Origin of the sequence: Pseudoalteromonas spongiae UST010723-006, from assembly GCF_000238255.3 — a bacterium.
Lineage (GTDB): Bacteria > Pseudomonadota > Gammaproteobacteria > Enterobacterales > Alteromonadaceae > Pseudoalteromonas > Pseudoalteromonas spongiae.
In genome coordinates this window covers 77,501-135,171 of the sequence record NZ_CP011039.1, presented here as the reverse complement: position 1 = coordinate 135,171, position 57,671 = coordinate 77,501, and the positions used below count along the sequence as shown (strand labels likewise).

At 41.5% G+C, this 57,671-nt stretch carries 58 protein-coding genes, 5 tRNA genes and 2 rRNA genes (2 of these 65 running past the window's edge); 12 read left to right on the top strand and 53 right to left on the bottom strand.

Features of this window, described 5'->3' with window-relative positions; translation table 11 throughout:
* The 17 genes from rpoB to murB all read right to left on the bottom strand — a co-directional run.
* Nucleotides 1-889, bottom strand: the beginning of a protein-coding gene (gene rpoB / locus PSPO_RS00670) for a DNA-directed RNA polymerase subunit beta (RefSeq protein WP_010562298.1). Its footprint begins 3,137 nt before the window's first position; the window shows 889 of its 4,026 coding nt (coding positions 1-889); its start codon is at nt 887-889; its stop codon lies beyond the left edge, outside the window.
* A 267-nt stretch (nt 890-1,156) separates the two neighbouring features.
* Nucleotides 1,157-1,519 (bottom strand): 50S ribosomal protein L7/L12, encoded by a 363-nt coding sequence (rplL, locus tag PSPO_RS00665; RefSeq protein WP_010562297.1) that lies wholly within the window; start codon nt 1,517-1,519, stop codon nt 1,157-1,159.
* A gap of 80 nt (nt 1,520-1,599) precedes the next feature.
* Nucleotides 1,600-2,094, bottom strand: a complete 495-nt coding sequence (rplJ, locus tag PSPO_RS00660; RefSeq protein ID WP_010562296.1) for a 50S ribosomal protein L10 — start codon at nt 2,092-2,094, stop codon at nt 1,600-1,602.
* Between the two features lie 337 nt (nt 2,095-2,431).
* The gene (gene rplA, locus PSPO_RS00655) at nt 2,432-3,136 is read right to left on the bottom strand and encodes a 50S ribosomal protein L1 (RefSeq protein WP_010562295.1); all 705 of its coding nucleotides are present in this window, start codon (nt 3,134-3,136) and stop codon (nt 2,432-2,434) included.
* Nucleotides 3,137-3,142: 6 nt separating this feature from the next.
* Nucleotides 3,143-3,571, bottom strand: coding sequence for a 50S ribosomal protein L11 (gene rplK / locus PSPO_RS00650; protein WP_010387320.1), 429 nt, complete (start codon nt 3,569-3,571; stop codon nt 3,143-3,145).
* A gap of 163 nt (nt 3,572-3,734) precedes the next feature.
* Nucleotides 3,735-4,292 (bottom strand): transcription termination/antitermination protein NusG, encoded by a 558-nt coding sequence (gene nusG / locus PSPO_RS00645; protein ID WP_010562294.1) that lies wholly within the window; start codon nt 4,290-4,292, stop codon nt 3,735-3,737.
* Between the two features lie 4 nt (nt 4,293-4,296).
* Nucleotides 4,297-4,674, bottom strand: coding sequence for a preprotein translocase subunit SecE (secE, locus tag PSPO_RS00640; protein WP_010562293.1), 378 nt, complete (start codon nt 4,672-4,674; stop codon nt 4,297-4,299).
* Between the two features lie 128 nt (nt 4,675-4,802).
* Nucleotides 4,803-4,879: transfer RNA gene (locus PSPO_RS00635), tRNA-Trp, on the bottom strand.
* Between the two features lie 166 nt (nt 4,880-5,045).
* The gene (gene fusA / locus PSPO_RS00630; protein WP_010562292.1) at nt 5,046-7,127 is read right to left on the bottom strand and encodes an elongation factor G; all 2,082 of its coding nucleotides are present in this window, start codon (nt 7,125-7,127) and stop codon (nt 5,046-5,048) included.
* A gap of 261 nt (nt 7,128-7,388) precedes the next feature.
* Nucleotides 7,389-8,573: an elongation factor Tu gene (gene tuf, locus PSPO_RS00625; protein ID WP_010562291.1), complete on the bottom strand. Its 1,185-nt coding sequence runs from the start codon at nt 8,571-8,573 to the stop codon at nt 7,389-7,391.
* Nucleotides 8,574-8,711: 138 nt separating this feature from the next.
* Nucleotides 8,712-8,787: transfer RNA gene (locus tag PSPO_RS00620), tRNA-Thr, on the bottom strand.
* 11 nt (nt 8,788-8,798) lie between these two features.
* Nucleotides 8,799-8,873, bottom strand: a tRNA-Gly gene (locus PSPO_RS00615).
* Nucleotides 8,874-8,916: 43 nt separating this feature from the next.
* Nucleotides 8,917-9,001 (bottom strand) — tRNA-Tyr (locus PSPO_RS00610).
* Between the two features lie 43 nt (nt 9,002-9,044).
* A tRNA-Thr gene (locus PSPO_RS00605) sits at nt 9,045-9,120 on the bottom strand.
* Between the two features lie 139 nt (nt 9,121-9,259).
* Nucleotides 9,260-9,940: a type III pantothenate kinase gene (locus PSPO_RS00600; protein ID WP_010562290.1), complete on the bottom strand. Its 681-nt coding sequence runs from the start codon at nt 9,938-9,940 to the stop codon at nt 9,260-9,262.
* Between the two features lie 2 nt (nt 9,941-9,942).
* Nucleotides 9,943-10,932 (bottom strand): bifunctional biotin--[acetyl-CoA-carboxylase] ligase/biotin operon repressor BirA, encoded by a 990-nt coding sequence (gene birA, locus PSPO_RS00595; RefSeq protein WP_010562289.1) that lies wholly within the window; start codon nt 10,930-10,932, stop codon nt 9,943-9,945.
* On the bottom strand, nt 10,920-11,930 hold the full coding sequence (murB, locus tag PSPO_RS00590) for a UDP-N-acetylmuramate dehydrogenase (protein WP_010562288.1): 1,011 nt from the start codon (nt 11,928-11,930) through the stop codon (nt 10,920-10,922). The genes birA and murB overlap by 13 nt, the downstream gene beginning before the upstream one ends.
* Before the next feature lie 152 nt (nt 11,931-12,082).
* Here murB and PSPO_RS00585 point away from each other — a divergent pair, with 152 nt between their 5' ends.
* Complete coding sequence (locus PSPO_RS00585; protein WP_395387998.1) at nt 12,083-13,882, top strand: M1 family metallopeptidase; 1,800 nt, start codon at nt 12,083-12,085, stop codon at nt 13,880-13,882.
* Nucleotides 13,883-13,907: 25 nt separating this feature from the next.
* Here PSPO_RS00585 and PSPO_RS00580 read toward each other — a convergent pair whose 3' ends face one another.
* On the bottom strand, nt 13,908-14,543 hold the full coding sequence (locus tag PSPO_RS00580; RefSeq protein ID WP_010562286.1) for a DUF2057 family protein: 636 nt from the start codon (nt 14,541-14,543) through the stop codon (nt 13,908-13,910).
* 83 nt (nt 14,544-14,626) lie between these two features.
* On the opposite strand from PSPO_RS00580, the gene PSPO_RS00575 reads away from it, so the two are divergent.
* Together PSPO_RS00575 and PSPO_RS00570 are read left to right on the top strand one after the other, a co-directional pair.
* Nucleotides 14,627-14,992, top strand: a complete 366-nt coding sequence (locus PSPO_RS00575) for a histidine triad nucleotide-binding protein (RefSeq protein ID WP_010562285.1) — start codon at nt 14,627-14,629, stop codon at nt 14,990-14,992.
* A 102-nt stretch (nt 14,993-15,094) separates the two neighbouring features.
* Nucleotides 15,095-15,751: a helix-turn-helix transcriptional regulator gene (locus PSPO_RS00570; RefSeq protein ID WP_010562284.1), complete on the top strand. Its 657-nt coding sequence runs from the start codon at nt 15,095-15,097 to the stop codon at nt 15,749-15,751.
* Nucleotides 15,752-15,812: 61 nt separating this feature from the next.
* Here PSPO_RS00570 and PSPO_RS00565 read toward each other — a convergent pair whose 3' ends face one another.
* The 20 genes from PSPO_RS00565 to PSPO_RS00470 all read right to left on the bottom strand — a co-directional run bounded on the left by PSPO_RS00565 (nt 15,813) and on the right by PSPO_RS00470 (nt 28,932).
* Nucleotides 15,813-16,418, bottom strand: a complete 606-nt coding sequence (locus tag PSPO_RS00565; protein ID WP_010562283.1) for a hypothetical protein — start codon at nt 16,416-16,418, stop codon at nt 15,813-15,815.
* Between the two features lie 239 nt (nt 16,419-16,657).
* Nucleotides 16,658-17,056 carry a 50S ribosomal protein L17 gene (gene rplQ, locus PSPO_RS00560; RefSeq protein ID WP_010562282.1) on the bottom strand — a complete coding sequence of 133 codons (399 nt, stop codon included), beginning with the start codon at nt 17,054-17,056 and terminating at the stop codon, nt 16,658-16,660.
* Nucleotides 17,057-17,088: 32 nt separating this feature from the next.
* Entirely contained in the window at nt 17,089-18,075 is a 987-nt protein-coding gene (locus PSPO_RS00555; protein ID WP_010562281.1) for a DNA-directed RNA polymerase subunit alpha, read from the bottom strand.
* 25 nt (nt 18,076-18,100) lie between these two features.
* On the bottom strand, nt 18,101-18,721 hold the full coding sequence (gene rpsD / locus PSPO_RS00550; protein WP_010562280.1) for a 30S ribosomal protein S4: 621 nt from the start codon (nt 18,719-18,721) through the stop codon (nt 18,101-18,103).
* A 21-nt stretch (nt 18,722-18,742) separates the two neighbouring features.
* On the bottom strand, nt 18,743-19,129 hold the full coding sequence (rpsK, locus tag PSPO_RS00545) for a 30S ribosomal protein S11 (protein WP_010562279.1): 387 nt from the start codon (nt 19,127-19,129) through the stop codon (nt 18,743-18,745).
* Nucleotides 19,130-19,142: 13 nt separating this feature from the next.
* Nucleotides 19,143-19,499 carry a 30S ribosomal protein S13 gene (gene rpsM, locus PSPO_RS00540; protein WP_010562278.1) on the bottom strand — a complete coding sequence of 119 codons (357 nt, stop codon included), beginning with the start codon at nt 19,497-19,499 and terminating at the stop codon, nt 19,143-19,145.
* A 124-nt stretch (nt 19,500-19,623) separates the two neighbouring features.
* Complete coding sequence (rpmJ, locus tag PSPO_RS00535) at nt 19,624-19,737, bottom strand: 50S ribosomal protein L36 (RefSeq protein WP_010562277.1); 114 nt, start codon at nt 19,735-19,737, stop codon at nt 19,624-19,626.
* A gap of 23 nt (nt 19,738-19,760) precedes the next feature.
* The gene (gene secY / locus PSPO_RS00530; RefSeq protein ID WP_010562276.1) at nt 19,761-21,089 is read right to left on the bottom strand and encodes a preprotein translocase subunit SecY; all 1,329 of its coding nucleotides are present in this window, start codon (nt 21,087-21,089) and stop codon (nt 19,761-19,763) included.
* Nucleotides 21,090-21,101: 12 nt separating this feature from the next.
* Nucleotides 21,102-21,536: a 50S ribosomal protein L15 gene (gene rplO / locus PSPO_RS00525; protein ID WP_010562275.1), complete on the bottom strand. Its 435-nt coding sequence runs from the start codon at nt 21,534-21,536 to the stop codon at nt 21,102-21,104.
* A 4-nt stretch (nt 21,537-21,540) separates the two neighbouring features.
* A complete protein-coding gene (rpmD, locus tag PSPO_RS00520; RefSeq protein ID WP_010562274.1) occupies nt 21,541-21,720 on the bottom strand; it encodes a 50S ribosomal protein L30 in 180 nt (59 codons plus the stop codon).
* Nucleotides 21,721-21,726: 6 nt separating this feature from the next.
* Complete coding sequence (gene rpsE, locus PSPO_RS00515) at nt 21,727-22,227, bottom strand: 30S ribosomal protein S5 (protein WP_010562273.1); 501 nt, start codon at nt 22,225-22,227, stop codon at nt 21,727-21,729.
* Between the two features lie 9 nt (nt 22,228-22,236).
* Complete coding sequence (gene rplR, locus PSPO_RS00510) at nt 22,237-22,587, bottom strand: 50S ribosomal protein L18 (protein ID WP_010562272.1); 351 nt, start codon at nt 22,585-22,587, stop codon at nt 22,237-22,239.
* A 9-nt stretch (nt 22,588-22,596) separates the two neighbouring features.
* Nucleotides 22,597-23,130 (bottom strand): 50S ribosomal protein L6, encoded by a 534-nt coding sequence (gene rplF, locus PSPO_RS00505; RefSeq protein WP_010562271.1) that lies wholly within the window; start codon nt 23,128-23,130, stop codon nt 22,597-22,599.
* Nucleotides 23,131-23,143: 13 nt separating this feature from the next.
* Complete coding sequence (rpsH, locus tag PSPO_RS00500; RefSeq protein WP_010562270.1) at nt 23,144-23,536, bottom strand: 30S ribosomal protein S8; 393 nt, start codon at nt 23,534-23,536, stop codon at nt 23,144-23,146.
* Between the two features lie 21 nt (nt 23,537-23,557).
* Nucleotides 23,558-23,863: a 30S ribosomal protein S14 gene (rpsN, locus tag PSPO_RS00495; RefSeq protein WP_010562269.1), complete on the bottom strand. Its 306-nt coding sequence runs from the start codon at nt 23,861-23,863 to the stop codon at nt 23,558-23,560.
* 10 nt (nt 23,864-23,873) lie between these two features.
* Nucleotides 23,874-24,413, bottom strand: coding sequence for a 50S ribosomal protein L5 (gene rplE, locus PSPO_RS00490; protein WP_010562268.1), 540 nt, complete (start codon nt 24,411-24,413; stop codon nt 23,874-23,876).
* Between the two features lie 15 nt (nt 24,414-24,428).
* Nucleotides 24,429-24,743 (bottom strand): 50S ribosomal protein L24, encoded by a 315-nt coding sequence (gene rplX / locus PSPO_RS00485; protein WP_010562267.1) that lies wholly within the window; start codon nt 24,741-24,743, stop codon nt 24,429-24,431.
* A 10-nt stretch (nt 24,744-24,753) separates the two neighbouring features.
* On the bottom strand, nt 24,754-25,122 hold the full coding sequence (gene rplN / locus PSPO_RS00480) for a 50S ribosomal protein L14 (protein WP_010562266.1): 369 nt from the start codon (nt 25,120-25,122) through the stop codon (nt 24,754-24,756).
* Between the two features lie 385 nt (nt 25,123-25,507).
* Entirely contained in the window at nt 25,508-27,451 is a 1,944-nt protein-coding gene (locus tag PSPO_RS00475) for an AsmA family protein (protein ID WP_010562265.1), read from the bottom strand.
* Nucleotides 27,452-27,510: 59 nt separating this feature from the next.
* Nucleotides 27,511-28,932: an aminotransferase-like domain-containing protein gene (locus tag PSPO_RS00470; protein ID WP_010562264.1), complete on the bottom strand. Its 1,422-nt coding sequence runs from the start codon at nt 28,930-28,932 to the stop codon at nt 27,511-27,513.
* A gap of 87 nt (nt 28,933-29,019) precedes the next feature.
* Between PSPO_RS00470 and PSPO_RS00465 the strand changes: the two genes are divergently transcribed.
* The 3 genes from PSPO_RS00465 to PSPO_RS00455 all read left to right on the top strand — a co-directional run bounded on the left by PSPO_RS00465 (nt 29,020) and on the right by PSPO_RS00455 (nt 32,195).
* A complete protein-coding gene (locus PSPO_RS00465; RefSeq protein WP_010562263.1) occupies nt 29,020-30,057 on the top strand; it encodes a GNAT family N-acetyltransferase in 1,038 nt (345 codons plus the stop codon).
* A gap of 105 nt (nt 30,058-30,162) precedes the next feature.
* Nucleotides 30,163-31,329 (top strand): hypothetical protein, encoded by a 1,167-nt coding sequence (locus PSPO_RS00460; protein WP_010562262.1) that lies wholly within the window; start codon nt 30,163-30,165, stop codon nt 31,327-31,329.
* Between the two features lie 191 nt (nt 31,330-31,520).
* Nucleotides 31,521-32,195: a TorF family putative porin gene (locus PSPO_RS00455; RefSeq protein WP_010562261.1), complete on the top strand. Its 675-nt coding sequence runs from the start codon at nt 31,521-31,523 to the stop codon at nt 32,193-32,195.
* Nucleotides 32,196-32,291: 96 nt separating this feature from the next.
* On the opposite strand, the gene PSPO_RS00450 is transcribed toward PSPO_RS00455, so the two are convergent.
* From PSPO_RS00450 to PSPO_RS00440, 4 genes are all read right to left on the bottom strand, one after another.
* Nucleotides 32,292-33,170: an aldo/keto reductase gene (locus tag PSPO_RS00450; protein WP_010562260.1), complete on the bottom strand. Its 879-nt coding sequence runs from the start codon at nt 33,168-33,170 to the stop codon at nt 32,292-32,294.
* 114 nt (nt 33,171-33,284) lie between these two features.
* On the bottom strand, nt 33,285-33,938 hold the full coding sequence (locus tag PSPO_RS00445; RefSeq protein WP_010562259.1) for a fumarylacetoacetate hydrolase family protein: 654 nt from the start codon (nt 33,936-33,938) through the stop codon (nt 33,285-33,287).
* Between the two features lie 13 nt (nt 33,939-33,951).
* Nucleotides 33,952-34,074 (bottom strand): hypothetical protein, encoded by a 123-nt coding sequence (locus tag PSPO_RS21930; RefSeq protein WP_267890908.1) that lies wholly within the window; start codon nt 34,072-34,074, stop codon nt 33,952-33,954.
* A 9-nt stretch (nt 34,075-34,083) separates the two neighbouring features.
* Complete coding sequence (locus PSPO_RS00440) at nt 34,084-35,091, bottom strand: alpha/beta hydrolase-fold protein (protein WP_010562258.1); 1,008 nt, start codon at nt 35,089-35,091, stop codon at nt 34,084-34,086.
* 257 nt (nt 35,092-35,348) lie between these two features.
* On the opposite strand from PSPO_RS00440, the gene PSPO_RS00435 reads away from it, so the two are divergent.
* Together PSPO_RS00435 and PSPO_RS00430 are read left to right on the top strand one after the other, a co-directional pair.
* On the top strand, nt 35,349-37,262 hold the full coding sequence (locus PSPO_RS00435; protein WP_010562257.1) for a hypothetical protein: 1,914 nt from the start codon (nt 35,349-35,351) through the stop codon (nt 37,260-37,262).
* Nucleotides 37,262-39,418, top strand: coding sequence for an Ig-like domain-containing protein (locus tag PSPO_RS00430; protein ID WP_010562256.1), 2,157 nt, complete (start codon nt 37,262-37,264; stop codon nt 39,416-39,418). The genes PSPO_RS00435 and PSPO_RS00430 overlap by 1 nt, the downstream gene beginning before the upstream one ends.
* A gap of 53 nt (nt 39,419-39,471) precedes the next feature.
* Here PSPO_RS00430 and PSPO_RS00425 read toward each other — a convergent pair whose 3' ends face one another.
* The 5 genes from PSPO_RS00425 to PSPO_RS00405 form a co-directional block, all read right to left on the bottom strand.
* Nucleotides 39,472-43,056, bottom strand: a complete 3,585-nt coding sequence (locus PSPO_RS00425; RefSeq protein WP_010562255.1) for an ABC transporter permease/M1 family aminopeptidase — start codon at nt 43,054-43,056, stop codon at nt 39,472-39,474.
* 9 nt (nt 43,057-43,065) lie between these two features.
* Nucleotides 43,066-43,941, bottom strand: coding sequence for an ABC transporter ATP-binding protein (locus PSPO_RS00420; protein ID WP_010562254.1), 876 nt, complete (start codon nt 43,939-43,941; stop codon nt 43,066-43,068).
* A 300-nt stretch (nt 43,942-44,241) separates the two neighbouring features.
* On the bottom strand, nt 44,242-45,807 hold the full coding sequence (ahpF, locus tag PSPO_RS00415; protein WP_040641304.1) for an alkyl hydroperoxide reductase subunit F: 1,566 nt from the start codon (nt 45,805-45,807) through the stop codon (nt 44,242-44,244).
* 88 nt (nt 45,808-45,895) lie between these two features.
* On the bottom strand, nt 45,896-46,465 hold the full coding sequence (gene ahpC / locus PSPO_RS00410) for an alkyl hydroperoxide reductase subunit C (protein ID WP_010562252.1): 570 nt from the start codon (nt 46,463-46,465) through the stop codon (nt 45,896-45,898).
* A gap of 169 nt (nt 46,466-46,634) precedes the next feature.
* Nucleotides 46,635-46,943: a hypothetical protein gene (locus tag PSPO_RS00405; RefSeq protein ID WP_010562251.1), complete on the bottom strand. Its 309-nt coding sequence runs from the start codon at nt 46,941-46,943 to the stop codon at nt 46,635-46,637.
* Nucleotides 46,944-47,121: 178 nt separating this feature from the next.
* Here PSPO_RS00405 and PSPO_RS00400 point away from each other — a divergent pair, with 178 nt between their 5' ends.
* A complete protein-coding gene (locus PSPO_RS00400) occupies nt 47,122-47,799 on the top strand; it encodes a nitroreductase family protein (protein WP_010562250.1) in 678 nt (225 codons plus the stop codon).
* The gene (locus PSPO_RS00395; protein WP_010562249.1) at nt 47,799-48,008 is read left to right on the top strand and encodes a DUF1653 domain-containing protein; all 210 of its coding nucleotides are present in this window, start codon (nt 47,799-47,801) and stop codon (nt 48,006-48,008) included. Before PSPO_RS00400 ends, PSPO_RS00395 begins: the two co-directional genes overlap by 1 nt.
* Nucleotides 48,009-48,072: 64 nt before the next feature.
* Here the strand turns inward: PSPO_RS00395 and PSPO_RS00390 are convergent, their stop codons facing one another.
* From PSPO_RS00390 to PSPO_RS00380, 3 genes are all read right to left on the bottom strand, one after another.
* Complete coding sequence (locus PSPO_RS00390) at nt 48,073-48,276, bottom strand: zinc ribbon domain-containing protein (protein WP_010562248.1); 204 nt, start codon at nt 48,274-48,276, stop codon at nt 48,073-48,075.
* 15 nt (nt 48,277-48,291) lie between these two features.
* The gene (locus tag PSPO_RS00385) at nt 48,292-49,230 is read right to left on the bottom strand and encodes an SPFH domain-containing protein (protein WP_010562247.1); all 939 of its coding nucleotides are present in this window, start codon (nt 49,228-49,230) and stop codon (nt 48,292-48,294) included.
* Between the two features lie 140 nt (nt 49,231-49,370).
* Nucleotides 49,371-50,240, bottom strand: coding sequence for an MBL fold metallo-hydrolase (locus tag PSPO_RS00380; RefSeq protein ID WP_010562246.1), 870 nt, complete (start codon nt 50,238-50,240; stop codon nt 49,371-49,373).
* Between the two features lie 104 nt (nt 50,241-50,344).
* On the opposite strand from PSPO_RS00380, the gene PSPO_RS00375 reads away from it, so the two are divergent.
* Both PSPO_RS00375 and PSPO_RS00370 read left to right on the top strand, forming a co-directional pair.
* The gene (locus PSPO_RS00375) at nt 50,345-50,746 is read left to right on the top strand and encodes a BlaI/MecI/CopY family transcriptional regulator (RefSeq protein ID WP_010562245.1); all 402 of its coding nucleotides are present in this window, start codon (nt 50,345-50,347) and stop codon (nt 50,744-50,746) included.
* The gene (locus tag PSPO_RS00370) at nt 50,739-51,938 is read left to right on the top strand and encodes a M56 family metallopeptidase (protein WP_010562244.1); all 1,200 of its coding nucleotides are present in this window, start codon (nt 50,739-50,741) and stop codon (nt 51,936-51,938) included. The genes PSPO_RS00375 and PSPO_RS00370 overlap by 8 nt, the downstream gene beginning before the upstream one ends.
* A 70-nt stretch (nt 51,939-52,008) precedes the next feature.
* Here the strand turns inward: PSPO_RS00370 and PSPO_RS00365 are convergent, their stop codons facing one another.
* From PSPO_RS00365 to PSPO_RS00350, 3 genes are all read right to left on the bottom strand, one after another.
* Entirely contained in the window at nt 52,009-54,303 is a 2,295-nt protein-coding gene (locus PSPO_RS00365; RefSeq protein ID WP_010562243.1) for a penicillin acylase family protein, read from the bottom strand.
* A 611-nt stretch (nt 54,304-54,914) separates the two neighbouring features.
* Nucleotides 54,915-55,029 (bottom strand): 5S ribosomal RNA (gene rrf, locus PSPO_RS00355).
* 123 nt (nt 55,030-55,152) lie between these two features.
* Nucleotides 55,153-57,671 (bottom strand): 23S ribosomal RNA (locus PSPO_RS00350); it runs 362 nt beyond the window's last position.

Sequence of the window (57,671 nt, the reverse complement as noted above, 5' to 3'; positions counted from 1 at the left end):
CAACACGATCAATGATGTACTCGTGCGGAACTTCTAGCTGAGTAACGTTGTTCTTTTCTAGTTGTTTGATGTGACGCGCCGTAATACGACGGCCTGATTCAACAATCACATCACCAGAAGGATCTTTAATATCAAAGATCGCAGTCTCACCACGTAAACGTGATGGAACAAGTTCCATTAATACTTTACCGTCTGCTACTTCGAACGTTGTAGTTTCGAAGAACATATCTAGAATTTCTTCAGTTGAATATTCTAGTGCGCGTAAAATAATAGACGCTGGCAGTTTACGACGACGGTCGATACGTACGAATAGGTTATCTTTTGGATCGAATTCGAAATCTAACCAAGAACCACGGTAAGGAATAACACGTGCATTATATAAAACTTTACCCGATGAGTGCGTTTTACCACGGTCATTATCGAAGAATACACCTGGTGAACGATGTAGCTGAGAAACGATTACACGCTCAGTACCATTGATCACAAAAGTACCTGTATCGGTCATGAGCGGAATTTCGCCCATGTATACTTCTTGCTCTTTAATGTCTTTAACTGTGCCTGGTGCTTCCTTGTCCATTAGCACTAAGCGTAGCTTAACGCGTAATGGTGCAGAATAAGTCACACCGCGGATTTGACACTCTTTAACATCAAATACTGGCTCACCAATACGATAACTTACGTATTGTAGCTCAGAATTTCCCGAGTAACTTTTGATCGGGAAAACAGAACGGAATGCTGCTTCAAGGCCGTGATTGCCTTCTGCGTCCGGACTTAAGAATTTTTTAAAGGATTCTAACTGCGTAGACAGTAGAAACGGCACATCCAACACTTGTGGACGTTTACCAAAATCCTTACGGATACGTTTCTTTTCAGAATAAGAGTAAGCCATGGGGTTCCTCAGCTTGCTGACTTTTGACCCAACTGCTCATAATAATGAACAGACTAACTTGGCACTGTGGCCAATACTGCAACACCAATTTTTTAATTAGCTAAAAACATTAAAAATCAGTTGGTTGCAAAACTAATAATTAAACAACTTAGCTAATTATTGTGCGATTGCAAAGCCGGAGCTCTACAGCGCAAAAAGGCCGGTGAATAAAAATTCACCAGCCCTTGCCTGATTTTTGGTCAGGCAGCTAATCTAGCATAAGCTAGATTACTTGATCTCAACTTCAGCACCAGCTTCTTCAAGATCTTTCTTAAGTGCTTCAGCTTCTTCCTTAGATACACCTTCTTTGATTGGTGCAGGAGCAGACTCAACAAGCGCCTTAGCTTCTTTAAGGCCAAGACCAGTTGCGCCACGTACAGCTTTGATTGCAGCAACTTTGTTACCGCCAGCAGCAGCTAAGATTACGTCGAACTCAGTCTTTTCTTCAGCAGCTTCAGCAGGACCAGCAGCAACAACAGCAGCAGCTGCAGTTACGCCGAACTTCTCTTCCATAGCTTCAACTAGTTCAACAACTTCCATTACTGACATTTCAGCAATAGCGTCAAGGATTTGGTCTTTAGATACAGACATTTCAAATTTCCTAATAATTACGAACCATTAAGGGTTCAAAAAATACTTTACACCGAAAAAGAACAAAAAACAGCTTAAAATTAAGCAGCTTGCTCAGCTTTCTGTACACGTACTGCTTCAATTGTTTTACACAATTTACCAGCAGACGCTTCTTTCATAGCGCTCATTAAGCGTGCAACTGCTTCGTCGTATGTTGGTAATGTAGCAAGCATATCTGCGTCTACAACGTTACCTTCAAAAGCGGCCGTTTTAACTTCAAAGTTTTCATTCTTCTTCGCGAAATCTTTAAAGATACGCGCTGCAGCACCTGGGTGCTCAGAAGAGAAAGCGATTAAGCTAGGACCAACTAGCGACTCATTTAGACACTCATAATCAGTACCTTCAACAGCACGTTTAGCTAAAGTGTTACGAACAACCTTCATCCAAACGCCTGCTTCACGAGCTTCTTTACGAAGGGCAGTGATAGCATCTACAGTTACACCACGAGAATCTGCAACAACTGCAGAAAGAGCACCTTTGGCAGCTTCGTTAACTTCAGCAACAATTGCTTTTTTGTCTTGAAGATTTAACGCCATGGGTGTTACTCCTGGTTCTATGGGGACAAGCCCCTGTTTACTCATCTTTTAATCAAAATTAAGATTAAAAGTGCTTTTTACGGCGAGAGCCAGAAGATTAGGAAAAATCTTGCTGGGGATTCACACCGTCTACGTAGGAGATTAAGCACACCTAATGGTTTGCACCTACGGTCTTGGACGAAAGCCTAATTTATCGCTTTTGCTTGAAACAAGCGCGAAATTATAGACTCCAACCCGAATTTGGTTTTATTGTTGAATTAAAGAAAACTTCATAACTCAACAAAATGGCGCAAAATTATAGTCTAATTTTTGCGCCATGTAAACGCTATTCTCTAAATTATACTACTTGAGTATTTAGAGTAGCTTGGTCTACAGCAACACCAGCACCCATAGTAGTAGAGATGCTTACTTTCTTAAGGAAAGTACCTTTCGCTTGAGAAGGCTTAGCCTTCTTAAGAGCGATGATTAACGCTTCAAGGTTTTCTTGAAGTTGGTTTGCATCAAAATCTACTTTACCGATAGTAGTGTGGATAATACCGTTCTTGTCGTTGCGGTAACGAACCTGACCAGCTTTAGCGTTTTTAACTGCTTCTGCAACGTTAGGCGTTACAGTACCAGTTTTAGGGTTAGGCATAAGACCACGTGGACCTAGGATTTGACCTAGTTGACCAACAACGCGCATTGCATCTGGAGAAGCAACAACAACGTCAAAGTTCATTTCGCCTTTCTTAACCTGCTCAGCAAGGTCGTCCATACCTACTAAATCAGCACCAGCTTCTTTAGCAGCATCTGCGTTTGCACCTTGAGTGAATACAGCAACGCGTACTTCACGACCAGTACCGTGTGGTAGTACAGTTGCACCACGTACATTTTGGTCTGATTTACGAGCGTCGATGCCAAGGTTTACAGCAACGTCAACACTTTCAGTGAATTTAGCAGTAGCTAGTTCTTTAAGAAGAGCAACAGCTTCGTTGATTTCGTACTCTTTAGTTACGTCAACTTTTTCGCGGATTACGCGCATACGCTTAGTTAATTTAGCCATTCTCAATTACCCTTCTACATTCAAGCCCATTGCACGTGCAGAACCTGCAATCGTGCGTACAGCTGCGTCCATATCAGCAGCAGTAAGGTCAGGACGTTTAGTCTCAACGATCTCTTCTAGTTGTGCACGTGTTACAGTACCAACTTTCTCAGTGTTAGGACGGCCAGAACCAGACTTGATACCTGCAGCCTTCTTAAGAAGGTAAGATGCAGGTGGAGTTTTCATATCAAAAGTGAATGAACGGTCGTTGTAAACAGAAATGATTACAGGAACCGGTGCACCTTTCTCGATAGACTCTGTACGTGCGTTGAACGCTTTACAGAATTCCATGATGTTAACACCATGTTGACCTAGTGCAGGACCTACTGGAGGACTAGGGTTAGCCATACCAGCAGCAACTTGTAGCTTGATTAGAGCTTCAACTTTCTTTGCCATTTTAATAACCTCATTTAATGGGTCTTAGCCTTGTGCGTGCGAGGACACGTACTCAAGCGGCTTCCCAAAATTAAAAAATTCTTAGCTTTTGCTATCATCAGATAACAAAAGGCCGCTGATTATAGATTAACCAGCGGCCTTTTTCAATATGATCATTTAAGAATTATTTGTCAGCTTCAACCTGACCAAATTCTAATTCTACTGGTGTAGAACGACCAAAAATAAGTACAGACACTTTTACGCGGCTGCGGTCGTAATCAACTTCTTCAACAACACCGTTAAAGTCAGCAAATGGACCATCAATAACACGTACCACTTCACCTGGCTCAAACAATGTAGCCGGCTTAGGTGCATCTGCATTTTCTTGCAGACGGTTAAGAATACGATCAGCTTCTTTTTTGCTGATAGGCGCAGGACGGTCAGATGTACCGCCAATGAAACCCATTACACGTGGCGTGCTATTTACTAAGTGCCAGCTCGCATCGTTCATATCCATTTCTACCAGTACATAGCCTGGGAAGAACTTACGCTCTGAACGACGTTTTTGGCCTGATTTCATTTCTACAACTTCTTCAGTCGGTACTAATACCTCACCGAAGCTGTCTTCTAGGCCTTGGATTTTAATATGCTCAATAATTGTTTGAGCTACGCGTTTCTCAAAACCAGAAAATGCTTGTACTACGTACCAACGTAGTTTCTTTTCTTTGTTCTCATCCGCCATGGGATCAGATCTCCAATCCAGTTAAAAAGCCAACAATTCTAAATAATGCACCGTCTAGACCCCAAAGGATAAGCGCCATTACTACTGTTGCAATCATTACGATAAACGTTGTTTGAACCGTCTCTTGGCGTGTTGGCCACACCACTTTACGTACTTCTAGCTTCGCTTCTTTGGCAAACGCAATAAACTCACGTCCTTTACCCGTTAACGAGGCAACGCCCAAACCAGCGGCAATCGCTACTACTACACCAACTGCACGTAATAATACAGATTGATCTTCAAACATGTAATTGCCTACAACTGCGCCTGCTAGCAGTGCAATTGCTACAATCCATTTTAATGCATCCATTGAGCTTGATGGAGCTTCTACATTTGCGCTCATAATTAATTTACCTTAATACCAGACACAACAACCCCGGTGCTTAGACGAGGTTAATCCTTAAAATCCAAACTTTATAATCTACTTAGTAACAAGAAAATAAACTATCAGGTTTAGACTTCGAATTAAAGTGGCAGGGGCGACAGGACTCGAACCCGTAACCGTCGGTTTTGGAGACCGCTGTTCTACCAATTGGAACTACGCCCCTGCAAAGTGGATGCCCATTATACTGACCAATTCTTTTAAAACAAGGGTAAAAGATGCCCACTAAGCAATTATCTTAACTTTGCGATTTTCAAGATCGGCAATTTTTTATTTGTGGCAATAAAAAACCCAGCAAATGCTGGGTTTTTTCAGAACTTAGAAAAGTTTAATTACTTATTCTTTTCTTTTTGTTCAGCAATTACTGTCTCAGCTACGTTTGCTGGACATGCAGCGTAGTGTGAGAACTCCATAGAGAACTGACCACGACCTGAAGTAATTGTACGAAGGTGACCGATGTAACCGAACATTTCTGAAAGCGGTACTTCACCCTTGATGCGAACGCCCATTGCGCCAGCTTCTTGGTCTTTGATCATACCACGACGACGGTTAAGGTCACCAATTACGTCACCTACGTTGTCTTCTGGTGTGAACACGTCAACTTTCATGATTGGCTCAAGAAGCTGAGGACCTGCTTTTGGAATAGACTGACGGAATGCGCCTTTCGCAGCGATTTCGAACGCGATTGCTGATGAGTCAACTGCGTGGAAAGCACCGTCGAATAGTTCAACTTCAACGTCTAGTACTGGGAAGCCTGCAAGAACACCTTCTTCCATCATAGATGCGAAGCCTTTCTCAACTGCTGGCCAGAATTCCTTAGGAACGTTACCACCAACTACTGATGAAGAGAAAGTGAAGCCTGAATTTTGCTCGCCTGGCTTGATACGGTAATCGATCTTACCGAACTGACCAGAACCACCTGATTGCTTCTTGTGTGTGTAGCTGTCTTCGATTTCTTGCGTGATAGTTTCACGGTAAGCAACCTGAGGCTGACCAACAACTAGGTCTACACCGTAAGTACGCTTAAGGATATCAACCTTGATGTCTAGGTGTAATTCACCCATACCTTTAAGGATTGTTTCACCTGAATCTTCGTCAGTTTCAACCTGGAATGACGGATCTTCTGCAACCATCTTACCGATAGCGATACCCATCTTCTCGTTACCACCTTTATCTTTAGGTGCAACAGCGATTGAGATTACCGGATCAGGGAAGATCATCGCTTCAAGAGTACATTCGTGCTTAGGATCACATAGAGTGTGACCTGTTTGAACGTTCTTCATACCTACAACAGCAATGATGTCACCCGCTTGCGCTTCAGTGATTTCGTTACGGTCGTCAGCCTGCATCTCAACCATACGGCCGATACGCTCTGTTTTACCAGTTGCTGAGTTAAGAACTGTATCACCTTTCTTCATGCGACCTGAGTAGATACGGATGAACGTAAGTGCACCGAAACGGTCGTCCATGATTTTGAACGCTAACGCTTTTAGTGGCTCGTCTGCAGAAACAGTTGCAACTTCACCAGTTGGCTCACCAGTTTCTTTATCAGTTAACGGCTGAGGATCAACTTCAGTTGGTGATGGTAGGTAATCTACAACAGCATCTAGTACTAACTGCATACCTTTGTTCTTGAACGCAGAACCACAGTAAGTTGGGAAGAATGCTAGATCACGAGTACCTTTACGGATACACGCTTTGATTTGCTCTAGTGAAGGGATTTCACCTTCCATGTACGCTTCCATTAGGTCGTCGTCTTGCTCAACAGCAGACTCGATTAGCATCTCATGGTATTCTTCAACTTTGTCTACCATGTCAGCTGGAACGTCTTGTACTTCATAGTTTTCAGGAAGACCAGTCTCATCCCAAACGTATGCTTTTTTCTCTAGGACGTCTACAACACCACAGAATTCGTCTTCGATACCAATTGGTAGTGTCATAACTAGTGGGTTTGCACCAAGTACTTTCTCAACTTGACCTACAACGCGGTAGAAGTCAGCACCCATACGGTCTAGTTTGTTTACGAAGATACAACGAGCAACTTCTGATTCGTTAGCGTAACGCCAGTTAGTTTCTGACTGAGGCTCAACACCACCAGAACCACAGAATACACCGATACCACCGTCAAGAACTTTAAGTGAACGATATACTTCAACTGTGAAGTCAACGTGTCCAGGAGTATCGATAACGTTTAAACGGTGACCTTTCCACTCACACGTTACAGCTGCTGACTGGATTGTAATACCACGCTCAGCTTCCTGTTCCATGAAGTCAGTTGTTGATTCACCATCGTGAACCTCACCAGTTTTGTGGATTTTACCAGTTAACTTAAGGATACGTTCTGTTGTAGTCGTTTTACCCGCATCTACGTGGGCAAAAATACCGATATTTCTGTACTTAGATAAATCAGCCATTTCTTTACTCTAATTAATTAAAATTTTTCGCGCGGAGTATAACACTAGTTGATGACAACATCATCTAATAGTGGCTTATTTACAGCAATAAAATGTACATTTTTTAGCTTATTTAAGCTTTGAATTTCACATTTAGCTGTTTACAGCTTGAACAATCAACGTTCAAAAAAAGCACAACACCACTGCGAATGTTAAAAATGAAAAAAACCCGCGTAACAATTTACGCGGGTTTTTCAATGCTTATGCATTAACTATCAAGAATTAGTCTTCGATAGTTGCTACAACACCAGCACCTACTGTACGGCCACCTTCACGGATCGCGAAACGTAGACCTTCGTCCATCGCGATTGGAACGATTAGCTCAACAGTCATCTTGATGTTGTCGCCTGGCATTACCATTTCTACGCCATCTGGTAATTGGATATCACCTGTTACGTCAGTTGTACGGAAGTAGAACTGTGGACGGTAGCCTTTGAAGAATGGCGTGTGACGACCACCTTCATCTTTAGATAGTACGTATACTTCTGAAGTGAACTTAGTGTGCGGCTTGATTGAACCAGGCTTACATAGAACCTGACCACGCTCAACTTCGTCACGCTTAGTGCCACGTAGAAGTGCACCAATGTTCTCACCAGCACGACCTTCGTCTAGAAGCTTACGGAACATTTCAACACCCGTACAAGTAGTAGTCGTAGTTTCTTTGATACCTACGATTTCTACTTCGTCGTTCACGTTGATGATACCAGCTTCAACACGGCCTGTTACTACTGTACCACGACCCTGGATTGAGAATACGTCTTCGATAGGCATGATGAATGGCTTATCGATGTCACGCTCTGGCTCTGGGATGTAAGTGTCTAGTGCTTCTGCAAGCTCAACAATCTTGTCTTCCCACTCTTTCTCGCCTTCTAGTGCTTTAAGAGCTGAACCTTGGATTAGTGGTAGGTCGTCACCTGGGAAATCGTACTCTGAAAGAAGTTCACGAACTTCCATCTCTACTAGCTCTAGTAGTTCTTCGTCGTCAACCATGTCACATTTGTTCATGAATACGATGATGTAAGGTACACCAACCTGACGTGAAAGAAGGATGTGCTCACGTGTCTGTGGCATTGGGCCATCAGTCGCTGCTACTACTAGGATTGCGCCGTCCATCTGTGCAGCACCTGTGATCATGTTTTTAACATAATCCGCGTGTCCTGGACAGTCTACGTGTGCGTAGTGACGAGTTGGTGTATCGTACTCAACGTGTGAAGTTGAGATTGTGATACCACGCTCACGCTCTTCTGGAGCGTTATCGATTGCTGCGAAGTCTTTCGCTTCACCACCGTATACTTTTGCAAGTACGTTAGTGATTGCTGCTGTTAGAGTTGTTTTACCGTGGTCAACGTGGCCGATTGTACCTACGTTTACGTGCGGTTTCGAACGTTCAAACTTTTCTTTTGCCATGACGGAACCTATAAAGTTATATAACTAAAATTACATGTAAAAGTGTCTACAACAAGCGCAGACGTATTCAAATAATTGAATAAGTTTATGACAAATTAAAGGAAGTGGAAAATATTTAAGAAAGGTTGAACTCGATACTGGTGCTGATAGGCAGATTTGAACTGCCGACCTCACCCTTACCAAGGGTGCGCTCTACCGACTGAGCTATATCAGCACACCAGAAACTGGAGCGGGCAGCGGGAATCGAACCCGCATCATCAGCTTGGAAGGCTGAGGTAATAGCCATTATACGATGCCCGCTTTCGGAACCTGTTCTTAACTACCTCTAACCGTCAAGAGTAAGTGGTGGAGGGGGACGGATTCGAACCATCGAAGGCAATGCCGTCAGATTTACAGTCTGATCCCTTTGGCCGCTCGGGAACCCCTCCACAAATTCTTTTAAAGCTAGACTTTCATATAGTGAAAGTAAAATGGTGCCGACTATCCGAGTCGAACGGATGACCTACTGATTACAAGTCAGTTGCTCTACCAGCTGAGCTAAGTCGGCACGTATACTGCTTAAGTACGGGGCGAGATTCTAAGGCAAGGTTTTACGATATGCAACCATTTATTTTAAAAAAAGTTAAAGATATCGTTCAAACGTTGAAGATTTAGTCAAATCGCTGCAGTTTTATGCGGTTATCCCGCTATTTCGCATATGCAACTAACCCGCGCAACACCAAATCTTCAATGAATTCGCTATTTTCAAGATGATCTGACAGTAGCTTGCCATAACCACCTGTACACAATACACGAATATTATCACCAAATAAGCGCCTTGCTTGCGCGACCAAACCTAAACTGGCTGCTAAACAACCATAACTTAGTGCTTCTGGAGTATTAATACCAACCGTGTTTTCAAACGACACCTGTTCACTGGCAAATACTTTTTCCGCGCGCGATGTGATTGACTCCATCATCAAATCTATTCCTGGAATAATCCAGCCGCCTTGATGTGTTTTACCTTCAACTAATACGTCAACTGTCGTTGCTGTGCCAGCATCTACAATAATTGCTGATTGGCCCGCATAGAGGTGGGCTGCTGCAAGCACCACAAGCCAGCGATCAATACCGAGATTGCGAAACTGTTGATAAGCACAACTAATTCCATTGTGCTCGGCTGACACTTTTGTAGTAATCACTTCAATCCCACGCTCATTCGCATCGCTAATTAGATTATCAAGTTGCTGATTACTGCGAACACTGGCGATAAGCACTTGGTTAATGTCCTGCCAATTAACTTCGTGTTGGCGAATAAACGTAATTTCATCATTTTTGTATAGCGCTAATTTAAGTGCGGTATTACCTACATCAACTAACAGCTTCATTGTTACATAACCTTACGCACAGAAATTTCACCGCCATAGTAGGTTTTTTCATTGCCGTCTTGACGTAAAATTAAACCACCTTGTTGGTCAATGCCAACACATATTCCTTGCCAAGTTTTTTGACCCGTGTTTAATGTGACAAGTTGTTCTGCAAACGCATTAACATTATTCCACTCTTGATACATATCACTTAACCCTGATAGTTGATACTGAGCTAACCGTTGCTCTAAACAACAAGTAAGCTGAGCAATTAGCACATTTTTATCCACTTGCATGCCAAGTCGTTTCAGATCAATCCAAGCTTGGTCAATATGCTCACTGGCGTTTTCTGGCATCGCGATATTCAATCCAATACCAATAACTAAATGACATGGCCCTTCTGGTTGACCATCTAACTCAACTAATACACCTGCTAACTTTTGGTTATTCACTAAAATATCATTTGGCCACTTTAAACTAACTTGCAAGCCATAAAGGGTATGTAAGCAATCAAATACAGCTAAACCAACCGCAACACTGACACCCATTGCTGCTTGTAAACCATCATCCAGTAACCAGTAGTAGCTATAATAAAGGTTCGCACCAAATGGTGATTGCCAAACACGGCCACGTCTGCCGCGCCCTGCATTTTGCATTTCAGCTACAACCACAGTTCCTGATGTAACCACTTGCTTACTTGCAAGACGTTGCATTAATTCGGTATTCGTAGAGTCGATACTTGCAAATGTTTCGAAGTTACCAATCTGCCCTGATAATTTTTGATATTCGTTTTCAACCACTGCTTTCGCAATTAAACCGATATCTTGTTTAAGACAATACCCTTTGTTATTCACTTTATAGATATCAAGGCCGAGCTCACATAGTGACTTAATATGCTTTGCTACCGCCGCACGGCTTATGCCCAGTTGCTCACCAAGATGTTGACCAGAGATAAACTCGCCACCTTGCAGCGCTTGCAATACCGCAAGCTTAGTGCCTTTTATTTGCGACATGTTGCAACCTCAACTTTGGTTTCACCAGTTTTAGCAACAAGGCGAACTTCATGTTCAAGTACAACACCGAATTGTGAGAACACCTTGTTTTGAATGTGCGCTACCATCGCCAACAGATCATCACGCGTTGCAGTGCCAGTATTAATCAACACTAAAGCCTGCTTATTACTCACCTGCACACCGCCCATCTTAAACCCTTTTAGCCCTGCTTTTTCTATTAACCAACCGGCGGCTAATTTTGTCGTATTTGTGCAAACAGGGTAAGTAGGCATATTTTCATATTGCGTATGTAAGCTTTCGATTAATGTATTTGGCACGATAGGGTTTTTAAAAAAGCTACCACTGTTTGCCTCCACCGCAGGATCAGGTAGTTTGCTTGAACGAATTGCAATAACTGCTTTCATTACTTGTAGCGCATTTGGCGTATTAAGTTCTTGCAACGGTCCATAAGTTAATTGAGGTTGCCACGCTTTTGTCAGCGTAAATTCAACCGATGTAATCACAAACTTGCCTAGCAAGGCATGCTTGAAAATTGAATCACGATACGCAAATTGGCATTCTGCAGCGGTTAATGTTTGATATTCACCCAGCTCAATGTTGTAGCCTGATACACTTGTGATTAAGTCTTTTACTTCTACACCATACGCACCAATATTTTGTACTGGTGCAGCACCAACTGTGCCTGGAATAAGCGCCAAATTTTCAAAACCATAAACACCCTGCTCAGTGCACTCGGTGACTAACTGATGCCAATTTTCACCCGCGGCAACGTTTAAGATATACGCGTCAGTGCTTTCTGAAATCTCTATTCCTTTATTTGCGATTTGAATTATCACCCCTTGGTAATCATCAACAAATACCGTATTGCTCCCCTCACCGAGTACAATAAATGGCGCTTGCCAGTCTATTGTTTGTAGCTCAGTTGGGTCTTCAATGCGTATTAAGCGCTTTGCATATGCCGGTAACGCGAAAGTATGGAGTTGAGATAATGAAATCAAAAGTAATTCTCAAGGTAATGACAATGAAAGTATGCACATATTAACGCATTCTTTTACTCGACGTATAGAAATGCGTATTATTGACGCCAATTGTATACAACCCGTTTTAGGAAAAGCACATGAAGCTAACCACTATTGCTAGCTTAGTAGCAATGACATTATCTGGCACCTCTCACGCCGCATATGACGAGCATACATTTGGTAATTTAAACGATGTTCTTTCTACGCACATTCATTTAGACCTTGAAATCGACTTTGATAATAAACAACTACAAGGTTTTGCTGAGCATACGTTAGATTGGCAACAAAAGAATGCAAACCAGTTAGTGTTAGATACGCGCGATTTAGAAATTGATAAAGTGCTATACAAAGACAACGCAGGAAAATGGCGTCAAGCAAGTTGGCAGCTTGCCAAAGATGACGGCGTTAGAGGCTCAAAGCTGACTATTAACTTTGCTAATCAAGCCGAGAAAGTGCGCGTTTACTACAACAGCTTGCCACAAGCGTCAGGCCTACAGTGGTTAACTCCTGAGCAAACCGCAACTAAAACGCAACCATTTATGTACAGCCAATCGCAAGCCATTCACGCGCGCAGCTGGATCCCGGTACAAGATACTCCAGCTATGCGTGTGACATATACTGCCCGCATTCAAACGCCAAAAGATGTTCGTGCGGTAATGAGTGCTGATAACACCGACGCATTTATTAAAGACGGTGATTACCAGTTCACCATGCCACAAGCTATTCCTCCTTACTTAATTGCGATTGGCGCAGGTAATTTAGAATATAAAGAAATGTCGCACCAAACTGCGATTTTTGCAGAGCCAACAATTCTTGATGCATCGGTTGCTGAGTTCAATGATACGCAAACCATGATTGAAAAAACCAATGCGATTTACGGTGAGTATGCATGGGGTCGTTACGACTTATTAATGTTGCCGCCAAGCTTCCCATTTGGTGGTATGGAAAATCCGCGCCTTTCATTTATTACCCCAACTGTTGTTGCTGGTGATAAGAGCCTTGTAAATCTAATCGCGCATGAGCTTGCTCACTCATGGTCGGGCAACCTTGTTACAAACGCTACTTGGGAAGACTTATGGCTAAATGAAGGTTTCACTTCATACGTAGAAAACCGCATTATGGAAGAAGTGTTTGGTCGTGACCGCGCAGTGATGGAACAGGCACTCGATACCGCGGCGCTAAAAGGTCAAATGCCGAACTTAGACCAAGGTGATACGCGATTAAACCTAAAGTTAAATGGCCGCGATCCGGATGATGCATTTAGCAAGGTTCCTTATATTAAAGGTATGCTATTTTTGATTTACCTTGAAGAAAAGTTTGGACGCGACCGCTTTGACGAGTTTGTGCGTTCATACTTTAACGAATATTCTTTTAAATCGCTTACCACAGCTGAATTTGAGAAGTATCTCGCTGAAAATCTACTAAACAAATACCCTGGTATTGTATCGGTTGAAAAAGCAAAAGAGTGGATCCATCAACCAGGTTTACCTGCTGATGCACCAAATCCAACATCAAATGCCTTTATCAACGTAGATGCCGCTGCAAAAGTATGGCTAGAGAATGGTGATGTACAAGCATTGCCAACAAACAACTGGACCGTGCATGAGTGGCTTCACTTTATCAATAATCTACCGCGCGATTTATCAATTGATAAAATGACCCAATTAGATAAAGCCTATGACTTAACACATTCAACTAACGACGAATTAAGCTTTGCTTGGTACATGCTTGCTGTTGGTAATGGTTACCAGCCAATCTATGGCCCACTGGAAGAGCACCTTGTTGGTATTGGTCGTCGTAAGTTAATTGTCCCGCTATATAAAGCGCTTATTGCCAATGGCAAAAAAGAGTGGGCACTTGCGGTTTACCAAAAAGCAAAGCCTGGTTATCACCCGCTTGCTCAGGGTACTGTAGAAAACTTATTTAAATAAGTTTTTTGATTTTAAAAGGCAGCGCTTAGCTGCCTTTTTTATTTGCTAAAAATGCTGCTTTTTCTTGTTCAGTGGCTTGTGACCACCAAAACTCAAGCATACTTAGCGCACTAGGTTGTTGACTAACAGGTGCGTTAGGTGATTTTTCAGCAACCACTTGAATTTTAGATGATGACTTTGGCGCAGCGCTATTAGATAGCGCGCTTGCAGTTGTAGCTGGCAAATGTGCCTTATTTTTCTGTTCCGTAGAGAGCACTACTTGCGCTTTTACAGGTTCTAAACGCAATGCTTGGCTGTTAGCTTCTAGCTCTTTAAAGGTTGCAAACGGGCTTTTAATATACTGCTTTGCACCATCAATATCATCAGCACGTGGCATTGAAAGCTGATAAGTTGCCTCGCTATTTTCAATATTGATCACAAGCCAAAATGGCTCTGACTCGATGACTTCATGTTCATCATAATCAATTTCGTAAAGGTCTTTATACTTCACTTTGACTTTATGCTGGCCTTGTGACACTGTCACTTCATCAACACTTGAAAAAAGTGAATGCTCTACTTTATTCTCATTCACTTGTAGCGGGATTAACTCTTCTGAAAACTTTACCGTTGCGGCATACGCTAAACTTGGTAATAACAAACTGAGTGCTAATAGATTTTTCATACTCGTTTCAATAAACCCTTGCAGATATATTCCATCAATCTAAACTGGCATAATTCGAACAGAATTACTACTAGGATGTTGGTATGAGTCAAGAAACCCTATTCACCAAAATTATTAATCGCGAAATTCCAGCTGATATTGTCTATGAAGATGAGCTAAGTCTTGCATTTAAGGACATAAACCCACAAGCGCCTTTCCACGTACTTATTATTCCGAAAAAGCCAATCGCTACAATTAACGACATTGCATTAGACGATCGAGAGCTTGTAGGCCATCTGTATTACGTTGCTAAACAGCTAGCAACAGAGCATGGCTTTAGTGATGAAGGCTACCGTGTGGTTATGAACTGTAACGAAAATGCAGGACAAACAGTTTTTCATATTCACCTGCACATGCTGGCAGGAAAAATGCTAGGTTGGCCACCGTATACTGACAACGCAAAGACCTAGATAAAAGTATTAATTAGTTTAAAAAAACAATACAAAAGTCTAAATATTATGTTAAGCTTCTGCTATTAATTTAAGTAGAAGCTTTATTTTTTGAGTTAAACAATGAATAACACAGCGTTTATCATTTTGAACACTAATCCTACTAATAATTCTGGATTGGAAGTTTTAAAACCATTACTAACCACCCAAGGTCTAAACGTTCTACACGGGTTTGATGGTAAAGATGTACCAAGCAACACGCGCTTATTATTTATCGAATCTAACGGTGATAATGTTTGGCAACGTTTACAAACACATATTTCTGAACTAAACACTGACTGTGACATTATTTTGTTTAACATCAGCGATAATACTGAACTCGCTAATCGCGCTCTTTTATCAGGTATTCGTGGTGTATTCTATGAAACAGATAATGCTGATGTATTAATGAAAGGCATTCGCTTACTGCTTGATAATCAACTCTGGTTCCGCCGTGATGTAATGTGTAGCGCATTGAACCGCTTATTACAGTTCAATAAAGAAGCCATTAATCAGATCACAGACGCTGAATTAGAGCCAGTGAAATTAACAAAGCGTGAGCGCGCAATCATTAGCCTAATGAGTAAAGGTGCAAAGAATAAAGAAATAGCCGACGAGCTTAATATCAGCCCGCACACGGTGAAAACACACTTATACAGTGCGTTTAGAAAAACCAACTGTCGTAACCGCATCGAGCTACTTTCATGGGCGCAATATAATATGCCTAATGAGCTGCGATAATACTCTTTGAAGATTACATAAAAACGCCAAGCAAATGCTTGGCGTTTTTTTATGTTTTTCACTAAAACATGTAGTGGTAGTAAACACCTAGGTGTTTAGCATCTACTGTGTAATCTTGTATAACGTTAAAATTACCTACTTTTTCAAGCGTATATTCTTGCGATACAAAGCGGAACTCGAATTCGCTGTTTGTATTTGCTAATGCATACTTACCCGATAACACCACACCCGTTGCAGACTCGAAGGTCGCATCTTCAGTAAAGTCACTATCAAACTCAACATTTGAATGTAACGTAAGGCCCAAACCAAGCGATACCGATTCATTTAAACGGTAGTAAGGAATTGCTTCAAATACAACGCGTGAGAATGTCATATCGCCGTTAGAAGCGCTTGCTGAATCAGCATGATAGCCAAGGTTAACCTGCACATCGACTTGCTGCCAAACATTAGCTGATAATGAAGCACCAACTGTGTACAAACCACCCGCTTTAACACGTTCCGTCGAATCATCTTCATAGTAAAGCTTACCTACTTCATCACCACCATAGGTAAGACCTGCGTACAAGCCAAACTTAATTGGGCTCGGTGATGGCTGCTCAGCTTCTTCGGCTGCATAAGTAAACTGAGATAATCCGGCTAAGGTAAGGAATAGAATAGTTTTTTTCATCATAATCCATTGAAACATTGAGAAGAGGCGCGGATTATACGGATGCGGAACTAATTTCTCAAGCTCTAAACAACTAAACTGGAGCAGTAAGCTTTGCTTGCCTGATTGTGTAAGAGTGCTAAAAAAGCATACATAGCGGCAAAGCAGCCAGATGCTATGTAAAGCAATAGAAAGTTGAATTGTTAAATTTTAGACGTAAAAAAGCCGAGCATTTGCTCGGCTTTTTAATTCTTTAAATCTTACTCTGCAGACTGCGCGTCTTCTTGAACTTCTTCAGTCGCTGGGCGATCTAGTAGTTCAATGTAAGCCATTGGCGCGTTGTCACCTGCACGGAAGCCACACTTAAGAATACGAGTGTAACCACCTGGACGATCCGCGAAACGAGGACCAATCTCAGTGAACAATTTACCAACTACTTCTTTATCACGCGTGCGAGCAAACGCTAAACGACGGTTTGCAACGCTATCAGTCTTAGCCAGTGTGATTAAAGGTTCAATTACACGACGTAACTCTTTCGCTTTTGGCACAGTAGTTTTGATGATTTCGTGCTTCACCAAAGAACTTGCCATGTTGCTGAACATCGCTTTACGATGACTGCTGTTACGGTTTAATTGACGACCACTCTTACGATGGCGCATGACCCTATCCTTCTAACTAAACTTATCGTTGATTATTCAGCTAAGCTTGCTGGCGGCCAGTTTTCTAGGCGCATACCTAGAGACAGACCACGTGATGCAAGCACGTCTTTAATTTCTGTAAGTGACTTCTTACCAAGGTTTGGTGTTTTAAGAAGCTCAACTTCAGTACGCTGAACAAGATCACCGATATATTGAATTTGCTCGGCTTTCAGACAGTTCGCAGAACGTACAGTAAGCTCTAAATCATCAACTGGACGAAGTAGAATCGGATCAAACTCCGGCTTCTCTTCCTTCTCTTCTGGCTCAGCCACATCACGTAAATCTACGAATGCGTCTAATTGCTCAGCTAGAATAGTAGATGCACGACGAATTGCCTCTTCAGGATCAATCGTACCATTTGTTTCCATATCGATAATAAGCTTATCTAAGTCTGTACGTTGCTCAACACGTGCTGATTCAACCGAGTACGCAATACGCTCAACCGGGCTAAATGATGCATCTAGCAACAAACGACCGATTGGGCGCTCATCGTCTTCAGAGGAAATACGGCTCGACGCTGGAACGTAGCCACGGCCACGTTGAACGCGAATACGCATGCTGATTTCACTGCTATCAGTCGTCAGGTGACAAATCACGTGATCTGGGTTAGCAATTTCAACACTATCATCGTGTTGAATATCAGCAGCGGTTACAGGGCCAACGCCTGATTTAGTCAGCGTTAGAAATACTTCATCTTTCTCGTGTAAAGAAACTGCTAAACCTTTAAGGTTTAGTAGAATTTCGATGATGTCTTCTTGAACACCTTCCTTCGCACTGTATTCGTGTAGTACGCCGTCGATTTCAACTTCAGTCACTGCACAACCTGGCATTGATGAAAGTAAAATACGACGAAGTGCATTACCTAAAGTGTGACCAAAGCCACGCTCTAGCGGCTCTAAAATTACTTTAGAACGCGATGTACTTACAGCGTCGATATCGACTAATTTTGGCTTTAGGAATTCGGTAACAGAACCCTGCATGTGTATCCTCTCTTATCTTTTAACTTTACTTCGAGTAAAGTTCGACGATTAGCTGTTCATTAATTTCTGCAGACAGATCAGAACGCTCAGGTAAACGCTTAAATGTACCTTCTAGCTTCTTAGTGTCTACTTCAACCCAAGTTGGCTTCTCGCGTTGCTCAGCTAGTTCTACAGCTGCAGTAATACGAGCTTGCTTCTTAGCCTTCTCACGGATTTCAACTACATCTTCAGCTGAAACTGTGAATGAAGGAATGTTTACAACTTGACCATTAACAACGATTGCTTTGTGGCTTACTAGCTGACGAGCTTCAGCACGTGTGCTAGCGAAACCCATGCGGTAAACTACGTTGTCTAAACGTTGTTCTAGAAGCTGAAGTAGGTTTTCACCTGTGTTGCCTTTAAGACGAGCAGCTTCTTTATAGTAGTTACGGAATTGCTTTTCTAGTACACCGTAGATACGACGAACTTTTTGCTTTTCACGTAATTGTAAACCGTAGTCAGATAGGCGACCTTTACGAGCGCCGTGTTGACCTGGTGCTGTTTCAAGCTTACATTTAGAGTCGATTGCTCTAACGCCGCTCTTAAGGAACAGGTCAGTACCTTCACGACGACTTAGCTTGAGCTTAGGGCCCAAATATCTTGCCATGTTATTTCTCCTAACCTATTGTTATACGCGACGTTTCTTCGGTGGACGACAACCATTGTGTGGAATTGGCGTCACGTCAGTAATGTTTGTAATACGGTAACCTAGTGCATTTAATGCACGAACTGAAGATTCACGACCTGGACCAGGGCCCTTGATGAATACTTCTAGGTTCTTTAAACCATATTCCTGAGCAGCAGTACCTGCACGCTCAGCAGCAACCTGTGCAGCGAATGGCGTAGATTTACGTGAACCACGGAAACCAGAACCACCTGCAGTTGCCCAAGATAACGCATTACCTTGACGGTCTGTAATAGTAACAATAGTGTTGTTGAAAGAAGCATGAACATGAGCCATACCATCAGCAACTTGCTTTTTAACCTTCTTACGACGGATTGGTGCTTTAGCCATAACTTACCCCACCTTATTTCTTGATAGGCTTGCGAGGACCCTTACGAGTACGCGCGTTAGTCTTAGTACGCTGACCACGTAGTGGAAGCGAACGACGGTGACGTAGGCCACGGAAACAACCAAGGTCCATAAGACGCTTGATATTTAGAGTAACTTCACGACGAAGATCACCTTCAACAGTGTACTTACCAACTTCTTCACGTAATTGGTCAAGAACTTCATCACTTAGTTCACCGATTTTTGTGGTCTCGGCGATACCAGTCGCTGCTAAGATAGCCTTAGAGCGAGTCTTACCTACACCATAGATGCTTGTTAAAGCGATAACAGCATGCTTATGGTCAGGAACGTTAATGCCTGCGATACGGGCCACTAACATATCTCCTATAAATGAATCTGATTATCATCCTGTTGGAAAGCCCGTATAGGATACCCAACCGATATCAGATTTCTACCAATGAAACAGGCCGAGCTTACGCTCAGCCTGCATGACTTAATTAGCCTTGCCTTTGCTTATGCTTAGGGTCGCTGCAAATTACACGTACAACACCTGCACGCTTAATAACTTTACAGCTACGGCAAATTTTCTTAACGGAAGCACGTACTTTCATAACTTAACTCCGTAGTCAAAGCCTTATCGGCCATAGCCTTTAAGGTTTGCTTTTTTCAGCACAGACTCATACTGATGAGACATCAGATGCGTTTGTACTTGTGCCATAAAGTCCATGATAACAACAACGATAATCAAAATTGATGTACCGCCGAAATAGAATGGCGTTTGCCATGCCATTGTCATGAACTCGGGCACTAGACAAATAAAGGTAATGTACAATGCGCCAGCTAAAGTTAGGCGTGTCATTACTTTATCAATGTATTTAGATGTCTGCTCACCTGGGCGAATGCCTGGGATAAATGCCCCTGATTTTTTCAGGTTGTCTGCTGTTTCACGCGGGTTAAATACCAACGCAGTGTAAAAGAAGCAGAAAAAGATGATTGCAGCTGCTAAAACCATCGCATATAGCGGCTGTCCAGGAGACAATGCTAAAGAGATAGTTTGTAATGTATCAGCAACCGGGCCTTCACCTTGACCGAACCAGCTCGCAATTGTACCAGGGAACAGAATAATACTACTAGCAAAGATTGGTGGAATAACCCCTGCCATATTAACTTTCAATGGTAAGTGTGAACTTTGCGCTGCAAATACCTGACGGCCTTGCTGACGTTTAGCGTAGTTAACAACGATGCGACGTTGTCCACGCTCAAAGAACACTACCAAATAAGTTACAGCAAAAACAATTACCGCAATCAATAGTAGTACTAACGGTTGTAAATCACCTTGGCGCGCCATTTCGGCAGTCGAACCAATAGCAGACGGCAAGTTAGCTACAATACCCACAAAAATTAGAACTGAGATACCGTTACCGATACCACGCTCTGTAATTTGCTCACCCAACCACATTAGGAACATTGTACCAGTCACCAAGCTCACTACAGCAGTGAAATAGAATGCAAGACCAGGGTTAACCACTAGGCCTGACATCATATTCGGTAAACTAGTTGCAATACCAATAGATTGGAATGTAGCTAGCACGAGCGTTGCATAACGAGTGTGTTGGCTGATCTTCTTACGACCTTGCTCACCTTCTTTCTTCAATTCCATGTAAGTTGGATGCATATGTGTCATCAACTGCATGATAATTGAAGCGGTGATGTAAGGCATAATACCTAACGCCAACACCGATGCACGCTCAAGTGCACCACCACTGAACATGTTGAACATCTCAACAATGGTGCCCTTTTGTTGCTCGAAGAACTGGGCCAATACTGCGGCGTCAATACCAGGGATCGGCACGAACGAGCCTAAACGGTAAATAATGATAGCACCCAATACAAATAGTAATCGGCGCTTCAGCTCCGCTAAGCCGCTTTGTGCACTTTGCATATCTAGACCTGGTTTAGCCATAGTACTTCCTTATTATTCTTCTATCTTGCCTCCGGCAGCTTCAATCGCTTCACGAGCACCTTTAGTCACTTTAAGACCTTTAACGGTAACCGCGCGAGAAACTTCGCCAGATTTAACTACTTTAACGAACTGAATGTTCTTTTTAACAATACCAGCTGCTTGTAGTGTGCTTAGTTCTACCACATCGCCTTCAACTTTAGCGATTTCGAACAGATTTACTTCTGCAGATACTAGTGATTTGCGTGAAGTGAAACCGAACTTAGGTAGACGACGTTGCATAGGCATTTGACCGCCTTCAAAACCAACGCGTACTTTACCGCCTGAGCGAGATTTTTGACCTTTGTGACCACGACCACCAGTCTTACCAAGACCAGAACCGATACCACGACCAACACGCTTACCAGGCTTCTTTGCACCTACTGCTGGAGAAAGTGTATTCAATTGCATCGAATTAACCCTCAACCTTAACCATGTAAGACACTTGGTTGATCATACCACGTACACAAGGAGTATCTTCTAACTCCACTGTGTGGTTGATACGACGTAAACCAAGACCACGTAAAGTTGCTTTATGCTTCGGTAAACGACCGATAGAGCTCTTTACTTGAGTTACTTTTACTGTATTTGCCATCGTGTCTTACCCCAGGATGTTATCAACGCTTAAACCACGTTTAGCAGCAACTGACTCAGGCGACTTCATGTTGTCTAGAGCTTTAATTGTTGCGCGTACAACGTTGATTGGGTTAGTAGAACCATATGCTTTAGAAAGTACGTTATGTACACCTACAACTTCTAGTACTGCACGCATCGCACCACCGGCGATGATACCTGTACCTTCAGCAGCTGGCTGCATATATACTTTAGAACCAGCGTGACGACCCTTGATTGGGTGCTGTAACGTGTTTCCGTTTAATTCTACGTTTACCATGTTACGACGTGCTTTTTCCATTGCTTTTTGAATAGCAGCAGGAACTTCACGTGCTTTACCGTAACCAAAACCTACTTTACCTGCGCCGTCACCAACAACTGTTAGTGCAGTGAAGCTAAAGATACGACCACCTTTAACTACTTTTGACACGCGGTTTACTGCAACTAGCTTTTCAGCTAATTCAGGTTGCTTTACTTCTACGTTAGCCATTCTCTGCTCCTAGAATTGTAAACCGGCTTCACGCGCTGCATCAGCAAGCGCCTTAACACGGCCGTGATATTTAAAACCACTGCGATCAAAAGATAATTTAGCGATACCTTTCTCAACTGCACGTTCAGCAACTGCTTTACCAACTGCTTGCGCAGCTGCAACATTGCTAGTGCCTTCGATTGAACCACTAATCGCTTTTTCTACAGTAGAAGCAGCAGCTACCACAACACCCTCAGGATTTACAACTTGCGCGTAAATATGACGTGGAGTGCGGTGGATAACTAGGCGAGTTGCGCCTTGTTCAATAAAGTTTCTACGAGTGCGTTTTGCACGACGTAGACGAGCTGTTTTCTTATCCATCGTTCTACCTTACTTCTTCTTGGCTTCTTTGCGACGCACGTGTTCATCAGCATAACGTACACCTTTACCTTTATAAGGCTCTGGCTCACGGTATGCGCGAATGTTAGCAGCAACTTGGCCAACTAACTGCTTATCTGCGCCTTTAACCACAATTTCAGTTTGGCTAGGTGTTTCAACAGTGATACCTTCTGGAACTTCAAAGTTCACAGGGTGTGAGAAACCAAGAGTTAGGTCTAATACTTTACCCTTAGCCGCTGCACGGTAACCAACACCAACTAGCTGAAGTTTTTTCTCGTAACCTTCGCCTGCACCAACAACCATGTTGTTGATTAGTGCACGAGCAGTACCTGCTTGTGCCCAGCCGTCAGCAAAACCTTCGCGAGGAAGAGTTTTGATTACGTTTTCTTCAAGCGTTACTTCAACAGCATCGTTGATAGTGCGAGTTAACTCACCGCTCTTACCTTTAACTTTGATGTCCTGACCAGCTAGTGTAACTTCTACACCGGCAGGAACATTGATAGGTGCCTTTGCTACGCGAGACATAGTTCCCCTCCGATTAAGCTACAAAGCCGATGATTTCACCACCGATACCAGCACTACGTGCAGCACGGTCAGTCATCAAGCCTTTAGAAGTTGAAACGATAGCAATGCCTAAACCGCCCATTACCTTTGGTAACTCGCCACGTTTCTTGTAGATACGTAGACCAGGACGGCTAACGCGCTGTAGAGACTCGATTACAGCTTTGCCTTCGAAATATTTTAATTCTACAGAAAGCTCAGGTTTAACGTCACCAGCTACTGCGTAGTCTGTGATGTAACCTTCTTCTTTAAGTAGTTTTGCAACAGCAACTTTTAGCTTTGAAGAAGGCATAGATACTGAAACCTTCTTAGCCTGTTGGCCGTTACGAACACGTGTAAACATATCCGCGATTGGATCTTGCAAGCTCATTGTCTTACTCCCGTGATTCTATTACCAAGAAGCCTTTTTAAGGCCAGGAACTTCACCGCGCATAGCAGCTTCGCGTAATTTGATACGGCTTAAGCCGAACTTACGAAGGTAACCATGTGGGCGGCCCGTGATGTTACAACGATTACGTTGACGTGCAGGGCTTGAATCACGCGGAAGGCTTTGAAGCTTTAATACCGCGTCCCAACGATCATCTTCAGACGCATTTACGTCAGAGATGATTGCTTTTAGTGCTGCGCGCTTTTCAGCGTACTGAGCAACTAGTTTAGTGCGCTTTGCTTCGCGCGCTTTCATTGAATTCTTTGCCATAACCCTACCCTTATTTCTTGAATGGGAAGTTAAACGCTGTTAACAACGCACGGCCTTCCTCATCACTTTTCGCAGAAGTAGTGATTGTGATATCCATACCGCGAACGCGGTCTACTTTATCATAATCGATTTCTGGGAAGATGATTTGCTCACGTACGCCCATAGAATAGTTACCGCGACCGTCGAAAGACTTTGCGCTAACACCGCGGAAGTCACGAATACGTGGCATCGCAATAGAGACTAAACGCTCTAGGAAATCCCACATACGCTCACCGCGTAGGGTTACTTTACAACCGATCGGATAGCCTTCACGAATCTTAAAGCCAGCAACTGATTTGCGTGCTTTAGTGATAAGTGGCTTCTGACCAGAGATAGCTTCTAGGTCGCTTACTGCGTTCTCTAGAATCTTTTTGTCCGCTAGGGCTTCGCCCACACCCATATTAAGGGTGATTTTCTCAATTCGAGGGACTTGCATGACAGAGCTGTAGTTGAACTCTTTAACTAGTTCAGCTACTACTTTGTCTTTATATACTTCATGCAGTTTCGCCATCGTATACTCCGACTATTAGATAGTTTTACCGGTAGATTTGAAGATACGTACTTTCTTACCATCTTCAATCTTGAAACCTACACGATCCGCTTTACCAGTTTCCTGGTTAAAGATCGCTACGTTTGATACGTCTACTGACGCTTCTTTCTCAACAATACCGCCTGGCTGGTTCAACTGAGGAACTGGCTTCTGGTGCTTCTTGATTAAGTTAACGCCTTCAACAAATACTCGACTAGATTCAGTTACAACTGAAAGCACTTTGCCGCGCTTACCTTTGTCTTTACCTGCAAGTACGATTACTTCGTCATCACGACGGATTTTTGCTGCCATGATCGACTCCTTATAGTACTTCTGGGGCTAGTGAAACGATCTTCATGAACTTATCGTTACGAAGTTCACGAGTCACAGGGCCAAAGATACGAGTACCAATTGGCTGTAAGCTATCATTTAAGATTACTGCCGCATTGCTATCGAAACGGATTAAAGAGCCGTCTGGACGACGAACGCCTTTTTTAGTGCGCACAACTACTGCGTTTTTAACATCACCTTTCTTCACTTTACCGCGAGGAATAGCTTCTTTAACAGAAACTTTGATGATATCGCCAATCGCTGCGTAGCGACGGTGCGAACCGCCAAGGACTTTAATACACTGCACTTTGCGAGCGCCGCTGTTATCAGCAACGTCCAGCTGAGTTTGCATTTGGATCATTTTATATGCTCCGGTGTAGTTAAAAATTGCCGTAAATTCATACGAAATCACGACCTAAACGTTTATTTGTTCACCATTAAGCGTGTCATCGACAGCTCAAGGGCGGGCAATTGTACCAGCAAACACTGATAAGTGGTAGGTTATTTTTTAATTAATTTAGTCGTTAAACTAATGATAAAAAAAGCCTTGCAATAACAAGGAGTTTAAAAAACGTACAGCACTATTTATATTTACTGAGAAAGATTAATGGGGGTATGTGAAGGCGATTTCAAGCGCTAGCGGGAATGCATAATAAACATTTTACAAACCCGCTAATCAAAGCATGCGAGAGACAATCTGTCTTTGTTACTATTTTCGGTAAACCGAATGATTAAACAAAGGACGGCTACTCCTTGTTAAATAAATCTTTTAGCTTATCTTTGATCTTATCTTTCGCTTTGTCTTTTGCCGCTTCGCCAATATCAGGCTTTACTTGCACATCATGCAATGGGCCTTTTAAACGAATTGGAATTTTAAAGCCGGTACTTTTATCTTGCGTGCCTTGTCCTTCAATTGAATCAACTATGCCGGTTACCAGACGATAGTTAATTTTTGTCGCCGGTAGGTCAATATCACCATTGCCAGTAACGCGAATCAATGGGCTTTTTAAGGTCAATTCGTTCTGTTTGCTCACGCCTTCGCTAAACTGAAAGTTACCCGCAAGTTCTGAGAAATCAGTTTTTTCAGCGTTATCAAAGCCTTTTTCTAGCCCTTTTGCATCAAGACCACCGCCTTTAATAAGTTGCTCTGCGCTGCGCACCATAGCGGCAATATTAGCGCCTTTAACGGCACCATCATTAAAACCAAAACCAACGCTGCCATGCAGTGATTCAATAAACTGCTTCTGTGATTGCCCTTGGCTATTAAGCGCAATGGTTAATAATCCTTTGCCCATTAATTTATCAAAACCAACCGCATCGGTTAATAAAGGTTCTGCTTGAATGCCATCAAATGAAAACGATGTATTGAGTTTATATGGTGCACGCTTGGCCATTAATACTACTTGTCCCGTACCGTCGCCTTCGTACGCTTTAAACTTGTCTAAACCGAGTTGTGCCGTACCATTATTAAGCTTGAGTGATAACTTAGTTTCACCCAGTTTGATTTCTTTAAACTGAAAGCCCGTCGCTGCGATTTTGATATCAGCATTTACACTATTAAGCGCCGATAAATCGATTTCACTGTCATCCCACACAATTGGTTGTGGCTTGCTTGGTGTATCGGTGTTTTGTTCTGCCGGCTCGTCTGGCACATCAATTGATTCAGGTAAGTAAGGGTTCACATTTAACATACCTAGATCAACATTTGCAGTAATCTTTGGCACCTTGGTTAACGCGACCTTTGCCGAACCTTTAATTGCTAGGTCATCTAAGCTAGCATCGAGTTTAGATAGATTAAACTCTTGTCTGGCAAAACGCATTTCTGACGCAATTGAAAATTTATTAAATGCATTTTCTTTCGCTGCAAGCGCTTGGTTTTGCCACTTAGCAAGCGCTTTAACCGAGTCACCCGTCAGATCTAATTTACCACTAAAATCAGTCATCTGTTTTGCAACTAGTCCATCAAAGGTAAGTGCAACCAAGCGAGAATCTAATGCGGTTTTTAACGTGAAATCTTGGCCTAACAATAGTTTTTCTGGAGTATTAAGTGTTACATCTAATTCGAATTTCTCAGCCATGTAAGTAACCGCACCTTCTACTTTCAGGTCCTTTTTAAGCGAAGGTAATTGAATTGCTAAATCTAACTCTGTTACTTTTTGCGATGTATTATTTTGATGATCGATAAAAGTAAAGCTACCGCCATAAATCGCAACTTCGCCTAATTGAATATCAACGCCTTCGGGTAAACTTTTTGCTTTACCTTGCTGTTCTGGTGCCTTGCTTTGTTCTGTCGCACCCGACGCATTAACTAGCTGCCAGTTAACTTCGCCATTAGGCATTTTCTCAAGTAAAATTTCAGGGTTTTTAATGACAAACTTTTCAAGTTTAATATCACCAGATAAAACCGACAGGTAAGGTATGTGAATCGCAAGCTGCTCCATAGCTGCCATATTTGGCTTTGAACCCTGCTCAAAGTTAGCAAATGTCACATCATTTAGTTCCAGTTTTAGCGCAGGAAATACAGATAGGCTTTTGTCGCCTTTAATCTCAAGCGTGCGCCCTGTTGTTTGCTCAACCGATTGCGTAACTTGTTTAAAAATAAAATCGACCGGAATAATAAATGGCAAAGCCACAATTAACGCGATTAAACCAAGTAGTAGAAATCCAATAACTTTTGCGAGAGTTTTCATTGTGTGTCCCTTAAATCACATCTAACGCTACTATAGCTAACGCGCGTTAAAGTTAAAACCTAACTCTCTAAAAATCGCAAGGTTTCTTGAACCAATGTATTAAGTCCTTGAACCATTCTTGGCTGCCATGGCAAGGCAAAGGTAATGCGAAAATAATTATCAAATTCAGCATTTGTTAAAAACATTTTGCCGGGCGCAATCGCCACATTGTGTTTTATTAATCGTTTAAAGAGGATTTCTGAACTTTTGCTATGAGGTAGCTTTAACCATAAACAAGGTCCCCCAGATATTGTTGGTATATCTATGTAACCCACAATTGGCCGCAAAATAAACAAGGTTTCAGTGTACTGCTGCCACATTGCTTTTCTTAATCGTGTGAGTAATTTTCGATATTCTAATGACCTAATCATCTCGTTTAGCATCATTTGGCTTGCCATATCAGGCTTTTCTACCGTGATATGTTTTGTAAAAAGACATAATTCAATACATTGATGGCAAACCATATAACCAAGCGAGAAACTAAAGCTTATCGTATCTGAGAAATCCCCAATGCTAATTGCTGGTGTTTTATCTCGCGGTGTTAAAAAATGCATGATCGATTTAGGCCGCATTCCTGAAAAGTAAAGCTCACCTCGATCATATTCAATTAACACAACATCACGTGCTTGCGCCCATGCGACCAATGCCTTTTTGTCTTGGTCATGCAACAAACGTCCAGTTGGGTCATTAAAATTTGGATTAAACACATATGCACTGAAAGGCTCGACTTGATACACCTTATCGAGCAAAGCTATTTCATCGGCGTAATTAGCTTGCATTGGAATAGCGACAGTGTCGATTTGCAATTGCGCCATATTAGCGTTTATGAAAAATGAGCATGGTGCTTCAATAGCAACCCGCTTTTGCAATAACCCTAAAGAGATCATAGCTAGGCTCAGCGCATCGCTGCGCCCGTGCGTGATTAGGATATTTTCACTGGCATACGAAAAATCATTGCAACTTAGATGTTGCGCAAGCGTACTTCGCAAATCAGGCAAACCCGCTTCAAAATTATCTTGCTTTAAACGATAAGGTCGTTGTGTTAATACTTTACGATGCAACTTGTTGAGCAATGTTTCATTATCTAGCACGGTCGAAGGGCCAGTACAGGACAGCGGCAAAATAGATTCATCATTAAACGAATACTGTACCGATTGCGCCAGTGGTAAAGCATGTAAGTCACGCTTATAAATTACATCACAACCATAGCTATGCGCTTTAAATTTACTCTCGCCAGTTACAAAATAGCCCGATTTAGGTTTTGCATGTATAAGTGTCACCTTTTCAAGCTCAGACAAAACCTTAGTAGCCGTGCTAATAGAAACGTCGTGACGCTTGCTCAATGCCCTAACCGAGGGCAATTTATCGCCGGGTAGCAATTCGCCATTACTAATAAGCTGTTGATAGTAAGAAAATAACTGACGGTATTTGAACTCAGCCATCTGTACCCTAAAAATATTCTGCAACTGTATCTGTATTGCATTTTTGATCGGCATTAAAGTTTTTACCAGTACAGATAAGGAGAAAATATGAATACACTTATTGAAACACCGCGTTTATTAATGCGCGAATTTACGCTTGAAGATGCTGAGCACGTATTCAAATTTAGCAGTAATGAAGATGTTACCCGTTATACCGGAGACGCTGGCTGGGTAAACACCCTAAACGATGCCGAAAATATTATTCGCAATATTTGGTTAAAAGAATATAACGAGGTTGGCTATGCGCGCTTTGCCTTGGTCCTTAAAGAAAACAATCAAGTTATTGGGTTTTGTGGCTTAAAATACGAACCCGAGTTAAATGCACCTGATATCGGCTACCGCATGTTGCCAGAATATTGGGGCAAAGGCTTGGGCATGGAAGCAAGTCGCGCCGCACTTGAATATGCATTTAACCAGCTTGGCCTTTCTTATATTGTTGGCGAAGTAGATGTTGCTAATACTGCTTCACATAAAATACTGACAAACCTTGGTCTTGTAGAGCAGAAACGTTATGAAAAGTGGGGACATCATCTTATTCATCTAAGTATTGATAACTTCCCTAAAATCAAAACCGAAAAGTACACATTAATTCAACAAACACAGGCGCAAGCCGAGGCTGTTTACCAGCTATTTTCAAATCCAAAAGTGTGTGAATTTTACGATTTACCAGTTATGAGCGACTTAGCAGAAGCCAAAGCGCTTATTGAGCAGGATGAACTAATACGCAGACAAGGTAGCGGGCATCGCTGGCTAATCAAGTGCAACACGCGCCAGCAAATTGTTGGCAGCTGCGGTTACAAATATGATTTTTGCACACGCACAGCGAAAATTAGTATCGAGATTCACCCTGATTTCTGGCAACAAGGTTTCGCATCAAATGTAATTAACACGATGACAAAATGGATGTTTACCCATATCGCCTCTTTAAATCGTATTGAAGCGGAAGTACTACCAGAAAACACTGCTTCGAATATGCTGTTTACCAAACTTGGTTTTCATTTAGATGGTGTAATGCGTGAAAAAGGCGTTTGGAAAAATAAAACCCATGACCTTCAAGTTTTTAGTTTACTCATACGTGAAATTTAAGAAGTCAATATTGCATCAAAATTAGATCTCAGTATGATCCACAGCCCGCTTAGCGTAACGCTTTGCAGGACATTGTTAATATTATATTGGGGTCACTTACTAATTATGAAAAAATTGCTTACGTCGCCGTCAAAAATGCCACTTTCTGAAGTGGAAGCAAACATCTACCAAAACATTTTAAAACTTATTCCAGATGTTAGCCTTAACTTAATGGCCGTAAAAGTAAGTAACCATCCAGAAGACTTTGCCGGCTGGTGTTATGAGTTAATTGATGTAGTCAGCAAGCGCATTAATTTTGAGCTACTTGAAGCAAACCAGCTGCCAATTTTAAAGAAAATCCAACAACAACTCGAAGCTGGTATTAGCATTAGCCAAATTAAAACGCTACGTATTGCACCTTGGCCTGTTGTATTTGATTCAATTCAACAAAACAAAGAGCGCATTGTGCTAGATGAGCAACTTGCACTGCTTAAGCATATTGAAAGCATTCGTGAAACCTCGCTGGTTGATATGATTGAAGAAGACAAGCTGGCATTTGCTGGTAAACATACCGCAAAACACGATCCAAGCATTTACCAATTTGATGTTGAATGGCTAGCATCAACTAAAACCGCTAAAGCACTGCATAATGTAATTGCCACCAGCTGTACTGACTTAAATGAAGCGCTTAATCATATTCCACTTGAAGGCGCTATCACGTTAGAAAACTACATGGACTTTGTGCGTGGTTATATTGCTGCGTTTGCAGCCGTTGATAATGAAAAAGCGACTCTTGCACCAGCTACACGTTTACTTGCAATGCGTCGACCTGACTTTTTCACCCCAGTAACAGCAGCAAGCCTTGATATTTTATGCCAAGCGTTTGGCCTTGTAAGATTAAACAACCAAGATTTTGACCGTTACTGGCACGACATTGTTATGGCAATTCATAAACAACCTTGGTTTATTGCCGCAATACCAGAAGCCGAAGAAGAACAAGCACTTTGGCAGTACAAGGCATTAGTACCCTGTTGGTTTGCTTATTACAGTGACGATGCGAAAGAAAACTCGAATTACTACAAAGCACTTCATAAACCGAAGCGCGCAAGCTCAGAGAAATCAGGCGGCCGTAAACGTGGTAAAGAGTCAGCAGAAGCATTGGTTGACCGTGCTCTGGCAACAGAAGATATGCCACAACATATTAAAAATATGCGTGACTCAATTGTGAAAGAAGTTGCTGCTGGTCGAAGCGTTGATGAAACCATCACTCTGATGCGTACTATTTTCGGCTAATCACAAAACAAGGTGCGCAGTTTTTGTGCACCTTGTGATTTTCACGCACCGAGTTAGTGCATTATTTTCATATACTCATCTTGCCAAATTCATAATTCCCTACTAGTACTTTGATATTCTTGAACTTTTCAGTTTAGGCATAAACTTTGTTAATAGATAGTTAACTCAGCGCTACAATTTTAGGAATTATTATGAAAAAACAATTACTCACAACTCTCACTGCTACGAGTATCGCCTTTTTCTCAGCAGCAAGTTATGCAGAAGTAACCGCTAATGCTGCAGCTTCATCAAACTACTTATGGCGTGGTGTAACGCAAACCAGCGACAACGCTCAAGTATCGGGTGGTATCGATTACAGCCATGAATCAGGGTTTTATGCGGGCACATGGGCATCAAATGTGGACTTTGGTGGTGATAAGCCAAGTTATGAACTTGATTTATACGCAGGCTTTGCTGGTGAAATGGGTGAGTTTGGTTACGACGTGGGTTATGTATATTACGCATACCCTGATGCGGTTGACTCAATTGACTTTGGTGAACTTTATGGTGCGTTAAGCTGGAACTGGCTCGAAGGTAAAGTAAGTTATCTTAGCAATGCGCAGTCAGGTGCAACTTCAGAAGAAGATATGATTTACCTAGAGCTAAACGCTACTTTTGAAGTATTAAATGAAACCGAGCTTACATTCCACATTGGTAATTCGATGGGTGATACCGTTGCAGAGTGGTATGGCGAAGACGACAGCTATATTGACTACGGTGTGAGCATTGCAAAAGGTGGCTTCACTTTCGGTGTTGCGCAAACAGATTTAGATGCAGATGACGACTTAAAAGTTTATGTGGGCTTTGCCATGGACTTTGAACTCTAGCAATCAGTATTAATGCTTTAAACTAAAATTACTCCAACTTGCTACAATTAAGGGTGCCTTTCGGCACCTTTATTTCGTTTATATGTAGGCTAATTGTTATGGCACACTGTGACCTGTTGATGCTTGCCAAACGCGATACCATTGCTCACGACTCAAACGCACTTTACTTGCCGCAACTGCTGATTGAATACGCGCTAACTTTCCGGTACCTAAGATTACGCTCGGTTGACATGGTAACGTTAACAACCACGCATAAGCAGCTTGATCGACACTGTCTAACCCGGTTTCTTCGGCAACACTGTGTAATGCAGTTCTCACTCGTTGTGCTTGCTCTGTCTCAGCGAATAATCCGCCACCAGCAAGAGGCGACCAGAGCATAGGTGATATTTGATGCTGTTGGCATAAGTTAAGCGTACCATCATCGAGTGCCCCCATATGTAACGGCGACATTTCAATTTGATTGGTTACTAACTTAAAGTCTAAACGCGACTGCAATAACTCAAACTGTGAAACCGTAAAATTAGATACACCAAAGTTAAGCACTTTACCTTGCGCTTTTAGATCACAGAAGGCGTCTGCAACTTCATCCGCATGCATTAAATAATCTGGACGGTGGATCAATAACACATCAAGGCGATCAGTTTTGAAATTACGCAATGATTGTTCTGCCGAAGCAATGATGTTTGCTTTACTTGAATCATAATGTGCAGTTTTACCTGCAAAGCCATTTTCAGGCCAGGCCGGTTTAATACCGCACTTAGTGATGATCTTAAGTTGATCTCTTAAATGAGACGTTAATGCCTCACCAAAGAGTTTCTCACACTGGTATTGACCATAGATATCAGCATGGTCAACTGTATCTATGCCAAGCGCTAGCAGTTGCTCAATGAATTGCGTTAGAGAAGACCCTCGTTGTTGCCACTCATCTAAACGCCAAAAGCCAGCCACAAACGACGGTAATTTAAATTCTTGCATATGATTCTCCTGAGTTTAGATACGCTTATTGTAAAGTGTGGCCAAACTCAGCGCATTGCTTCGCATACGTTTTCAGAAAAAAATAATGTTTTTGAATGAAATAAAAACCACTTTCTATGCAATTGTGCAATTAGCTAACGTTTCGCCATTAAGAGATACACTCAAGGTGTCTTGGATATTAAGCTTACCTACCCCTTCAGGTGTGCCCGTTAAAACAATGTCGCCCGGCTGTAATGAGAAATATCTGACAATTTCAGAAAGTAGTTGTTCTATTTTGAATATCATCAGGTTGGTGTCACCAGATTGGCGAAGCTCATTATTAATCGAAAGTGAAAATTCATTGTGCGTTAAATCACTCTCTGCAAGCGGTACAAAGCGCGACACTAAACAGCTTTTGTCGTAGGCTTTTGCGCGCTCCCACGGATGCCCTTTCGCTTTCAGTTTTGCTTGCTCATCACGTAACGTAAGATCAAGCCCTACACCTAAACCAGCAATACAAGACTTATAATCTGCAATATTGACCTTATTGAGCGGCTTACCAATTAACAACATTAGCTCCGCTTCATAATGGTGCTCACCTAAGCTATGGTCTAACGCCACTTCCCCTGCCGTATTTACAATACTGCTTGCTGGTTTTAAAAAGAGTAACGGCTCTGTAGGTACTTCATTACCAAGTTCCGCTGCATGGGCAACATAATTGCGCCCCACACACACTGCTTTGCCAATAGGAAGCCCGATAGCCTCACCGTTATTCCATAAATACTTCATTTAAAATTACCTTTTATAGTGCTTGCGCCAGTGCCTTAAGTTCAGCCAAATAGCTGGCTTGTCGCTTTTTATGCCAAGTGAGCATATTAGCGGCAAGACTCACTGCCTTTTCTTGCAACTCAATGGCTTTTGCCAATTTATTACTTTACGCATAAGCCTTGGCTAAGTGGTGATAAGCGTATGCATCTTGCGGATAAAGCGCTAATGCTTGGTTAAATACCTTTATCGCTTGCTCTGGCGATGTTTCTAACAAGTGAAATCCCAGTGCATTAATTGACGATTTAGGTGAGACTTCAAAACCAAACTTTTCAGTTGATAGACACTTATAATGACCAACAATAGCATCCACACCTTGCTTAGCTATTTGTGACTCAGGCGCCAAACCGTTATGAATCTCATCAAAGATCTGCTCTATGCCATACGCAGTAGATAACACCGGCAACGACATAAAATAATGTTCTTTATAATTTTGATATTGCCATTGTAATGATGCAGACGCGTTTGCACTAATTTCTTCTTTTAATTGTGAATATCCATGCTGTTGATGATCTTCTTTTATGGTTTCGCCATGGGTAAACAATAAATAACGCGGTTTATCATTTAGCTTGGCTATTTTCTTACCATAGCCCTTTAATATATTGGCACGCTCTGGCGTGAGCTCAGGGCTAATCACAATATGTGCATTAAACAAGTTCGGTTTATTCACTAAGCTTGAAAGCACCACCGAACCATTCACCCGAAAGCCACTAAAAATGCGAAAGCCGTTAGTACGGTATTGTTTATCAATTTCTGGCACTAATTGGGCTTCAAAAAAATCGAGCAAAGGCGTTGATTTGCCTGTAGCATCAAATAACCGCCCTACCGGATTACCATTTGCAGGCGTCACAATAATGGTTTCTAACCAGGGCCACTCACCATTATGGCTCATCCAATCATGCATTCCCGCTAAGTAACTTTTGGCATTAGGGTGAAAGTCAAACATCAGCACATAGCGTTTGTTTTGCTTTTGCGAATAGCTTTTTGGCAACTGCACATTAAATTCCAATGGTTGCTCAAACCGCTGGTCTGCAATTGTCAGTACTACTTGTTCGGCTTTAAGAGATGCACTCAGAAATGAAAAGCCAAGCATTAGATAACATATTAAAAAGCGCATAATTTCCCTTTATGTTCAAAGTAGAAGTTAATCCAAACTACGGGATAACTTCACCTAAGTAAATTGATTTTGAATTTATAAAACACTTATGACTTTAGGACAATAATGACTTATTTGAGCTAGAGTCCGCAGGAGCAAAAGCGACACTTAAGTCTTAATTTTATCTATAAAAAACAATTGTCTGATTACAATTAATTGGTATCAACTTTTAATTAAAGATGATTTAATAGCCACATATTTGCTCAAAGGATTTGAACATGAAAACCCGTGTATTTATGCTGTCTCTTAGTACTCTACTGTTAGCTGCATGTGGCAGCTCAGAGCCAAAAAAAACACCTATTACAGAACCAGTAAATAACCCTCCTACAATTGAAGTGTCGTTTCCTGAGTCATTAGTCAGTCTTGATACTTTAACAGCTACAATCACCGCAAACGATCCAGATAATGATGCTGTGACGACTGAAATTACATTATTTGAAAACGACACAGCCCTTGCAACGGGTAATCAACAAATTGAGTATGAAATACCTTTTGCACAAACGAATAAAACCTTAACACTAGTAGCATCTGCAACAGATGACCAAGGTGCTATTACAACAGAAACTCACTTAATTGATATTCCTGCTGTCGATATTTCGTTTGAACTCCCGTTTGGCAGTTACTCCCAAAGGTACATTGATATTGAAGCGAATATCTCTAACCTGAATAGTGACAATGCAAGTGTGCGGTGGCAACTTACGAACTCTGAGTACGAATTTGAAACGATAGACAAAACTAAGCTGCGTTTTTATGCACATAAAAAATATACCGAGAATGCAAATTCAGGTAATGCAAACCTGCCTCAAGGAGATGGGTATTCAGAAACGTTAACCGCAATATTAAGTATTGAAGGTTCAGAATTTTTCCATGAATTTACTATATTGCCTGTTGAACAAATTCCTGAATGGCCACATCAAACATCAACTCTAAATTCTTCAGCTTCAGCCTCTGTAGTTAGTAATCAAGGTTCATTAAACCAAGTTGATACAACGCCCTACACTTGTTTAAATAATCAAGCCCAAAAGCCCACAACATTGTATGCATTCGACTTCAATAAAGACGGCAGGGACGATTATTACTGCGTATTCGACCTCACTAGGTGGTCGGAAGCATATAGTGATATTTACTTTTATTTATCCACTAGTGACGGTAATTACACAGAGCAACTTGTACAAACGAATATGGCTAGTGCACAGCGCTCTGCACTGATTTCATGGGACGATAACCTGCCAACATTTATTAGTATAGATAATCAAAAAAATATACTCGGCTTCGATTATGATGAAATCACAGAAAAAATCACACAAACAAGTACAACACCAACCAATGTAAGCGATATCGGCGACTCTATTATTACCCAAACAGACTTGGGTTTTACTCTTGCAATTGCCAATAAAACTTTTGACGTAATTAACTACGATAACTTCATTGACGTGCAGAGTTATTTGGTCTCTGACTCTAAATTAAAGTTGCAAAATGAATTTAAAGCCAGTGGATTGCAAGCCTCTATTTATTTTGAATCATTAACTTATTCAGATATCAATGATGATGGCATTAAAGAGTTGTTATTGTACTTCACTGAGAAGAACGAAACATGCCATTGTCCTGAATATGTCCACTTATTCGTTGCAGACAAAGAATTTACCAAAATTAATGATTTTGGTCAGTTTGAGCGCATACAAATGCTCGACATTGATAACGATGGTTCATTAGAGCTTGCAGGTACAGGTTTTAAAGAGGTTAATATTGGACAACTTAAAGCATCCAGCTTAAATCACCTCACACTAGATAGCGATGGGAACAAGGTAATAACCCAAGTTCAAGATTATTTTAATAACGACTTGTTTTTTTATTATTACTCTGTGTTTATAGATGAAAATATAGGGTTTAAAGTTTACATAAATTCATACGCCGTATGTAACGATTACTCCTATATCGCAATAGGTGACCACCTGTTAACCACGCAAAATAATACTTTCCCCTGCGAAAGCTACCCACTTGAAACTCTATTAGATATCGATGGAGATGGTGACTTAGATATAAAACTATCTAATGAACAAGGTTGGTTTGAAAATACCAACGGTTACCCAATTCAAGTAATTACAGAAAACTATCAAAAAGGACAAGAATAATGGTAAGAAAAGGACTTTTACTCACCCTACCGATATTACTTATCGGCTGTGGCGATTCAGATAAGAAAACTGAAACACCAAAACCAATTGAGCCTGTTAACCAAGCGCCAACGACAAACATTACACCCGTTGGTGATGTAGTAAATTTACAAACTGTCGAGTTTACCGCAGCTGCCAATGATGCCGATAATAACCTCGCATCCACTGAATTTTCTCTTTCCAGTAACGGCGAGGTTTTAGTTACTAGCGATACCACAAACGTTACTTACCAATTCCCTTATTCAGAGCTCGATGTTGATTATCAACTGAGTATTACCGCTACAGATAGTGATGGTCTCTCTGCTAACTCTGTGCAAGAGTTTACAATTCCGGCTAGTAACATAAGCATTAGAGCTTATGAACCGGTTGTGAGTTTACAAGAAGCTAATTTTGAAATTGAATTGAGTAATCTTGATACAAGTCAATTAGAAACATCTCTGACACTGCAATACCTTAACAACGATATAGCCAGTCATAAATCTAACTTAGTCTACAAATTTCCAATACATAAGGAAAAAACCCCATATCAACTAAAACTAGAAGTGTACAATGCTGGTCAAAAAATTATTGAAAATATTAGCTCATTTGAGATAGATCCAATTTCAGTATCGTTTGAACTACCGTTTAATAGCATTTCAATGCGTTATATTGATGTCATTGCTAAAGTAGAAAATATCGCTGAGAACAATCTGTCATCAAATCTCTTACTATCAAACCCTGAATATCAAATTGAAACATTAGCTTCAAATCACATACGTTTTTTTGCTCATAAAAAATACACAACTGATAATGGAAAAGAGAACAAGCCGCAAGGTGATGGGTATTCTGAAGAAATTTCAGCTCTTTTTACGTTTAACAACGAAGAATACACTTTTGATTTCTCTATTCAGCCTTTTCAGAGTGCACCTATTTGGCCAGTAAGACAATCTGCCACTAATTTACAGCACTTAAATACAAACAAGCCTTCAATTGACGTAGACAAATGCCTCAACGGTGATGAACATAATATTGAGCTATTCAAACACGATTTTAATGATGATGGTATTGATGATTTTTACTGTGTAGATGAATCAGGTTCTGACTACGTTCTTTATTTTTATTTGTCACAGGGAACAGATTCTTATCTTGAGCAAATAGTTTCGACAGACCTTTATCGAAACTATGCAAACTATCTATTAGCTAATCCTAATGATGAAAAGCCATATTTTCTTGCTGTTGACAGTCAACGCAACATCATGCTTTTTGAATATAATACTACTAACCAAAACGTAGAGCTAAAGAACATATTTCCCACTGAGAGTGAGCTTGGCTATAGCAAAGGTTTTTATTTTTCTGCTACAAATAACGGCTTTTTATTAGGTTTGACTTACCCTGAAAATGACTATGATGATTTATACGGTTACGCAGATTACACAATCTCAATATCTGATTTCACATATTTTGAAAACGACCTTATAGAAAATAAAAATATCATTCTTGAAAAAGTCGATTTTTCAAACTTTATTGAGCTCGCATACGATGATGTTAACGAGGATGGGATAAGCGAATTAGTATTTCACTTTTCAGATAAAGAGCTTGATGTAAAACCGAGTGAACGCCTAATATTAATTAATAATAATTTCTCAAAAAGTATCGACTTTGGTGAATTCCACACCATTTCGAGACAGAATATCGACGAAGATCCCTACCAAGAAATTATAGCTGAAGGGTTTGTTATTGTTGGTAGCAAACCGCTTGATTCATACAAACATTGGAAATCAACTGGCAAAAGTCATTTAACATTAAATGAACTTGGTGAAAAACAAGTGAACAAACTTGAGGATTTCTTAAATAATGACCTCTTCTTTTATTTCTACAGTATTGACTACCCAATAGATCCAAACAGCGACCTTGCCTTGTTAATCTATCAACCTTACAGCAACGAGAAAAACTCTCCACCTTACACAACGTTAAATAAGCATGTACTTATTAGAAACGAACAAATACCTATTGATTTAAAAGATAGGGATGCTGATGGTGACTTAGATTTAGTCATTGATAATAGTACTTGGATTGAGAACCCTAATGGTTACCCCATTCAAGCCATTATTGATAACTACCAGCAAACACAAAAATAAAAAGAAAGCCGCTTGATGATATTCATAAAGCGGCTTTTATAATCTTATTTCAATTAAAGCTTCTTAATATTATCCCCGCTATCGCGGTCAATAAGCTTCACAAATGGGTCAACACCGGCGAACTTAGGTAACTCTTTTACTTTCAGTTCGATAATGTTTTCACCCGACTTGATATTGTGCTTTTGTAAGTAAAGTACGGTGTTATCCGCTGATAAATCTTCAGGGTCTGCGCTGAATAAACCAATATCAACTTTATCGCTAAACTCTACTTCGGTTTCTTTACCTTTGCTGTCAGCGCGGTTAAGTTTGGCATCAATGGTTAGCGTTACTGTGTATAAGCCATTTTCATCTTGCTGTTCAGCAACTGCAACTTCCGTAGTTTTTAAATCGTATAAGCTGATGTGCTCAAACAAGTTACTTACGAATTGCTTTTCACTGTCATTTGCGTCTTGTGAAATGTATGCCATTAAATCAAGCGTTGTTGGGTAAGGCGTACTCTGATACTTAAACTCTGCTAAGAAATCTTTCAAAGCTTTGTTTAAACGCTCTTCGCCTAGACGGTCTTTTAACGACATCATTACCACAGAGCCTTTACGATAGTGAATGTACTGCTGGTTTTCACTGCGCATAAATGGCATTTCTTCCAGTGCTTCGGTAGTACGGCCACGTAAGTATCGGTCTAGCTCGTATTTTAAGAACTTACGGATTTTCTCTGCGCCATATTTCTTCTCCATTACCATTAACGCACTGTATTGCGATAATGCTTCAGAGATAATTGCGCTGCCTTGTACATTTGCCGCACCCACTTGGTGCCCCCACCATTGGTGAGCCACTTCGTGTGCTGTAACATAGTAAACAGGGTCAATGTTTTCAGGGTCACGTAAGTCAGTAATAAAACCAATTTCTTCTGAATACGGCACCGTATTAGCAAAGCTCTGTGCAAATGAGCGGTAACCTGGGAACTCAATGATGCGCATTTGTTTATGCTGGTAAGGGCCAAACGCTTCAGTGAAGTAATCAATCGAGTCTTTCACCGATTCAATCATACGATCCACATTCATTTCATGGGTTTTGTGATAGTAGACCTCAATATCAATTCCGTTATAGTTTTCCTTTTTCGCTTCTAAGCGCGCAGACATAATTGAGTAGAAGTTCACCATTGGCGCATCCATTTGGTAATGGAAAATACGGCGGCCGTTCTCTACTCGTTCTTCGGTTAAGTAACCCGGCGCAATTGCAAACTGATCTTCCGACGTTGAAATAGTCGCCTCGAAATCGATAAAGCCTGTACCTTTACCAAAGAAGCTTTCATTGTAATAACGGTCGTCTTCTAATTTATTGGCACGCTCTAATGGCTCTAAACCATGTTTGCGGCGCTTATGGCGGTCAACAATTTGGTAGCCCTCGTAGTAGCCGAAGTGAGGTAATAAATCACCGTTGTTAATAAAGGTACCATTATTCAGTAACGTAAAGTCCTCATTACCCGCTCTAAAGCCTTTATGCTCACGCACTACGCTTAACTTACCGCTGCGCGTTTCACCTGGCTGTAATGGCTTATCAAAAGTAAACCATGCAAGGCTGTAGGTTTTATCTAATTCACCTAACGCGCCACCAGCTAACTCTACTGAGTATTGCTCGGTGTAACGTGGCTTATGCACCATAAACTTCTCAATCGCCGTATCGCCCACATTGGTAAATTCAATATTGGCGGTCGCTTCGATTTTGCGTGACTCAGGGAAAATATCAGCGTTGATACTTACCTTAGTAATTACTGGAATATTGTCTTCTTTGTGCTGAACATACGCTTTTTCATAGCCTGCTTGCTCAAGTTCATAATCATCCTGCTCTTGATACACATGCAATACGCGAGTGTTTTGGTAAATGTAACTACCACTAGCAATAAAGATAATTAAACCAGCTGCAACGGTCGCTTTACCATAAACACCTAAATAATAAGGTACTAACTTGATACGTGCTTTAAGAGGTTGCTCAGGGCCGCGATGCCAAAGTGCATAGCTCAATGCACCTAAAACTAAACTTGCACCTAACCAATACAACATAAACCAGTTATGCGCTGTTAAGAAGTGACCATATTGGTTGATGTCTGAATAAGGCACGCTTGGCGCATCAGCAAATTGCCACATTGGATGACTAAAGCCAAAGTTAGAAAGTACTAATGTTCCAATGATGTACACCATAAACAAAAGCATACCGACATATTTGTTAGGGCTAATTACTTGAAGGAAGAATGCCATCACTACTGTCATCATCAATGGCACAAGGTTGATATAACCTAAACGGAATGCATACTGTGATAATTCAAAGTTGGTGTAGCCTTTAAGTGCTTGGTTAGCGACTGTAACAAACGTACCAAAGCTATATAGCAGTACGAAAACAAGTGCTATTGCAATGAATTTAGATAACCAAAAGGTAATGTTATTTACAGGCATGCTATCAATGATATCGCCCATACCTGAGTTGCGCTCACGCCAAACAACTTCTGCACTGTAGTAAGCTAATATCACCAGCATTAATAAACCGGTAGAGCCAGCCACTAATTGCACCATGGTTTGAGTAAGTGGCCAATTAGGCGTACCAAACATGCCCTGAGGGTCAAATAGAGGCGCCATTAACATAAAGCAGGTAATTAGACCTAAAATCAAAAATGGCGCACTAAAAATCACTTGTTTCACTTCAAAAAGCGTACGTGTTTTGAGGTGAGCAAGCGTATTAATACGCGGGCTATTTTTTATGTTAATACGGTTTGCAAGTGCTGATGTATAACTGTCATTTACCGCTGATTTTTCTGCTTTTTTTGCTTTTACTTTAGTTAATGTCAAACCGCGTTTAAAGCCGCCAAACAATGCCAAAATAGCAATCGCAGCCACCAGCCAAATTGCGCGGTTTTGCAGTAGTACACCACTTAACTCAATTGCAGAGTTATTCTTCTCATGCATTGTCCAGTAGCGGGTTACCTCAGCAAAAGCACTGTAGCCAAACGGGTCAATCAATGCTGCTAATTCGCGATATGCAGGTTCACTGGCAAATTGCACCGCCACGTTATAACCAATAAAGAGTGCCACAGCACTTAAATACACACCCATCATTGAGCGGAAGCGAATAGCAATCGCGTAAAAGATACAGGCGAGCACTAATAAAGTAGGTACAGATAAATAGAAGAAAGCAGTGAAGTAATGACTAAATACCGTTGGCCCTAGTCGCTCAACATCAACCCATCCTGCAGCTGCACCCAGTGTGGTACCCAAAAAAATACCCAGCGGCACAAACGCAAATACCGTTAATACTACAGCAAATGAGCCAAAAAATCGCCCTAGCTGATAGCTAACAGGGTTTATTGGCTTGGAATATAAAATCTCCGCCATTTTAGAGCTTTCATTACGGGTTGCCGTGCTTGCAACAAAGTTCACCACCAAAAAGATGGCAAAAAAGCCCAATATTAGTAGTGTTTGTGCGATAGAGAATGGGCCGTTATAAACCACATTACCGCCACCGCCAATTTGCACATTTTCAGATACAGTCGCAAAAAACGTCAGTAGAAAGAAAATACTGCTCGTAACAATAAACGAAGGTTGTCGAGTAAAGTAGCGCCACTCGAAGGCAAGCATTTTTAAAAACATATCGCCTCCTTACGCTGCATTTCGGTGTTGCAGTAGCGTTGAGAAATAAACATCTTCTAAGTTAGCCGGTGCTGCATCAAAACCTTCAGGTGGGTTTTCAGCCATTACATGCACAATGGTTTTACCAGCAAATAAGCGCTTTGAAATAAGTGGCATAGACGATTCAATTTCCTGTGCTTCATCAAGCGATACCGATTTTTTCCAAATCTGACCATTAAGCTGATCGGTAAGCGCTATTGGGTTACCCTCTAGTAAAATTTGACCCGATGCTAACACTGCCATATTCGGGCAAAGCTCAGATACATCTTCTACGATGTGTGTTGATAAAATGATAGCTTTTTCTTCACCTAGGCTTACTAATAAGTTGTGGAAACGGTTTCGCTCTTCAGGGTCAAGACCCGCTGTTGGCTCATCCACAATAATTAAATCAGGATCACCTAGCAGTGCCTGGGCAATTCCAAAACGCTGACGCATACCGCCAGAAAAACCGCTTACCGCTTTTTTACGATGCTGAAATAAATTAGTGTGCGCCAATAAACCTTCAACAGCCTCCTTACGTTCACCTTTACTTTCTAAGCCTTTTAAAATCGCCATATGGTCAAGTAATTCATACGCGCTAATACGTGGATACACACCAAAATCTTGTGGTAGATAACCTAGGCGTTTACGTAAACTTTGCGGATCGTTGAATACATCAATACCATCAAAGGTAATTTGACCAGCATCAGCTGTTTGAAGTGTTGCGATGGTGCGCATGAGTGATGATTTACCTGCGCCATTTGGTCCTAATAAACCAAACATGCCTTTTGGCACTTCGAGATTTACATTATTCAGTGCTTTTACACCGTTGTCGTACGTTTTTGATAACCCTGTTATTGATAACATTTGCGTTCTCTTTTTTGTTTATTGCCAATATTTCATCGGTCAGTCTAAGGAAAGTGAATGCAATATAACCATGTAAAAATGATTAAAGGTTAAATTCGGTGATTAACGGTTTGTTAACAAAAATACTGCTGTGCAAACTAATCAGCTGCTTTGCTGATAATAGTGGTAGTATTTTTTAAAAGGGAAAATCGGATACAACTTACTGTTACAGCTCTATCCATATTTAACAAAAAAGCCGCCAATCTAAATGATTAGCGGCTTTGCACATAATAGTGGGCGTATTATGTATATGGGATAAACTTATGCTACTTGCTGCGTGCCATCAGCGTGGCGAATTAAATAATCAAATGCACCTAAACTTGCTGTTGCCCCACTGCCCATGGCAATAATAATTTGTTTAAATGGGGTAGTTGTCGCATCACCCGCAGCGTAAACACCTGGCATTGATGTAGCGCCTTTATCATCAATAACAATCTCACCAAATGGGGTTAATTCGATACTACCTTTTAAGAATTCAGTATTTGGAATTAAACCAATTTGTACAAAAATACCCGAAAGTGAAAGGCTATGTGCGTCACCAGAAACACGATCCGTATAGTTTAGGCCAGTTACTCGTGTGCCATCACCGATAACTTCGGTAGTTTGCGCATTTTTAATAATTTCAATATTATCTAGGCTGTTGGCCTTTTTGATCAACACTTCATCCGCACGTAACGTATCAGCAAACTCCAATACGGTAACATGCTCAACAATATTAGCTAAATCGATAGCGGCCTCGATGCCTGAGTTACCACCGCCAATCACAGCCACTTTTTTGCCTTTAAATAGCGGGCCGTCACAGTGCGGGCAGTAAGCAACACCTTTACCACGATATTCTTGCTCGCCCGGTACATTCATTTCACGCCAGCGTGCACCCGTTGCCAAAATCACGCTTTTACTCGAAAGTGTTGCGCCACTTTCCAGTGCCACTTCAACGTTGCCAGACTTACCTAAGGTAACCGCTTTTTGCTGGGTAATAATATCAACATCATAGTCTTTAACATGCTCTTCAAGCTGTGCCACCAGTTTAGGGCCTTCAGTTTTTTGCACCGAAATAAAGTTTTCAATGCCAACAGTATCTGCCACTTGGCCACCAAAGCGCTCAGCCACAATGCCTGTCTTTAACCCCTTACGCGCCGCGTAAATTGCTGCGGAAGCACCTGCAGGCCCACCACCAACTACAAGTACATCAAATTCATCTTTTTGTGACAGTAGCTCGGCTGTTTTTTCTGCTGCGCCATCATCCAGCTTATTGATAATGTCACTGAGTGTAAGTGCACCTTGGCTAAATAGCTCACCATTTAAATACACGCTTGGTACGGCTAAAATGTTGCGCTCTGACACTTCATTCTGGAACAGTGCGCCATCGATCATAGTAACCGTAACATTCGAATTTAAAGCCGCAATTGTATTAAGTGCTTGCACAACTCCCGGACATGTTTGGCAACTCAGCGAAATATACACTTCGAAATTAAGTGTACTTTGCAGCCCCTTAATTTGCTCCACTTCCAGCTCACTTGCTTTGGTAGCAACACCACCTGTATGTAACAGTGCCAAAATTAAGCTTGTAAATTCGTGGCCCATTGGCACACCTGCAAAATTAATTTCGGTGCCTCTTTTCGGTGAACGAATTGAAAGCATTGGTTTGCGCTCAATTGTATCGTCTTCACGAATTAAAAAATGCTCACTTAGGCCTAACAAATCATTTGCTAATGCTTTAACTTCCTGTGATTTTGTACTGTCATCTAAGGCAATAACCAGCTCTACAGGGTCGACAATACTGCTAAAATGGCTCTGTAATTGTGTTTTGATATTGTTATCTAAAATACTGTTCATGATGATCATTCCTTAAATGACATTAATCGGTAAAACTTAGTTACTGCCTGCTTAAAGCAGGCAGTAAAAGTAAGACAAGTTAGATTTTGCCAACTAAGTCTAATGAAGGAGCAAGTGTTTCAGCGCCTGGCTGCCATTTTGCAGGACACACTTCACCATCATGTGATGCTACATATTGCGCAGCTTGAATTTTACGAACAAGTTCAGCTGCATCACGGCCAATACCTAAATCGTGAGTTTCGATAACTTTAATCTCACCTTCTGGGTTAATTACAAATGTACCGCGTAGTGCTAGGCCTTCTTCTTCAATCATTACACCGAAGTTGCGAGTAATGCGGCCAGTTGGGTCACCAATCATTGGGAACTGGATTTTCTTAATTGTGTCTGACGTGTCGTGCCACGCTTTGTGCGTAAAGTGTGTATCAGTTGATACTGAGTACACTTCAACACCCATTTCTTGCAACTTGCTGTAGTGATCCGCTAAGTCGCCAAGTTCTGTAGGGCAAACAAAGGTAAAGTCTGCTGGGTAAAAGAAAACAACCGCCCACTTACCTAAAACGTCTTTTTCAGAAACTTCAACAAACTCACCATTGTGGTATGCCATTGCGTTGAACGGTTGGATAGTTGTATTGATTAACGATGTGCTCATAATATTTCTCTCTCTATAATGTAATTAGTCATCGGAAAAATTAATTAATGCTTTCCGATTGGCTTGATATATAGATTAAGAAATTCAATTAAAAAGATAAAACAGATTAATTTGATTACTGTAATCGATTTTTAAGAACATCATAAAGTGATCGATTTTAATCTGCTAATTAATGACTTTCATTAGCACTATCATCACACTTAATTTTTTGCTCGCCATAAAAGTAGATATTATTTACTAAGGTATAAGAACCCGATAACAGACCAGATACCGGAATGATTATGGGAGACAGTACAAACCCAGACACGCTGTAGAAAGTATTAGTTGCTTTCGCAACATCAACCACTTTTAGTGTTTTCTTGTCACTAGAAAGCTCACAGCGCAATTTTGCAACACGGGTTGCTTCTTTATCTGTAACAGGAAACACCACACAAGCAGAAAGCAAAGAAAGTAATATTAAAAGCAGCATCGTTCTCATAGTCGACTCCATGATTTATAAGATTTTTTACTATAGCGAATGCAAGCTAATGTGACTGTAAGTATCTGTAAAAGCAAATTGATGGTTAACTATTTTTCACATTGACCACCAATAACACTTAAAAATATTTGCACCTAAGTGATACCAAGGATATAACAAAAATAAAAAAGGAAAAATTATGCAAGATCATCAATCAGTACCACTCACAGACTTTATCGAATACTCTCAGGAAGAGATGTTAAATCGGGCACAAACCTTTTTAGATACCAGTAAACGTCGCCATTCTATTCGTTCGTTTTCAAATAAGCCTGTACCAAAAGAAATAATTGAAACCTGTATAAAAGTAGCCGCAACCGCACCAAGTGGTGCAAATCATCAACCATGGCATTTTGTAGCCATCAACAGCATGGATGTTAAAAAGAAAATAAGAGAAGCTGCCGAAGATTTAGAACGCTCTTTCTATCAAGGGCGTGCGGGTGAAGAATGGCTCGATGCACTAAAACCTCTTGGCACTGACGACCAAAAACCTTATTTAGAACATGCCCCTTGGCTAATTGCCATATTTAGCCAGAAGAAAGGCGGTATTCATGTTGAAGACAAGAACACCAATTACTATGTACATGAAAGTGTGGGTATTGCCACTGGGTTTCTAATTCAGGCTTTGCACCATAGCGGTTTAGTTACACTCACCCATACCCCAAAACCCATGAGTTTTTTAACCGATATTTGTGGCAGAAACAAAGATAATGAGCGACCCTATATGCTAATTATTGCAGGATACCCAGCCGAAAACGCAACGGTTCCTGAGCATGCGCTAGTTAAAAAAGACATTACTGAGGTTTCAAGCTTTTTATAATGAAAATACAACCAGGAAAATACCAGCACTTTAAAGGTAACTTTTACCAAGTCATTGACACTGTTACTCATAGCGAAACACAAGAAACGCTTGTATTGTATAAACCACTCTATGGCGAGCAGGCGCTGTGGGTAAGACCAATTGAAATGTTTGTAGAAGAAATAGAGCGCGACGGAAAAGTGTTTAAACGTTTTACCTTGGTAGAATAAGAGCCGTAGTGGCATATAGACAAAATAAAAAAACGCTGCAATTGCAGCGTTTTTTTATTTAAAGCTAGTTAGTGAATAAATCAAAAATATTGCCTAAGGTGCTTGTCTTTCCTCGGTAAAACTCAGTGTAAGTACAGTTTTTACATACTACCGCGGTAAACTTCCTATTTTGCATATCAAAGATTTTTGACCAGCCACTACCCGTTGTGGCTATTTCATCTGTGTCATAGCTTTCGCACTGACACTTAGGGCAAGACCAATTCGCCATACACCCTCCTATTTATTATTTCTTTTTACCATCCATTGACCATAAAATGCTTTGGTCTGCACCCATTACGGTTGTTGGCATTTGACCGTTCCACTGCTGTGCACGCATATAATCAACAAGTGTCGCATTTGCTTTAATTGCTTCAGCTTTCTTTTGAATCGCTTGCGCTTCTGCAAGACCTTTAAGCTTTATTGCCTCAGCTTGTGCTTCTGCTTCTACGCGAATCGAATATGCTTGACCATCGGCTTTTGCTTTAGCCGCATCACGTTGCGCCATTGCCGTGTTTACTTCACGCTGAGCTTCAAGTTTTTGGCGCTCTAAACGGTGCATTTCTGCCGCCGCTAGGTTTTTCTCAGTTTGTTTGGTTTCAATTGATTGAATGTACTTTTGCGGTAACACTAAATTCTCTAACTGAGCCGAGTCTAGTTTTACTGGGTACTCTTTCATTTCTTCAACTAAAAGCTCTTCAATCTGTGCAATTACCTGCGAGCGATTCTGAATTAGCTCTTCTGCTTTATATCGCGCCAGTGCATCTTTTGTCGCAGAGCGCAGTTTTGGATCGAGAATTCGGTTTTCAAATTGACTTAAACCACCGTAACTTTTGAATAGCTCAAATGCTTGTTCGCGCATTACCGTCCAGTTGATCGATACTTCAGCTGTCACCGGCATTTGCTCGTGTGTTGATGCATTTAATTTTTCAACATTTTTGCGGGTACGGATCTCCAGCACCTCAACATCATCAACAAACGGTATTTTAGTATGTAGACCTGGGTTTACTTGTTCTTTTGCTTCACCAAAACGTTTGATAATACCAACGTGACCTTCATCAACTGTGTACATCGCTGAATAAATCAGTGATAAACCGACAACACCAACAATCGCACCTACGATTGGCCCTTTCTTCTTTGGTACTGCCATTGTTAAATCTGGTAAATCATTTTTATCATTCAACATACTTGTTACTCCAATGTATTAAGTGACACAAACAGTAACAAATAATTACCTTAATTGGGCAAATAAATGATTTTAGGTCTAACGCCATGCCAAACGGAGTTAGACACTTTTAAAAGGTAAATAAACCAATTTAACTAAATTTAATCGCTTTTAGCTTCATTTTTCAGGCTCGAATAAAATAGCTTAGTAACGCGTTCTTCGGGCAACCAATTGGAATAAGTGAGATTTAAACTAGCAAGTGGTTTGAGTGCCAAAACTTGCTCTAGACTTTTGCTATCCGCCATAGCATTTAGCATTAGCTGTTTAGCATTTTTTAACAGCGCTAGGTACGACTGCAAACCTTGCTTAGAGGTTACCGGACCATGCCCAGGAATAATTTTAGTATTATCATTCACTTTTGAAAGCACATCAGTTACCGCATTGATAACACCGTCTAACGAGCCCCCACTATCTACATCAACAAACGGTAGACTTTTTAAATTAAAGAAGATATCCCCCATGTGTACTGCGTTGGCTTTGTCATAGAAAATAACCGCATCGCCATCGGTATGTGCATTGTGATAATGCCATAGCTGCGCATGCTCGTTGTTAAAGTGCAGTGTCATATCTTTACCAAAGCTAATTACGGGTAGGTACTTTGAACCTTCGCCATACTTGTCTTTTAAGCGCTTGTATACATTGTGATGCGCAATTACATGGCTTCCCGCATTAGCAAAGTTCTCATTACCGCCAGTATGATCGCCGTGATGGTGAGTATTAATAACGAACTCTGGCGCTCCATCTTGTAACTTGCTAATTTGCGCCTTAATACCATCACTTAATTTAGCAAACTGGTCGTCTACAATATAAATACCATCTTCCCCGCTGCTAATGGCTATATTGCCACCTTGCCCATATAGCACGTGTAAATTATCTGACAGCTTTTCAAGTTTAAACTCTACGTTTGAAGCAACAACTGGCAAGCTTAGACAACCCATTAAAAACAACAGTAGTAACGTTAATTTATTCATAACAAGGCCTTTTGGTTTTTATGCTTCTACGAGTTTTAGCAACTTATGGTTTAAAAAAACAGCAAAAATAATTCTTGACGAAATTGATTACAACTGTAATTCTTATGTTAGTTTTAATTACACGTGTAATCTTTATGGATATTAGTAATTCTGAATTTGAAGTGCTGCAAGCACTATGGCGAGTTCACCCAGCCGACGCGCAAACGGTTGTCGATGAACTTAATAAAGAAAAAGACTGGCACGAAAAAACGGTCAAAACCCTACTTGGTAGAATGGTAAAAAAAGGCGCAATTAGTTTTGAAAAAAATGGCCGCAGTTATATTTACTCTCCGGTGTTGGAAATTGAAGCATATCAAGTACAAGAAAGTGAAAGCCTGATTGAGCGTTTATTCAATGGCCGCATTGCGCCATTGGTTACAGGCTTTGCCAAAAATAAAAACTTAAGTAAGCAAGATATCGATGAGCTAAAGCATTTGATCGATAAATGGGAAAAAAATAATGATTGATTGGCTAATAGAGCAGCTTTGGCCGTTAAGCTTAGCCATTGTCTGCGTATTGCTGTGTAGTAAGTTACTCCACAGTTTTTTAAGCGCTAAGTTTCAGTATACCTTGTGGCTGTTAGTTCCACTTGTGCTCATCTTAAATAACTTACCCATTTCTAATAGTTTATCGTTAGAAACTGAGTTGCATCGCTATGTGGTGTCAGTAAAAACGCAATCTAAGTCATTGGATATTTATGGTTTTGTTAGCATGATTTGGCTACTTGGGTTTAGCTTAATGGCTTTCCTTGTTATCTACGAACACGTTTCAATTGGTAAAAAGTTTAATAAAAACAAACAGTTTAGCCATAAAATAAACAGCCACTTACCAGTTTACTATAGCGACTCAGTGAATAGTCCTGTGCTTTTTGGCTTACTCAAACAGCGCCTTTTTATCCCCCGTGACTTTCATGCAAGTTACGATACCGAGCAAGCAAAACTTATTTATCAACATGAATGGGTTCACTACACGCGCCAAGACAACTGGAGCAATGCATTTGCTATCGCACTACTACTTATATTTTGGTTTAACCCTCTTTGCTGGATCGGTTACAGCCAGTACAGAAAACAACAAGAAGTTGCCTGTGATGCTGCCGTATTAGCTCACGCAAACAGAACACAGCGAATAGCATATTGTCGCGCTTTAATTGCATGTGTTTCTGACAACCATAACTCACTTTCTAGTTACAGTTACTACATGGAGAAAAGTACGATGAAACAACGTTTAAACACAATTCAAAAAATGCCAAAAGGCAATGTTATTGTAAATGTATTGCTTAGCTTAGTACTATTTGCAGGGCTCACTAGTGTAGCCTTTGCTAAATACGGCGAAGGCACTAAAGAATACAGCAAAGAAGAAGCACAACCTATTGTACGCATTGAACCTGTATATCCTAAACAGGCCGCAGATCAGGGGATTGAAGGCTCGGTAGTATTAGGGTTTACTTTAACAGCAGATGGTCAAACAGATAACGTTAAAGTTATATCTGCTGAACCAAAAGGAATATTTGATCGCGAAGCAAAACGCGCATTAAAACAGTGGAAGTACACACCTACAAAAAACACTAACAAACAACACCTAGTACAATTAGACTTTGCTCTTTCGGAAGAATATAAATCAAAGGATTTAGTTGAACGTATCAAGGTAAGCTCACACTAATTCCCAAGAACTATTGCTTTGTAGCAGAAGCGATTGTTAAAAGGGTATCATATGATGCCCTTTTTTACGTTTACCTTTTCTCAAAGTCGATGCGATGCACTATTTCACCTGGTAACAAAGGCGTATTCTTTTGTTCAATATAGTCATTGTAACCTGCTCGATAATAAGGCGATAAAGGGTGGCCGCTTTGCCCGCCTGGCAGAGTTAAAATCGCTTTTTGCTCTAATCCTGGTTGCACAAATAAGCGCTGTGATGCGCCAAAACTAGTCCCTTGTACAGCTGGCATAAAACTATCGCCAAATGCTGGTGTTTTAGGCATATCAAGTAACTTACTTAGTAGTGGGATCTGTTCACTAAACGGGTGCTGTATATTAAGTTCGTTTACAGCTCCCCATGTTAATTGATTTAAAGATCCACTATCGCTTCCAGTGTGCTTATTGAGCAAGTCGCTTTTCATATTGATATATGTCGTGCTTAATAATTCTGGCCATGAAGCTACACTTGGCGGCAACCATTGATCGGTAAAACTATTTATTAATTGCCATGCTGCAGGTTCGAGATCGTTCTTAATTGGTGCTAATGTTAGCCCTTCTGCTCTTAATTGCGTTTCAATTGGGGAGAACAGCTTATTTATCAATGCCGAGCGATACCGTCTAACCAAGGTGTACCCTACAGAATCTGCACATGCGCATTCACCCCAATTTTCAACTAACTTGATATCTTGTGCATACTTTTCAGGCGATAAGTTGAGCACCTTAAGCAATAGCGCTTGCCATGGTTTTAAAAATATCGCTTGGTTATCAAGTTGAATTTGATAAAAGTCGTGTTCACTAAATTGTTCCTTTTCAAATAAGCGCTGCTGTATTTGTTTAGCACGAGCACCTAAAGCGTACCCTCCGTTGCCATAACGCTTATCTTGTTCAACACTCACTACTCTGCTATTTCCGCTCCATAAACGATTATTCTCTGGATTTACCATAAAAGGAACGTCTACTGCATCGTATTGCCAATTGGTATCAAATACTTCAGGTTTAATTGCAATTTCAGTTGGCGTTGTGCGCGCAGGAATAGCACCGGTTGCTTGCCATGCTGCATTACCCAAACTATCGGTGACTAACATGTTCTGTACCGGTATACCGATCGTTTTTGCAATCGATAATGCCTCTTCAACATTCGTTGCGCGCTCTAAGTTCATTAACTCCATGTCGACTGCGTAATCTTGATGAGCAACCCATTTCAGCGCATATTTCTTGCCTGCGATATGTTTTACAGGACCAAACTCACTTTTTTCAAGCGAATACATATATTCTTTATCTGGCGTAACTATGCGCTCATGAATTGTCTTCGTCTCTTGTGTTTCATCCAGTGCAATCCAATCTGCTGTATCGATATATGCATTTGTAAATCCCCAAGCGACATGACCATTTGTCCCAACAACAACAGCCGGTGCTCCTGGTAAGCTAACCCCTGTTATTTGATAGTTCTTATCGTTTTCAACATAGTTAAGTTGGGTGCGGTACCAAATAATCGGCACGGCTAGCCCTAAATGCATGTCATCTGCTAATAATGCATTACCAGATTCAGTTAACCTACCAGTCACAGCCCAGTTATTACTGCCAATATCTTTAGGTTCATGAATTTCATGCGTTACATTAGTAAACAGCGATTTATTAATTGATGGAATTGCATACTCAACTAATTCAAACTCTGAGCCATCGAGTGCTGCTTGATATTGACTTGGTTGAGTTAAGAAGCCAACCATCTCACTGCCAAATTGTTCAGCAATATAAGTAAGAGTTAAATCGCGATTAAACGTTTTTGATTGTAAATCGAGATACATACTGAAAATTACAAGCAAGCTGTCTTCAGGTAGCCATGGCTTGCGACTTGCACCTGTTAATAAATATTCAAAGCTTGAGTAAGGTGTATGGCTTTGCGCCAAATTAACACCTTGCGCATAACGTTTGAGAATTTCCGTATGCTCTGTTGGTAGACTTTTAAGAATTTCTTTACTTCGCTTTCTAAATTGGTGAAAGCGCATTTTTTTATCCAAGCCTACCGCTGCTTTGCCAAATAATTCCGAAAGTTCACCAGCAGCGTTGCGACGCAGTAAGTCCATTTGAAAGAAACGATCTTGTCCGTGCGCGTAGCCTAATGTAAACGCAGCATCTTTTCGTGATTTAGCATTGACCACAGCGTGGCCTAACGCATCGCGTTCCAAAGAAGTGTTATTTGATATATCAGAAACCTGTGTTTTACCCGATAACTCAGGTAAGCTCAAAGTGAGTATCCCATAAACAGTTGCAGTGGCGACTAATGCAGCAATAATTAAGAATAATGAAAGCCATTTTATTATTTTTGTCATTTGCTTCCCTTTTTTAGCAGGACTTATTTAGTGTAACTAGGCAGTCAATTTTATAATCGCATAGTTATATGTTGTCCAGTTTAACACTCAACAATTAGTTAGCCAGCGCAAATCAGATTAAAAAAACAGCAAAATAACTATACAAAAGACAGAAAATATTACTATACTGTTTAGCGTATACTGATTTTCATCTTTCCATTGTCTGATCTGCAAAAAGCTGGTTTTCTCCTCCAGCTTTTTTCTTGCCCAAAGAATAATAAACAACGGTTCATAAAGACGATATTAAACCACTAGAGCAATTAACTTCGGTAGGTTTTGATATCGACCCACAAACCCGTCATATGATGAAGAGACTGATAAATATGAATAATAAGCACAGCATTATTATCGACCCAACAGTGATTTTTTCACCGCAAGAAGAAGCCGAGATAGCTTAGACTCAAGGGTTCAGGGTTCAGGGTTCAGGGTTCAGGGTTCAGGGTTCAGGGTTCAGGGTTCAGGGTTCAGGGTTCAGCAATATTCTGAAGTCTAGCTGCTTAATTCTAAAATTCTTTAGTGCCTCAAACGCAAAAAAGCCTCAACATAATGTTGAGGCTTTCTTTTAATTAGGAGCTTGGCGATGTTCTACTTTCACATGGGCGAACCCACACTATCATCGACGCTGTTTCGTTTCACTTCTGAGTTCGGCATGGGGTCAGGTGGTTCCAAAACGCTATAGTCACCAAGCAAATCTGGTTGACTTAAGAGCTTGTCTTAAATCTAAATCTGGAAAGCTTTTTTTAAGTAAATGTCTACTTTAGTATCTTAATCTATTCAACTTCTGCGGGTTATAAACCACTTTGGCGTTGTATGGTTAAGCCTCACGGGTAATTAGTACGAGTTAGCTTAATGCCTCACAGCACTTCCACATCTCGCCTATCAACGTTGTAGTCTTCAACGGCCCTTCAGTTAACTCAAGTTAAAGTGAGAACTCATCTCGAGGCTCGCTTCCCGCTTAGATGCTTTCAGCGGTTATCGATTCCGAACGTAGCTACCGGGCAATGCAATTGGCATCACAACCCGAACACCAGCGGTTCGTCCACTCCGGTCCTCTCGTACTAGGAGCAGCCCCTCTCAATTCTCAAACGCCCACGGCAGATAGGGACCGAACTGTCTCACGACGTTCTAAACCCAGCTCGCGTACCACTTTAAATGGCGAACAGCCATACCCTTGGGACCGACTTCAGCCCCAGGATGTGATGAGCCGACATCGAGGTGCCAAACACCGCCGTCGATATGAACTCTTGGGCGGTATCAGCCTGTTATCCCCGGAGTACCTTTTATCCGTTGAGCGATGGCCCTTCCATTCAGAACCACCGGATCACTATGACCTACTTTCGTACCTGCTCGACGTGTCTGTCTCGCAGTTAAGCTTGCTTCTACCATTACACTAACCGTACGATGTCCGACCGTACTTAGCAAACCTTCGTGCTCCTCCGTTACTCTTTGGGAGGAGACCGCCCCAGTCAAACTACCCACCAGGCACTGTCCACAACCCCGATTCAGGGGCCTATGTTAGAACATCAACACTACAAGGGTGGTATTTCAAGGACGGCTCCACACAATCTAGCGACTGTGTTTCAAAGCCTCCCACCTATCCTACACATGTAGGGTCAATGTTCAGTGCCAAGCTGTAGTAAAGGTTCACGGGGTCTTTCCGTCTAGCCGCGGGTACACAGCATCTTCACTGCGATTTCAATTTCACTGAGTCTCGGGTGGAGACAGCGTGGCCATGGTTACACCATTCGTGCAGGTCGGAACTTACCCGACAAGGAATTTCGCTACCTTAGGACCGTTATAGTTACGGCCGCCGTTTACCGGGGCTTCGATCAAGAGCTTCGCCGAAGCTAACCCCATCAATTAACCTTCCGGCACCGGGCAGGTGTCACACCCTATACGTCTTCTTTCGAATTTGCAGAGTGCTGTGTTTTTAATAAACAGTCCCAGCCACCTAGTCACTGCGACTCCCGTCCGCTTAGAGAGCAAGTCTCATCACAGATAGGAGCGTACCTTCTCCCGAAGTTACGGTACAATTTTGCCTAGTTCCTTCACCCGAGTTCTCTCAAGCGCCTTAGTATTCTCTACCTGACCACCTGTGTCGGTTTGGGGTACGATTCGAAATAATCTGAAGCTTAGAGGCTTTTCCTGGAAGTATGGCATCAACAACTTCCACTCCGTAGAGTGTCGTCTCGTATCTCAGCCTTAGAAACCCGGATTTGCCTAAGTTTCCAGCCTACATACTTTCACATGGACAACCAACGCCATGCTTGTTTAGCCTGCTCCGTCCCCCCATCGCAATTATTCCAAGTACGGGAATATTAACCCGTTTCCCATCGACTACGCCTTTCGGCCTCGCCTTAGGGGTCGACTCACCCTACCCTGATTAGCATGGGATAGGAACCCTTGGTCTTCCGGCGAGCGGGTTTTTCACCCGCTTTATCGTTACTCATGTCAGCATTCGCACTTCTGATACCTCCAGCATACCTCCCGGTACACCTTCAACAGCTTACAGAACGCTCCCCTACCCCGCGAATAAATTCGCAGCCGCAGCTTCGGTGGTATGTTTAGCCCCGTTACATCTTCCGCGCAGACCGACTCGACCAGTGAGCTATTACGCTTTCTTTAAAGGATGGCTGCTTCTAAGCCAACCTCCTGGCTGTCTGGGCCTTTCCACATCGTTTCCCACTTAACATACACTTTGGGACCTTAGCTGGCGGTCTGGGTTGTTTCCCTCTCCACGACGGACGTTAGCACCCGCCGTGTGTCTCCCGGATATTACTTATTGGTATTCGGAGTTTGCAAAGGGTTGGTAAGTCGGGATGACCCCCTAGCCTTAACAGTGCTCTACCCCCAATAGTATTCGTCCGAGGCTCTACCTAAATAGATTTCGGGGAGAACCAGCTATCTCCCGGTTTGATTAGCCTTTCACTCCTAGCCACAGGTCATCCGCTAGCTTTTCAACGATAGTCGGTTCGGTCCTCCAGTCAGTGTTACCTGACCTTCAACCTGCCCATGGCTAGATCACCGGGTTTCGGGTCTATACCCAGCAACTAAACGCGCAGTTAACGCTCGCTTTCACTACGGCTCCCCTAAATGGTTAACCTCGCTACTGAATATAAGTCGCTGACCCATTATACAAAAGGTACGCAGTCACAGAACGAATCTGCTCCTACTGCTTGTACGTATACGGTTTCAGGTTCTATTTCACTCCCCTCACAGGGGTTCTTTTCGCCTTTCCCTCACGGTACTGGTTCACTATCGGTCAGTTGGGAGTATTTAGCCTTGGAGGATGGTCCCCCCATATTCAGTCAAAGTTTCACGTGCTCCGA

Excerpts from the sequence above, each read along its gene's own strand:
- rplL (WP_010562297.1), bottom strand. The coding sequence starts at position 1,519 with ATGTCTGTATCTAAAGACCAAATCCTTGACGCTATTGCTGAAATGTCA.
- rplJ (WP_010562296.1), bottom strand. The coding sequence starts at position 2,094 with ATGGCGTTAAATCTTCAAGACAAAAAAGCAATTGTTGCTGAAGTTAAC.
- rplA (WP_010562295.1), bottom strand. The coding sequence starts at position 3,136 with ATGGCTAAATTAACTAAGCGTATGCGCGTAATCCGCGAAAAAGTTGAC.
- rplK (WP_010387320.1), bottom strand. The coding sequence starts at position 3,571 with ATGGCAAAGAAAGTTGAAGCTCTAATCAAGCTACAAGTTGCTGCTGGT.
- nusG (WP_010562294.1), bottom strand. The coding sequence starts at position 4,292 with ATGGCGGATGAGAACAAAGAAAAGAAACTACGTTGGTACGTAGTACAA.
- secE (WP_010562293.1), bottom strand. The coding sequence starts at position 4,674 with ATGAGCGCAAATGTAGAAGCTCCATCAAGCTCAATGGATGCATTAAAA.
- fusA (WP_010562292.1), bottom strand. The coding sequence starts at position 7,127 with ATGGCTGATTTATCTAAGTACAGAAATATCGGTATTTTTGCCCACGTA.
- tuf (WP_010562291.1), bottom strand. The coding sequence starts at position 8,573 with ATGGCAAAAGAAAAGTTTGAACGTTCGAAACCGCACGTAAACGTAGGT.
- PSPO_RS00600 (WP_010562290.1), bottom strand. The coding sequence starts at position 9,940 with ATGAAGCTGTTAGTTGATGTAGGTAATACCGCACTTAAATTAGCGCTA.
- birA (WP_010562289.1), bottom strand. The coding sequence starts at position 10,932 with ATGTCGCAAATAAAAGGCACTAAGCTTGCGGTATTGCAAGCGCTGCAA.
- PSPO_RS00585 (WP_395387998.1), top strand. The coding sequence starts at position 12,083 with ATGACATTATCTGGCACCTCTCACGCCGCATATGACGAGCATACATTT.
- PSPO_RS00580 (WP_010562286.1), bottom strand. The coding sequence starts at position 14,543 with ATGAAAAATCTATTAGCACTCAGTTTGTTATTACCAAGTTTAGCGTAT.
- PSPO_RS00575 (WP_010562285.1), top strand. The coding sequence starts at position 14,627 with ATGAGTCAAGAAACCCTATTCACCAAAATTATTAATCGCGAAATTCCA.
- PSPO_RS00570 (WP_010562284.1), top strand. The coding sequence starts at position 15,095 with ATGAATAACACAGCGTTTATCATTTTGAACACTAATCCTACTAATAAT.
- PSPO_RS00565 (WP_010562283.1), bottom strand. The coding sequence starts at position 16,418 with ATGAAAAAAACTATTCTATTCCTTACCTTAGCCGGATTATCTCAGTTT.
- rplQ (WP_010562282.1), bottom strand. The coding sequence starts at position 17,056 with ATGCGCCATCGTAAGAGTGGTCGTCAATTAAACCGTAACAGCAGTCAT.
- PSPO_RS00555 (WP_010562281.1), bottom strand. The coding sequence starts at position 18,075 with ATGCAGGGTTCTGTTACCGAATTCCTAAAGCCAAAATTAGTCGATATC.
- rpsD (WP_010562280.1), bottom strand. The coding sequence starts at position 18,721 with ATGGCAAGATATTTGGGCCCTAAGCTCAAGCTAAGTCGTCGTGAAGGT.
- rpsK (WP_010562279.1), bottom strand. The coding sequence starts at position 19,129 with ATGGCTAAAGCACCAATCCGTCGTAAGAAGGTTAAAAAGCAAGTTGCT.
- rpmJ (WP_010562277.1), bottom strand. The coding sequence starts at position 19,737 with ATGAAAGTACGTGCTTCCGTTAAGAAAATTTGCCGTAGCTGTAAAGTT.
- secY (WP_010562276.1), bottom strand. The coding sequence starts at position 21,089 with ATGGCTAAACCAGGTCTAGATATGCAAAGTGCACAAAGCGGCTTAGCG.
- rplO (WP_010562275.1), bottom strand. The coding sequence starts at position 21,536 with ATGCAATTGAATACACTTTCTCCAGCAGTAGGTGCAAAGAAGCCTGGT.
- rpmD (WP_010562274.1), bottom strand. The coding sequence starts at position 21,720 with ATGGCAAATACAGTAAAAGTAACTCAAGTAAAGAGCTCTATCGGTCGT.
- rpsE (WP_010562273.1), bottom strand. The coding sequence starts at position 22,227 with ATGGCTAACGTAGAAGTAAAGCAACCTGAATTAGCTGAAAAGCTAGTT.
- rplR (WP_010562272.1), bottom strand. The coding sequence starts at position 22,587 with ATGGATAAGAAAACAGCTCGTCTACGTCGTGCAAAACGCACTCGTAGA.
- rplF (WP_010562271.1), bottom strand. The coding sequence starts at position 23,130 with ATGTCTCGCGTAGCAAAGGCACCTATCAATGTTCCTGCCGGTGTAGAA.
- rpsH (WP_010562270.1), bottom strand. The coding sequence starts at position 23,536 with ATGAGCTTGCAAGATCCAATCGCGGATATGTTTACACGTGTTCGTAAC.
- rpsN (WP_010562269.1), bottom strand. The coding sequence starts at position 23,863 with ATGGCAAAGAATTCAATGAAAGCGCGCGAAGCAAAGCGCACTAAACTA.
- rplE (WP_010562268.1), bottom strand. The coding sequence starts at position 24,413 with ATGGCGAAACTGCATGAAGTATATAAAGACAAAGTAGTAGCTGAACTA.
- rplX (WP_010562267.1), bottom strand. The coding sequence starts at position 24,743 with ATGGCAGCAAAAATCCGTCGTGATGACGAAGTAATCGTACTTGCAGGT.
- rplN (WP_010562266.1), bottom strand. The coding sequence starts at position 25,122 with ATGATCCAAATGCAAACTCAGCTGGACGTTGCTGATAACAGCGGCGCT.
- PSPO_RS00475 (WP_010562265.1), bottom strand. The coding sequence starts at position 27,451 with ATGAAAACTCTCGCAAAAGTTATTGGATTTCTACTACTTGGTTTAATC.
- PSPO_RS00470 (WP_010562264.1), bottom strand. The coding sequence starts at position 28,932 with ATGGCTGAGTTCAAATACCGTCAGTTATTTTCTTACTATCAACAGCTT.
- PSPO_RS00465 (WP_010562263.1), top strand. The coding sequence starts at position 29,020 with ATGAATACACTTATTGAAACACCGCGTTTATTAATGCGCGAATTTACG.
- PSPO_RS00460 (WP_010562262.1), top strand. The coding sequence starts at position 30,163 with ATGAAAAAATTGCTTACGTCGCCGTCAAAAATGCCACTTTCTGAAGTG.
- PSPO_RS00455 (WP_010562261.1), top strand. The coding sequence starts at position 31,521 with ATGAAAAAACAATTACTCACAACTCTCACTGCTACGAGTATCGCCTTT.
- PSPO_RS00450 (WP_010562260.1), bottom strand. The coding sequence starts at position 33,170 with ATGCAAGAATTTAAATTACCGTCGTTTGTGGCTGGCTTTTGGCGTTTA.
- PSPO_RS00445 (WP_010562259.1), bottom strand. The coding sequence starts at position 33,938 with ATGAAGTATTTATGGAATAACGGTGAGGCTATCGGGCTTCCTATTGGC.
- PSPO_RS00440 (WP_010562258.1), bottom strand. The coding sequence starts at position 35,091 with ATGCGCTTTTTAATATGTTATCTAATGCTTGGCTTTTCATTTCTGAGT.
- PSPO_RS00435 (WP_010562257.1), top strand. The coding sequence starts at position 35,349 with ATGAAAACCCGTGTATTTATGCTGTCTCTTAGTACTCTACTGTTAGCT.
- PSPO_RS00430 (WP_010562256.1), top strand. The coding sequence starts at position 37,262 with ATGGTAAGAAAAGGACTTTTACTCACCCTACCGATATTACTTATCGGC.
- PSPO_RS00425 (WP_010562255.1), bottom strand. The coding sequence starts at position 43,056 with ATGTTTTTAAAAATGCTTGCCTTCGAGTGGCGCTACTTTACTCGACAA.
- PSPO_RS00420 (WP_010562254.1), bottom strand. The coding sequence starts at position 43,941 with ATGTTATCAATAACAGGGTTATCAAAAACGTACGACAACGGTGTAAAA.
- ahpC (WP_010562252.1), bottom strand. The coding sequence starts at position 46,465 with ATGAGCACATCGTTAATCAATACAACTATCCAACCGTTCAACGCAATG.
- PSPO_RS00405 (WP_010562251.1), bottom strand. The coding sequence starts at position 46,943 with ATGAGAACGATGCTGCTTTTAATATTACTTTCTTTGCTTTCTGCTTGT.
- PSPO_RS00400 (WP_010562250.1), top strand. The coding sequence starts at position 47,122 with ATGCAAGATCATCAATCAGTACCACTCACAGACTTTATCGAATACTCT.
- PSPO_RS00395 (WP_010562249.1), top strand. The coding sequence starts at position 47,799 with ATGAAAATACAACCAGGAAAATACCAGCACTTTAAAGGTAACTTTTAC.
- PSPO_RS00390 (WP_010562248.1), bottom strand. The coding sequence starts at position 48,276 with ATGGCGAATTGGTCTTGCCCTAAGTGTCAGTGCGAAAGCTATGACACA.
- PSPO_RS00385 (WP_010562247.1), bottom strand. The coding sequence starts at position 49,230 with ATGTTGAATGATAAAAATGATTTACCAGATTTAACAATGGCAGTACCA.
- PSPO_RS00380 (WP_010562246.1), bottom strand. The coding sequence starts at position 50,240 with ATGAATAAATTAACGTTACTACTGTTGTTTTTAATGGGTTGTCTAAGC.
- PSPO_RS00375 (WP_010562245.1), top strand. The coding sequence starts at position 50,345 with ATGTTAGTTTTAATTACACGTGTAATCTTTATGGATATTAGTAATTCT.
- PSPO_RS00370 (WP_010562244.1), top strand. The coding sequence starts at position 50,739 with ATGATTGATTGGCTAATAGAGCAGCTTTGGCCGTTAAGCTTAGCCATT.
- PSPO_RS00365 (WP_010562243.1), bottom strand. The coding sequence starts at position 54,303 with ATGACAAAAATAATAAAATGGCTTTCATTATTCTTAATTATTGCTGCA.